The sequence below is a fragment of the Collinsella sp. TF09-1AT genome, from assembly GCF_003436895.1.
Taxonomy (GTDB): domain Bacteria; phylum Actinomycetota; class Coriobacteriia; order Coriobacteriales; family Coriobacteriaceae; genus Collinsella.
Genome location: NZ_QSRC01000003.1, coordinates 173,015 through 230,685, shown reverse-complemented (window position 1 = coordinate 230,685; position 57,671 = coordinate 173,015). Strand labels below are relative to the sequence as shown.

Genomic DNA, 57,671 nt, shown 5'->3' with positions numbered 1-57,671 from the left:
GAAGGTCCCCAAGCTGGGACCCAAGGCGTACCTCAACGCCGCAGGTTTCCTGCGCATCAGCGGCGGCAAGAACCCGCTCGATGCGACAAGCGTCCACCCCGAGAGCTACGAGGTGGCCACGGCCGTCCTGGAGCGCGCCGGCGTTGCGGCGAGCGAGCTCAGCCGCGGCGGCGTGCCCGACATCGAGCGCCGCCTGGGCAGCATCTCGGCGCTGGCAAGCGACCTGGACTGCGGTACCCTGACGCTCATCGACATTGTCAACGAGCTCAAGAAGCCCGGCCGCGACCCGCGCGACGACGCGCCCGAGGTGGTCTTTAGCCGCTCGGCACTTTCCATCGACGACTTGGAGCCCGGCATGGAACTCAAGGGCACGGTGCGCAACGTCGTGGACTTTGGCGCCTTCGTCGACGTGGGCGTGCACCAGGACGGCCTCGTGCACATCTCCAAGCTTGCCAACCGCTTCGTCAAGCACCCGAGCGACGTGGTGCGCGTCGGCGACACGGTCAAGGTGTGGGTCGAGAAGGTCGATCGCGACCGCAAGAAGATCTCGCTCACCATGGTGCGGGGCAAATAAGCCGCTGCAGGCGCTCGGCGGGTCCCATTCCGCCGAGCGCCCCTCCTTCTAAAACGATTTGGCGATATCCCGAAGTGCGAGACGCCGTTTCCGCTAATCCTCACCTGCAATTTTTGAGATATTCGGCCTCACTGGGCCACGATAACACCTCTTCAAAGTGCAAGCTCAACAAATAAGCGTCAGATATTCTACAAACGTCCTATATCTGCACCCGCAGAGGTGCGGTACGGGACGTTTTTCAGCCATATTGGCAATCTTGACGGCACCCTGAGGCCGAATATCTCGATTTTTGTTAGTGGAGCACTTATGGGCACGAACCGCAAAGACCTCGTTTGCCCGGTAGAGCTGTTCAACCACGTCAAGTATGAGATCTTACATGCGCGGAACAAAGGATAATCGAAGGGTCTTGGGCGACTTGCGCGTCGCCCCGAACACATAGCCGGCAGGGTCCTTTGCCTTGGCGATGACTGCCAACTCGGGGCCGGATCGTTTTCGATACTTGATAGATATGGATTAGAAGATCATTAGATTACAAGTTGATCCATGATGCGGAACCGCGTTGTCCACGCGATGCCGTCGGAGCCCACGCCGCCGTCCGAGGTGACGCCGGACGCGTAACACGAATCGTCATCCGGCGAACGAAGCCGCCAGTGGCACGCGGCGTTGCCATCCGAGCCCAGCCCCATTACTGCCCGAGACAGTTGGCGGGGTAGCGCTGTCGACCCCCATCGGAATAAAGGTAGCGATTCAGCTCAGGACCTACCGACGGGCTCGTGTCGGCAGCCCCGGCCTTTCCTTTGCCTAGCGCGACCCTCGCGAAGCGCGTGAGCGATAGGGAAAGGAAAGGCCGGGGCGAACAATCCGCGGCGCAGCCAGTGTTCGCGTTACGGCAGGATATGGAAACCGAGCGCCGCGATATCCTTGGCAAAGCCGCGCACGGTATCGAGCGAAACCTCGTACGGGTCGCGGCCGATGTTCTTGCGCTTGGCCAGAATGCTGTTGGGCACCGTGATGATCTGGCAGCCGCAGGCCTGCGCCTGGTAAATGTTGATAAGCTCGCGCGTGGACGCCCACAGAACCTCGCAGTTGGGCTTGGCGGCGGCCTTCTTGACCGACTCCGTCATAAACGGAATGGGATCGACGCCGGTGTCGGCGATGCGGCCGGCAAAGAGCGAGATGATGGACGGCGTCTCGGCGTCGACGGCGTCGACCATCTCGTCAACCTGCGCGGGCGTAAAGATGGTGGTGACGTTGACCTTGATGCCGTCGGCGGAAAGCTTGCGCACCAACTCGGCCGTGGACTCGCCCTTGGTGGTCACGCACGGAATCTTGACATAGACGTTCTCGGCCCAGGCAGCGATCTCGCGAGCCTCGATCTCCATGGTCTCGACGTCGTCGGCAAAGACCTCAAACGATACGGACACATCGGTGATGTGGGCCAGGACCTCCTTGGCAAACGCGCGGTAATCCGTCACGCCGCCCTTCTTCATAAGGGACGGGTTGGTCGTGAAGCCCTGAACGTTGCCGTTCTCGTACATGTCGAGCATGCCCTCGAGGTTTGCACCGTCAGCGAACACCTTGATTGCCATCTGCCTGATTCCTTTCGTTAGCATACGGGCGTGGAACTGCTAAACACTTTATCTACGTTTATCAAGGCGTGAACTGCGGTTTTTTATCTTCTCGGCGAACGGTATAAACGCCTTAGCGTTTGAATTGATAAATCGATTGAGCATGTGAATCCGGTGAGTTGCAGATCGAAAATCGTCCGAACGGCGAAATAATTAGATCAACCCAAAGTGGCGCATGGCGGTGACGGTACCGTCGCGTGCGACGTCGTCGGTCACGTAGTCGGCGACCGCCTTGACCTCGGGCATGGCGTTGCCCATGGCAACAGCCGTTTCGACGGCGGCAAGCATGCCCAGGTCGTTGCCCGAATCGCCAAAGCCAAAGGTGCGCGCGTTGCCGGCGCGCCCCAGATACTCAAGCGCTCGCGCCACGCCCACGCCCTTGTCAATGCCCTTGGGACTCAGCTCGCGATTCTGGCCGCCGGTGTTGCACAGCTCAAAGTTGCGTTCGATAAAGCCGTCGTCATTGGCCACGCGAGCCAAGCCGGGCTCGTTAAGGCACACCTTGCCCACACGCAGGCGGCCGTCGATGCGCATTTCCTCGGCGCTATGCACCACATGCGTGCCGATCAGAGACGACCGTTCAACACCCGCGGGCTCTAGTGCAAAAGTCGCAGCGTTGGCCTCAAAAAAGACCTCAATGCCGGCGTCCACAACGCGACGCGCAAGCTCCTCGACAATGTCCTCTTCAAAGCAATCCTCATGCACCACACGGCCCTCAACCTCGAGCGTCGCCCCCGCCATGGCCACGATACCCGCAGGTTCGAGCTCACGCAGACCATCGGCAATCAGCCACAAGGGGCGTCCTGTGCAGATAAACGCCTTGTGCCCCGCATCGTGCAGGCGATGAAACGCCTCAATGACCGTCTGCGAGGGGCGCACCGCCGAAAAGTCCTTATCGGTCATGCTGTCGGGATCGAACGACGTCAGCGTGCCGTCCACGTCAAAAAACAGTACAGCGGAATCGGGGCACGCATCAATCATATGGGTTCCTTTCGAGGGCGATGGCAAACGAAGCTTCCATCATATAATGGAGCGACACAACCAGAGAGGTCACCCATGGAATTTTACGCAAGCTGCCCCGAGGGCTTTGAGTCCGCACTCGCCGATGAGCTTAAACGCCTCGGACTTTCGCATGTTCGCCGGCTGAAGGGCCGCGCTGCATTTGAGGGCGAGCTCGAAGAAGGCTACCGTGCCTGCCTGTGGTCGCGCCTGGCCAGCCGCGTGTTTGTGGTGCTCGGGCGCTTTGAGGCACAGGATGCCGACGAGCTGTACGATGCCGTTTACGACATTGCCTGGGAAAACATCGTCCGCCCCGGCGCCACCATTGCCATCACTGCCCGTGGTGTGACCGAGCAGCTGCGCAACACGCGCTTCTCTGCCCTGCGCGCCAAGGACGCATTGTGCGATCGCCTGGCCGAGACCACAGGCCGTCGCGCCGATGTCGATGCCACCGATCCCGATGTCCACCTGCTGCTTGCGTTGCGTCAGCGCCGCGCGAGCATAAGCCTGGACCTTTCGGGCGACCCGCTGTTCAAGCGCCTGCCGCCCGCCGCGACCCGTGCCGGCGAGGGCGCGCACGTGTTGCGCCCCGACTACGCCGCCCTGGTATTGGCGCAGGTCGGCTGGACCGCGCTGTGCGAGCGCGAGCTGACGGCCGATGATTACGAAAACGAGGCCCTGCCCGCGCTGATCGACGCCTCGTGCGCCGGCGGCGGCCTGCTGCTAGAGGCCGTGAACATTCTGGCCGACCGCGCCCCGGGCGCCGCGCGCGAGCACTGGGGCTTTGAGGGCTGGCAGCTGCACGATGCCGCCCTATGGGAGCAGCTGCTTGCCGAGGCACGCGAGCGCGAGACGGCAGCGCGCGAGCGCCAGGCGCGCATCGTTGCCGTAGACATCGACCCCGCCGCCCGCAAGACCGCTGAGCGCATGGTCAAGTGCGCCGGCTATAAGCGCTTTGTCGACTTTTGCGCCGCCAAGCCCACTACCGTACTGGACCATGCGGGTGCTGTCGCCGGCGCCGCCGTGGTCGCAGACACCACCGAGACCCCGCTTTCGCTCATGCACGACGCCATGACGCTGGTCGGCGAGCTGCGTCGCGCGCCCGAGCTTACCGCCGCACCGGTCGCCGCGCTCACCCGCGACGGCCTTATGGCCCGCGCACTCCATGCCGAGCCCGCGCGCTCCATCGCCGTCATGCCCAACAACGAAGAGGCGACTATTGAGGTTTGGCTCTCGCTCGACCACGCCGCCGCAGCATTTGAAGCTGCGACTAGCGCGGATGCCGAGGAGCAGGCCGCAGATACCGAAAACGAAGCCGCCAACGCTCCCATGCCCGAACCTGCCGCCACGCTCGATTTGGGCGACGGCAAGCCGCTGCCCGTGCTCATTCCCGAGTCCGAGCAGTTCGCCAACCGCCTGCGCAAGAACGCCCGCCTGCGCCGCAAGTGGGCAAAGCGTGAGGGCGTGAGCTGCTACCGCGTCTACGATGCCGACCTGCCCGACTACTCCGCCGCCATCGACCTGTACGAGGGCTGCTCGCAGACGCCGGGCCGCTGGCTCGTCATCGCCGAATACGCCGCGCCCAAGACCATCGACCCGGCGCTGGCCCAGGCCCGCATGCTCGATATCTTGGCCATCGCGCCGCGCGTCCTGGATGTTCCAGCCGAGCACGTGCACGCCAAAGCCCGCATACGTTCGCGCGGCGGTTCGCAGTACGGTAAGCAGGGCGCCGGCAAGGGCGGCTCGGGCGAGCGCGCCAACATTGCGCGCCGTCGCCTGCCGCTCATCGAGGAAGGCGGCCTTACCTTTGCCGTCAACTTTGACGACTACCTGGACGTCGGCATCTTCCTGGATCATCGCGTCACGCGCAATCTGGTGCGCGAGCACGCCAAGCAGGCGCGCCGCTTCCTCAACCTGTTTGCCTACACCGGCACCGCCACCTGCTATGCAGCCGACGGCGGCGTCGAGGAAACCGTGACGGTCGACCTCTCCAACACCTACCTGGACTGGGCCGAGCGCAACATGCGCCAGAATGGCTTTGTGGGGCCGCAGCACCACTTTGTGCGCGACGACGTGCTCGCCTGGATTCGCGACCAGCGCCAGACGCGCAATCGCTGGGACCTGATCTTTGTCGATCCGCCCACGTTTTCGAACTCGTCCAAGATGGGCCGCCGCACCTGGGATGTTCAGCGCGACCATGTTGAGCTTTTGGCCGGTGTATCGCGCCTGCTCGCGCAGGGCGGCCACGCCATCTTTAGCTGCAACCTGCGCGGCTTCCGCCCCGAGACGCGCAAGCTCGCGCGCGCGGGCGTCGTGCTGGAGGACATTACGGCGCAGACCATCCCCGAGGACTTCGCGCGCAACCAGAAGGTGCACCATTGCTATATCGTGCGCCGCCTGCCCATCGAGGATGCCATGGCCGAAGTCGGCTTTAGTGCCGAGGAGATTGCCGAGCGAACCGAGGAGCTGCGCAACCCCGAAGCCCACAAGCCCCGTACAGCAGTGCCCGCGCACGCGCAGGCCGGCGACCGAGGGCCGCGCGGTGACGGCAAGCCCACCTGTGCAGGTAAGCCCAAAAAGAAGAAGTTCTACGCCAGCAAGCCCAAGGGCAAATAACAAAATTGCGGTGGAATAGTTCCTAAAAATGCCTGGTAAAGGCCAAAATAGGATCTATTTCACCGCAACTCATAGAGGGGCCGCGCTCTGCCCTACCCCTGGGTGACCAATCGGTAACCGATACCCACATGCGTTTGGATATAGCGCGGATGCGCGGGGTCGGACTCGATCTTCTTGCGCAGCGTGCCCATAAAGACGCGTAGGCTCGCCAGGTCGCTCTTAGTCGCCGTACCCCAAATCTCGTTCAGGATAAATTGGTGCGTCAGCACCTTGTCGGCATTGTGTGCCAGCAGGCAGAGCAACTTGTACTCGATCGGCGTCAGATGCAGCTCCTCGCCATCCATCGTGGCGATGCCGGCATCAAAATCGATATGCAACTCGCCGGTATCGAACGAGCCCTCGGAAGCAACACCGCCCGCCTGCGCATACGAAAGGCGCCTGAGCGTCGTGCGAATGCGCGCGAGCAGCTCCTCGACCGAAAACGGCTTAGTCAGGTAGTCGTCGGCGCCGGCATCGAGCGCGCGGATCTTGTCCACGTCCTCGCTGCGTGCCGAAACCACGATAATCGGCATGCCCGACCACGCGCGCACCGACTCCACCACCTTGACGCCGTCCATATCGGGCAGGCCCAGATCGAGCAGCACAATGCTCGGCGCCTGCGACGAGGCGGCGGCGATGGCGGCGTGAGCGGTCTCCACGGCCATATGGCGCAAGCCGTGCGCCTCGAGCGCGGCGACGATAAGGTTGCGGACGGCGGGATCGTCCTCAACGACCAAGATGAGCGGTTTCACGGCAGAGTTCGGCACAGCGCTACTCCTTATCAAACGAAATATCGGCGGCGGGAAGCTCAATCGTAAAGACAGAGCCGTGCGGGGCCGCCGCGGCAACCTCTATGCTACCGCCATGTGCCAGCGCAATGGAGCGACAGAGCGAAAGCCCCAAGCCCACGCTGCGGCAACTGTCGGCTAGGCCATGGTTGGCGGTGTAGAACGACTCAAAGATTCGCTCGCGGTCCTCGGGCGCAATGCCCGGGCCATCATCAGCAACCGAGCACGCCACGCATCCACCATGGACGCCAATCGAGATTATGACATGCGAGCCCGCAGGCGTATAGGTGATGGCGTTGTTCACCAGATTGACCACCAGCTGCACCATCAGGCGCGCGTCGACGTTGACGAGCGCCGGCTCATCGCACGCCACTACCTTAAGGTCGTGCTCGCGCACGGCCGGATTTACGTGACGCAGCGCCTCCTCGACGATATCGTCCATGAGCTCGAGCGTGGTCGACAGGTGCATGCCGCCGCCCTCGAGCTTGGTGATGGCGAGCAGATTCTCGACGGTAGCGTTGAGCCACAGCGCATCCGAGCGAATGGATAGGAGCATGCCGCGGCGTGTCTGGTCGTCGAGCACGGCCGTGCCGGTCGAGCCCTGGTCGAGCAACACGTCGGCATTACCCGAAATACTGGTGAGCGGCGTACGCAGATCGTGCGAAATGGAACGCAGCAAATTGGCACGCAGCTGCTCGTTTTTAGCGAGTACCGCCGCCTCCTCGCGGGCCTCCATGGCGCGGGCGCGATCGAGCGCAAGCTCGCCTTCGCTCACAATGGCATCGGCAAGCGTCCGCTCCTCGGGCGTCAGCGCATCGGGCTCGGCGACAATGGCGAGCACCCCCACCACCGAGGCGGGATCGCCCGCGCGCACCATGGTGTCACCCGAGCGCACGGTCAGGTATATGCCGTAGAACGCCGAGCCACCATAGGTGGCATCGAGCGGCGTTCCCACATAAGCGGATGCCGAGAGCCGCGGCGGCATCTGGGGCGCCAACTGGTGCACCGGCGCGGCATCGCCCACGGCCGTGTACGTCGCGCGCGGCAGCAGGTCATCGTCGTCGGCATCGGCGCTATACCACACGACCGGACAGTCCGAAAGACGCGCCAGCTGCGTTGCCATAGCGTGCACAATCTGTTGCTGATCGGCGCAGCGCTGCAGCATACGGTTGGTCTCGAGCACCATCTGCGTGCGACGGTCGCTGGCGGCAGCCTGCGCCAAGGCGCGGCGCAGGGCCAGCGCGATCGAGCTCGACACGAGCGAGACCGCAAACATAATGAAGAACATGCCGGGATAGACGCGGTCGATAAACGACAGCGAGCAGCGCGGGTCGACAAACAAGAAGTTATAGAGCGCCACGGCGGCAGCCGAGCTCAGCAAGCAATACAGGCGACTCCAGGTAAAGAATGCGCACAGCTGCACGGCGAACACATAGACGATCATGATGCTCGGCGCGAGACCCGGATGGTCGAGCAGCGCGCCCACAATCGTCGCCGCGACCAGCAGCCCCGCCGATACGCAGGCGTCATACAGAGGGCTGCGACGCGTCAGCGTTGTACGCCGCCACCAAAAGTTCTCGGCAATATCGCCGTCCGCATGGACGTCCATCAGCGCCCCGCCCCTCTCTCAAAAACAAAAACCACCACAAAGGGGACAGGCACCTTTGTGGTGGTTTCCCTTGTGGTGGTTCCAAGTGTAAAGCCTTCTACGACCGGCAGTCGCTAGACAAACAGCACGTGCGCGAGCAGGGCACACACACACGCCGCGACAAACACCAGCGCCACGACCGAAATCACACGATCGGCCATGTCCATGTTGGCCCGATTCGTAAAGAACCGATCTTCGGCGGCGTCGACGCGTGCCTCGCGCACCAGCTCGGCCGCAAGATCGCGACCGTCAAGCGTCTTTGCGTCCATGGTTTTCTCCCCAGACTCATTTCCCGTCATTGCAAACCTGCCCGTTCACAGTCAAATCTCAGGTGTCGATTACGGGCGCTCGTTGGGAGCCAGACGCTGCATCTTGCTCACGGCCTTAAACTTGGTGAACAGCGGCACGTACTCAAAGTTCACGTTGGAGTTCTCCAGGCCGTACCAGCGCGCAGGCGTGCCAGCGGCGCGGCGGATGATGTACTTGAGCGTAATGGCCGTACGCTCGCTCGGCTCCACGTCGCTTTCGGGCGCCAGAAGCTTGCGGATCGTAACGAACTTGAACGTACCGATGTTGCCCGGATCCTTGTAGACCGAGTAGTCATGCGTCTGCGGCGGCAGCTCGCCGCTGGCTGCCAGATCCTGAACAACCTGGCGCAGATAGGCGTTAACGCGCTGGTTGATCTTGTAGCCCAGGTACAGATGCACGCGGAACACGTAGTCGGTGCCGAACGTCTCGACCGAGTAGGCAAAGGTATGCGGCTCGTCCATGGTCTCGACATTCACGAACCACCAGGCGCGAGCGCGCTTGGGGTGCTTATCCAGGATGGAGTAGACGATATCGCGGTCGATATAGTCGGTGTTGGTGTCCTTGGTCAGGTACACGATATTGTCGCTCATGAGCTCGTAGCGGTCGTCGTCGCGCAGGCGCTTGAGCTGCGGCAGGTAGCTGCGCAGCGGCAGCAGCGTAAACTGGCGCTGCTCGACCGCCGTGCCGTTGTACCAGCACACCATAATGCTCATGATGAGCGCGGCCATAAGGATGGTGAAATAGCCGCCGTGGAAGAACTTGGTGAGCGAGCTCACAAAGAAGAAGCCCTCGAGCATGAGGAAGAAGACGGCAAAGATCCACGGCGCAACCTTGAGCTTGCGCTCCACGTGCAGATAGAAGAAGAGCAGCAGCGTCGTGCACATCATGGTCAGGGTAATAGCCAAGCCGTACGCAGCCTCCATGTGCGCCGAGTTCTGGAACAGCAGCACCACGATAACGCAGCCCACGAGCATGACGTTGTTGACCATGGGGATGTAGAGCTGACCCTTGGTCTCGGCAGGATAGAAGACCTGCATATGAGGCATGAGGTCCAGGCGGCTGGCCTCGGACACCAGCGAGAATGCGCCGGTGATGAGCGCCTGCGAGGCAATGATGGCGGCGATGGTGGAAAGGCCGACGGCAAAGGGACGCAGGCTCGGGGTGAGCATCTGGTAGAAGGGGTTGAGGTCGGCGATGCCCATGAGCTCGGGGTTGGCAGCGTTGTTGATAAGCCACGCGCCCTGACCCATGTAGGACAGCAGCAGGCAGCACTTAACGAACGGCCAGGTGGCGTAGATGTTGCCGCGGCCCACATGGCCCATGTCGGAATAGAGCGCCTCGGCACCGGTGGTGGCGAGGAAGCAGCTGCCTAGGATCATGATGCCCGCATGGTTGTTGGGGCTCAGCAGAAAGCCGATGCCGCGCAGCGGGTTGAGGCACAGCAGCACCGCGGGATGCTGGAAGACAAAGAACAGGCCCGTACCGCCCAGGAACAAAAACCACAGCGTCATGATGGGGCCAAAGGCGTGACCGATCTTGGCCGTGCCGATGCGCTGCACCAAGAAGAGCGCAATGATAATGGCAAGCGTGATCGCGACAACGCGACCCTGGTCGTCACCGAGCACGGCGTGGACCGCCGGGATGGTGCGCAGGCCCTCGATGGCAGTGGTCACGGTAACGGCAGGCGTCAGGATGCCGTCGGCGAGCAGTGCCGCGCCACCCAGCATGGCGGGGATGATGAGCCACTTGCCGCAACGCTTGACCAGGCTGTACAGGGCAAAGATACCGCCCTCGCCGTGGTTGTCGGCGCGCAGCGAGATCAGCACGTACTTGACGGTCGTCAGCAGCGTGACCGTCCACACAACAAGGGAGAGCGCGCCGAGCACGAACTCCTGCGTGACGCTTCCGATGCCGCCGTTGCCGGCAACGAGCGCCTTGGTTACATACATGGGGCTGGTGCCGATATCGCCGTACACCACGCCCAGCGTGACGAGCATCGCCGAGATGCTCACAGGAATCGCAGCGTGAGAAGCTGCCTCCTTGGCCTTTTGTTCCATAAGCCGGTTTCCTCCCAACTTTAATGTTCGAAGGGATTATAGGTAATCGGCCCATGTTTGAATGGCGCCGTTTTCCCAGCTAGATAAACATTTATACGGCCTTTAGGCCACCACGGCGATATGGAATGTGACAGAGGGACTTTCCCTTTGTCACATCGCCGCATTCGTTACTTGCCGAGCCAGTTTTTGAACCACCACTCCATGGAACGGCTCATCTCGGCCATAAAGGGGCTCGTGTGCTTGCGGGTGTAGATATCCACCACGCGCTCGCCTGCCTCGCGGGCATGCGGACGGAACATCGCGTCCATCTCGGCCACCTGCGCGTCCATGGTCGCGGTATCGGCGCGGCGGTAGCGCTCCTCGTGCACCAGGTTCACCACGGGATGCGCGATTGCCGGACGCTCCTTGCGGGGCGTGCCGATGATGAGCATCGACAGCGGCATGGTATAGGGAGGCAAGTCCAGCAGCGAGGCGACTTCCTCGGCATTCTCGACGACATCACCGATGTAGCAGCTCCCCAGCCCCAGGGCCTCGGCAGCGACCACGGCATTTTGCGCGGCGATCACGGCGTCCTGCGCCGCGATGGCAAAGTCACCCAGACCCGGTGCACGACGGGGCGCCTTGCCCGTGCGCTCGACAAACTCGGGCTTAAAGCAGCCCACGTGCTCAAACAGATCGATCCACTTGGCATAATCGACCACAAATATGAGTGCCCAGGGCGCCTTGGCGATCATGGACTGATGATCGCACAGGTCGGCGAGGCGGTCCAATGTGGCCTGCTCGCGAATGCTCACGATGGAATACATCATCATGGCGCCCGCCGACGGCGCGCGACTCGCCGCATGCAAAATCGCCGCCCGCTGCTCGTCAGTCACCGCCACGGGACGGTCGTCGTCATCACGCGCGAAGGCACGCGTAGACGAGCGATGCTCCAAGATGTCCAGCACTGTGTTGCCCGTAGTCTCGACCGGATAGCCGCACGTATCCACGCCCGCAGCTCCGCCGCAGTACTCGGCGCCTGTCATACAAACCTGCTCGCTCATCGCCCTACCCTCGCCATTTCTTTAAGAAGCCTTTACGTTTCCGTGTAATTCCCGTCCATTATCGCGCAGGTCGCCACTACATTGCGCCACACCGCCACACGTGCGCGTTAATATGGCTGGTTGTGCGCAGCCACCAATTGCAGCGCATATCTTGCTAACAATCGGGTGAACCCCCGCTTTCGTAGGTTTTAAGTTTGTGAGGAGTCTCAGCATGTTCGCAGCCGCCATCTCGCTCGTCGGTCTTGCGGCGACCATCTACCTTGTCTTGCGCGAGGCCAAGGCCATTCGCGCTCAGTCGGGCACCGTTGCCAAAAGCGCTCTTGGGTGGAGCGTCGTCTTCGGCCTGTTCCAGCTCTTTTTGACCATTTGGGGCGCCATTGGCCTCGTCGCCCAAAACGAGCCGCTCGCCTTTGTGATGCTCATCCTGACCAACGCCATCCTTACCGGCTGCGCCTGGGCCAGCATCGCCCGCGACCGCATCGCCCCGCGCGTCTTTGCGTTTGCCGGGCCCGACGCTCCCGCCCCCACCGGCAAGCTCGCCCGCCTGCGCGGCGCCTTTGTGGGCAAACCGCTCGTCGCCGCCGTCCTGTGCCTGCTGCTCGCCGGCGTCTTTGCGCTGCTGGGCATGGAGGTCTCGTCCAACCACGACTTTACCTGGGTCTATCCCCTATGCATCCTGCTCGAGTGGGCCATCATCACCGTGCTCATGGTCGGCCTGTTCTTCCTGTTCCAGCGCCATGGCGCAGCTCCGGCCGTCCTGGCCTTTGCCCTCTTTATCCTGGGCATTGCCGAGTTCTTCGTCATCACGTTTAAATCCATGCCCATCCAGCCGGGCGACCTTTCGGCCATCTCCACTGCCGCCGCAGTCGCCGGCAACGGCTACACCTTCTCCATCTCGCTGTTCTGCGTGCTGTCCATGGGCTTTACCGCCATCGCCATGCTGCTATGCGAGTACGCCGGCCTGGTGGCACCGCACCGTCAGAAGGGTGCCGCCAACGCCAAGCGCATGCTGCTCACCAACCTGCTCGTGGCGGTACTGTGCCTGGGCGGCGCGACCGCACACGTCACGCTCATCGACTACTACAACACCCTCGGCATCACCGTCTACACCTGGCGCCCGCTCGAGAGCTACTGGCGCGAGGGCTACCTGCCTGCCTTTATTAGTGCGGCACAGTCCATTAAGCCGCCCAAACCCGCCGACTACTCCGTCGACGATGCCAAGGCCACGCTCAAAAAGTACGCCAAGGCCTACGACAAGTCCAACGCGGCCAAGAGCGACGAGCGCGCCGCCGCAGAGGAGCAGTTCGACAGCGAGAAGCCCACGGTCATCGCCATCATGAACGAGACCTTCTCGGACCTGTCGATCTATCAGAACATGCGCGCCGGCTACGAGGGTCCGCAGTACTTTAAGAGCCTGTCCAACTGCCTCAGCCGCGGCAAGCTCTATGTAAGCGCCTACGGCGGCGGTACCGCCAATACCGAGTTTGAGTTTATGACCGGCAACTCCATGGCCAACCTGGGCTCGGGCGTGTACCCCTACACCATCTACAACATGGAAACGACTGGGAACCTGGCAGAGCAGTTCAAGTCGCTCGGATATTCCACCACGGCCATGCACCCCAACCACGCGACTAACTGGAACCGCGAGAACGTCTACAAGGACTTTGGCTTTGACCAGTTCCTGTCCATCAACGACTTCCAGGGCGCCGATACCCTACGCGGCATGGTGACCGACCAGGCTACCTACGACAAGATTCTTGAGCTGCTCGACCAGAACGCCGATCCGCAGTTTATCTTCGACGTGACCATGCAGAACCACTCGGGCTACGACACGGGCCTGCTGCCGGTCGACAAGCAGCTGCACCTGAACATCGACACGACCGACCTGGACACCAAGACCGTCGAGGACGGTACGCTCTCCGATGTCGACGAGTATGTTTCGTGCATTGAGCAGTCCGACCAGGCGCTGCGCTACTTCCTTAACGCCTTGAGCAAGCTCGACCGCAAGGTGGTCGTGGTGTTCTGGGGCGACCATCAGCCGTTCTTCCCGTCCAAGTTCAACGATAAGTGGTTTACCGACGAGGACGACGCCACGCACCAGGAGCGCTTGTGGCAGACCGATTACATCATTTGGGCCAACTACGACGTTGCCGGCTGCGACCAGACGAGCGAGGTCGACGACCTGTCCACCAACTACCTGTCTACCCAGCTGATGCAGCTGATCGGCGCCCCGCTGACCGACTACCAGAAGGCGCACATGACGCTGCGCGAGTCGCTGCCCGCTATCAACTCCGTGGGCTACGAGGACGCCAGCCTGCGTTGGGCGCTTTCCTCCAACGTCACCGGTGACGACGCCGCTGCCGCAGCCGCCATCAAGGCGCGCGAGGATTACGCGAAGATGCAGTACTACGAGATGTTCCGCGACGGCAAGAACGTGTACACCGAGCACTTCCAGACCGAGGCCAACGAGACCGACCCCAACCTGGCACCGGGAACAACCAAGATTAAGTAGCGGGTCGCTCATAACTGAAACGTCTGTCCGGACGGAGGCATATAAGGTTCCCTGCTCGGACAGTCCTGCGCAAGACGGAGGCCACATTAAGTGGCCTCCTTTGCGTGCGGAACTCGCGATGAACCTTATATGCCTCCGCCCGGACAGACGCCCAGTTGCTGGAACGCGGCTTGTCATCGGGGTGATGGAAAATGTCGCCCCAAACGCTTGCAGTGGTTGCGTCCACAAGTGTCAAGAAAAAGCCTCGAGAATCTCGAGGCTTTCACATTTGTATTGTTTTGCACGAAGGACCGCGAACGGCGAAGCTACTCTCCCAGCACGGCCTTCTTGGCGGCTGCAGCCATGTTGTCCAGGTCTTCCTTGGTGGGATGGCCCTTCGCGGCAACCCAGTTGTCGAGCAGCATCTTAAATCGGACGTTATCGGGATCTTGCTCGAGCATGGCCTCGTAGCGCTGCTTGACCGCGGGGCCCATCTTGCCCTGGCACATCGCCCAGCCCGCAAGCTCGGCATCCCCAGCCAAATTGGAAGTTACGCGATCAATAATCTGCTGGTAATAGCTCTGGTCGGCCCCAAAGCCGCAGGTGCCAAACAGGAAGACGCGCTTACCGTGCAAGGCGGAGAGCAACGCCGCGACCGAAGGCGTGCACGCGCCCTTGTCGCACCAAAAACCGACGAGCACCGTGTCGGCCGCGCAGGCGCCCTGCGCCTCGAGCTCAACCTGATCTGCGTCCGCATCGTCGCTCAACGCCGCAGCGTGGACAAACTCAACGCCCGCAGCCTGCAGAGTGCGCTTGATCGCACCCGAAACCATCCTGGTATTACCGCTCTTGCTGTTAACCACCAAAGAGCACGTCGTAGTCACGTTGCCTCGTTTCCCCCGAAACTCGAGCCATTAATGCAATTTATTAGATGAATATCTTAGTACTAACGTGACAGATGTAAACCATCTGCCGCTAATCGGTATTCCCTACTGGGCGAATTGGCTGCGGTAGAGCTCGGCATAGAAGCCGCCTGCCGCTATCAGCTCGTCGTGCGTGCCGCGCTCGATAATCTCGCCGTCGCGCATGACCAGAATGCAGTCAGCGTTGCGGATCGTCGACAGGCGGTGCGCCACCACAAAGCTTGTACGGCCAGCCATGAGCTCGTCGAATGCCGCCTGCACCTGCAGCTCGGTGCGCGTATCGATGCTCGAGGTCGCCTCGTCCAGCAGCAAGATCGCCGGGTCGGTGAGCATGACGCGCGCGATGCACAGCAGCTGCTTTTGACCCTGGCTAAACGTGCCGCCGTCCTCGCCGATTACCGTGTCGTAGCCGCCTGGCAGCTGCACGATAAACTTGTGCGCGTGCGCACGCTTGGCGGCTTCGATGACCTGCTCGCGCGTGGCTCCTGGGCAACCGTAAGCGATGTTATCCGCCACCGTGCCCTCGAACAGCCACGTATCTTGCAGCACCATACCAAAGGCGCGGCGCAGGCTTGCGCGCGTGTAGTCACGCGAAGACCGGCCATCGACCATGATGCGTCCGGCATCGATATCGTAAAACCGCAGCAGCAGGTTGATGAGCGTCGTCTTGCCGCAGCCTGTGGGGCCGACCAGGGCAAAGCGCATGCCGGGTTTGGCCTCGATGCAAATGTCCTGCAGCAGCTTGCGGTCGGGCACGTAGCTAAAGTCCACATGCTCAAAAGTCACCTCACCCTGCGGGGCAGCAAGTTCCACGGCATCCGCCGCATCAGGCTCCTGCTCGCGCGCATCGAGCAGCGCGAACATGCGGCGCGCCGAGGCATACGCCGTCTGGATCTGCGTAATGACGTTGGTGACCTCGTTGAACGGCTTGGTGTACTGGTTAGCATAGGACAGGAAGATTTGCACGCCGCCCACCGTGAGCGCCGCGGGCACGCCCGTGATCACGCCCACGCAGCCGATCACAGCGACCACGGCATAGATGATGTTGTTGATAAAGCGCGTGCCGGGGTTGGAGAGCGAACCCATAAACTGCGCGCGCTCGCCCGCGGTGTAGAGCTCGGCATTGAGGGCATCGAAGCGCTGCTGAGCGCGCGGGCCGTAGGCGAAGGCATCCACGAGCTTCTGCTCGCCCACGTATTCCTCGATATGGCCGCCAAGCTGACCCTGAATGCGCTGTTGAGCCGTAAAGCTTTTGTTGGAGAGCTTGGCGATGGTGCCGGCGGCAAAGATGGAAAGCGGCGTGACGAGCACCACCACGAGCGTCATGGTCAGATTGATGGAGAGCATAAACGCGAGCGTGCCCACAATGGTGATAACGCCGGTAAAGAGTTGTGTGAAGCCTTGTAGCAAGCCATCGCCGACCTGGTCGACGTCGTTGACCACGCGGCTCATAAGGTCGCCGTGGGCATGGCTGTCGATAAAGCCGAGCGGCATGCGGCTGAGCTTATCACTCGCCTCCACGCGCATGTCACGCACCGTCTCGTAGGACAGGCGGTTAACGCAGTAGCCCTGCAGCCACTGGAAGGCCGCGGCTCCCACCACGACGAGCGCGAGTTTGGTGACGAGCGGCAGCAGTGCGTCGAAATCCACCTGGCCCGCGGCGACGATGAGGTCGATGCCCTCGCCAATGAGAATAGGTGTGTAGAGCTGCAAGATAACGGAGATGGCGGCGCTCACAAACGACGCCGTAAACGAAATACGGTGCGGACGGACGTAGCCCATCAGGCGGCGGGTCACCGCGCCCACGGGATAGCGCTCGGGGTCGCCGGGCTGGCGTGGGCCGTCGCCCAGGTCGTTGAGCTTGTCGTTGCCGGACACATTGGCCGTCATCGTGGCGACCGAACCGGAGGAAGTATACGGATTCATCTAACAGCCCTCCTTTGCGCAGACAAATACAGGGGCGCCTAGGGCGGACGCGGGCCCTGGGGTGGGCGCGGGCGCCGCACTCCTCTGCTGGCCCTCGAGCTCCTCGCGGCGCAGCTGCGACTGGCAAATCTCGCGATAGAGCTGGCAGCTTGCATACAGCTCGTCATGCGTGCCCAGACCCGCGACCGAGCCGTGGTCGAGTACGCAGATCATGTCGGCGTCGCGCACGGTCGAGACGCGCTGGCTTACGATGACGGTCGTCAGCGGCAGCCCGCCCTCGGCGGCACCGCGCACGCTGCGCTCGCGAATGGCATGGCGAAGCGCCGCGTCGGTCTTAAAATCGAGCGCCGAGGCGGAATCGTCCATGATCAGGACCTGTGGCGAGCCCACCAGGGCGCGCGCGATGGTCAGGCGCTGGCGCTGGCCACCACTAAAGTTCTTGCCGCCCGCCTCGACCGGGGCATCGAGCCCCTGCAGCTTGTTGCGCACGAACTCGCTGGCCTGCGCCATATCGAGCGCCGCCCAGAGCTCCTCGTCGGTTGCCGCCTCGTCGCGCCAGGTCAGGTTGTTGCGGATGGTGCCGCTCACCAGCGACGCGCGCTGCGGTACGGTCGCAACCACATGGCGCAGCTGATCGAGCGGCCAAGTGCGCACGTCGGTACCCATCACGCTCACACTGCCGGTGCCCGCATCATACAGGCGCGGAATAAGCGAGACGAGCGTGGACTTGCCACTGCCCGTGCCGCCGATGATTCCGAGCGTCTTGCCCAGCGGCAGCTCCAGGGTCACATCGTCGACGGCATTTGCCGCGCCCGCGCCAAACGAAAAACTCGCATGGTCAAAGCTCAGCGCGGGGGCCGGGGCGGCATTGCCCGTCGCGCCCGGCTTGGGCAGTGCGACCGGCTCGTTGTCCTCGTCAGTGATGCTCGGCACGCAATTGAGCACCTCGTTGATACGCGACGCGCTGGCGCTCGCCTTGGTAAAGACCACGACCAGGTTGGCAACGTACACGATGGAGGTGAGGGTCTGCGTCATGTAGTTTACAAACGCCATAACCTGACCCTGCGTGAGCTCGCCCACGTTGACCTGGATGCCGCCCACCCACAGGATGGCGCACACGCCTAGGTTCATCACCAAAAACGTGACGGGGTTGAGAATCGATGAGAGCTTGCCCACCGCGATGGCAGTATTGGCCTGGTCATCGGCGGCTTGGGCAAAGCGCTCACGCTCGTGGTCCTCGCGCACGAAGGCACGAACCACGCGGACGCCCGAAAGACCTTCGCGGCAGATAAGCGCGATGCGATCGAGCTTTGCCTGCAGCTGCTTGTAGTAGGGAATGCAGCGCGCCATGACAAACCAAAACACCAGGCCAATGGCGGGTGTGCAAATCAAGAAAATCACGCCAAGCTTAAGGTCGATGGCGAGAGCCGCGACCATGGAGCCCACCGCCAAGAAAGGCCAGCGGATAAGCATGCGCACGCCGAGCGCCACGGCAAGCTGCACCTGGTTGACGTCGTTGGTGATGCGCGTGATGAGCGACGGCGTGCCAAAACGGTCGAGCTCGGCATAGCTCAGCTTATTGATGTGCTCGTAGAGCGCGCCGCGAATGTCGGTGCCCATGCCCTGCGAGGTGAGCGCCGCCATCTTTTGGCAGACGAGCGTAAACGAGATGCCGATCACAGCCATGGCGCCAAGTACCATGCCGTAGTGGATAACGGCATTCACGTCGTGCGAGCCAATGCCCTTATCGATCATCTGGGCAATCACCAGCGGCGTCAGCAGGTCAAAGATCACTTCGATCAACTTGCACGCAGGGCCGATCACCATATATCGGCGAAACTTACCACCAAAACGCCTGAGCAACTCAATCATGTATAGGCGCTCCCTATCATCATCCACATTCAATTCGAACCATGATAGTACGGTGAGCCCAAAAGAAGCGTAAACAACTCGTCATTTCTAATGGGATTCGGTTTTCAGAGGAGCATACGCGCACACCCAGCCAGTGGCGGGCCAATCGCTTGGTATACTTACATTAGTGCTACCAAGTTAGTCGCCGACCCTGGAAATGAGGTGTCGAGATGAACGACATTCTCGCGAGAAGAGCAAGACGAACAACCTTGGGCATCGCCCTTTCCGCGGCACTTATCGCGGGAATCGCCCCTGCAACGGCGATCGCGGCGGAAACCAGCTCCCCCACCGGTGCAGTTACCTTGCAGACGAATGCAGCAAGCGACAATCCAGCGGCCTCGAGCGAAACCCTAGCTGCCGAAAAAGACAAAGCATATGCAGCTATGCAGGAAGCACTCAAAAACCTCGAAGCCGCAAAAGAGGCCGCAAGTCCCGAAAAACTTGCGGAAGTCGATGATGACATTGCCGCATTTCAAGAACTCTACGACATGGTGGCGGCGGACGCCGCCAAATGGAGGGAACCCCTTCCCGCCATGCAAGCGAACGTCGATGCAGCCCAAGCCAAATACGATGAGGCCCACAACCGGACAAGCGGCCTTCAGGCAGAATTAGATAAGGCAATCGACGACGGAGCTTCTAACGAAACTATTAAGCAGTTGCGAAGTGAGATCATGTCGGCAGAAAGGCGAGAAAAATCTTGTGAAGATGATCTTCACCACTGCCAACGCCGGCTCGAAAGCCAGGAAAGACAGGTTCAGCGTTTCGAAAGTGAGGCGGAGAAAGCCAAAGCCCACATCGATGAGGACGTAGCCAAGCGAGATGCGCTCCTCGACGATTTGGAAAAGGCGCAAGCGGCCTATGACGACGCCTGCAAAGCATACGAAGAGGCAAAGGCCGCGGCAGACAAGGCCACCTCGCCCGAGATAACGAAACCGACCGAGACAGTGCCTCCCTCCGGCTCAGCGCAACCCGCCGAACCGGCACCGCCCGCCAGCTCGCCCGCGACCGGCAAAGGCGCCACGCCGAGCTCCACCAAGCAAGCGAACGCGAGCAGCGGCAAGCCCGGCAAGCTCGCAAACACGGGCGACACTGCACCGAGCGCAATCGCACTCGCAGCAGTCGCCGCCGCAGGCCTCGGAATAACCGCCACGGCTACACGCCGCATCAAGAACTCAAAATAGCTGCCAGCGGTTATTGTCTTCGCCAATCCACAAGCCCATAGACAAAGAGGCCCGTTTCCCCAACCAAAACCAGGGAAACGGGCCTCCTTACTTGTAAAAACAGATGGCAACGCCGCCGTCTCTTGAACCACGTAGCCATTGATGTCTTGGCGCAGTCAGCGAGCGCCATCCAGAGCGAACAAGTTGGCATGAAAAAGGCAAGGCATAGACCTTCTGGTCATGCCTTGCCTTTTGAATGACAAATTGTCGCTCTGGGTGGCGCGCAGCGTCGAGCATTGCGCGGTTTGGTAAAACCGCGCAAAAAGAAAGCCCGTGCGCTCGATGGATCCGGATGCCCGACAGAGGCTCCTTATGGCTGCTTCCTTCCGGACCTGACCAGATTCGGAACATGTCGTCATCCGAACCCATCGAACGCGCTAGGCGCTCGATATATCTTACCCGCTCCCGCCCGATGGGGCAAGACAGCTAATTTGGGACGGGGCTTTTTTGACTACTTTTTGACTGGTGGGTAGTCAAAAAAGCCCCGTCCCAAAATGACTACTTTTCTAGAGGCGGCCGAGGTCGTAGGCTCGCGCGGCAGACTCGCCGGCGCAGATGAGGTTGGTTGCGGCTTCTTGCGGATCGAGTGCCCGCTCCAGGTCCATGGGCTTGCGACAGATCGGCAGGACAAGGTCGATACCCTGCTCGTACACCGCATCCAGGTTGTCGGCACGACCGCCCACGACGGCAACAACCGGCTTGCCATAGCGCTTGGCACGGCGGGCCACGCCCACCGGCGCCTTACCGGCGGCGGACTGCTCGTCCATATTGCCCTCGCCCGTTATGACCAGGTCGACATCGCGTACACGTTCGTCAAACCCCACGAGATCGAGCACCGTCTCCACGCCCGAGCGTAGCTCCGCACCGAGCGCCAGCAGCGCGGCACCCAGGCCGCCGGCGGCACCTGCGCCGGGCACGCCAAGCACCGAGCCAAATGTCCGTGCGCCCTCGGGTGCGCGCAACAACCCCTGGGCTCGAGCCTCGACAATTGCCGTATCGAGCAGACGACCGTAGCCGACCATCCAGCTGTCGCACCTGCTCAGCGCCTCGGCGTCACCCGTCGGCAAGCCTTTCTGCCCGCCAAACACCGCCAATGCGCCCCGACGCCCCACGAGCGGATTCTCGACATCGGAAAGCACCACGACACGCGCACCGTTCAGCGCCCGAAGCGCTGGCGCCAAATCAACGCTCGCCACCCGCTCAAGGCCGGCAAGACCGGGGGCGACATCGCAGCCCTGGTCATCGACCACACGCGCGCCCAGCGCCTGCAGCATGCCGGCCCCACCGTCGTTGGTAGCACTGCCGCCCAGACCAATATAGATAGTCTTTGCCCCAGCACGGACTGCGCGAAGCATGAGCTCGCCCACGCCATAGGTCGAAGCCGCCAACGCCGCCGACTCCGTACAGGGCGAATACCCAATACCCGCCGCCTCGGCCATCTCAATAACAGCCGACTCGCGCTCGCCGTCCACCAGCATCCGAGCAGACACGCGTTCGCCCAAGGGACCTGCCACCTCGCAGGTCGAGAGCTCACCACCGCATGCGGCGATAGCATCGAGCGTTCCCTCGCCACCATCTGCCAGCAGCAATGTGCACACCTCGGCATCGGGCCAAACGCGGCGCATGCCTTCGGCAACGGCCTCCTCTGCCTGCGCACTCGACACGCTACCCTTAAAGGAATCAATCGCCAGCAGCACACGGCGGGGCCGGCGGCATGCGACACCAAAATCGACCGCCTCAACGGCAATATCTTCGGCACACGCGAGTGCCTCGGCATGAGCGGCATGCGCCTCGAGATCGCCCCCACAACCGCAGCCAGCACCATCGGTGCCACGCAGCCCACTAAAATAGCTGCTCAACACCTCACGACACTCGTCTACCAGGACCCCAGCCGCCACGGTAAACCGATGATTCAGGCGCGAATCGGCATTCAGGTCGTACAGCGAACCCAGTGCGCCGGCCTTGGCATCAGCCGCGCCATACACGCAGCGCCCCACGCGCGCGTTGACCATAAGCCCCGCACACATGCAGCAAGGCTCGAGCGTCACGTAGACCGCGCAATCGGAAAGACGCCAGCGACCGAGCGACTGAGCGGCAGCGCACAGGGCCGCGAACTCTGCATGCGCCGAAGGGTCCTGGTCGAGCTCGCGACGATTATGCGCCCTCGCGACGATCTCGCCGTCGCGCACTACCACGGCTCCGATGGGCACCTCGCCCACCGCAGCGGCGGCGCGAGCCTCCGCCAGCGCCTCGCGCATGAACTTCTCGTCGATTTCGGTGATCGTCATCGTTCGCCTTCCCTGTTGCAGATTCAAAACGATGCTATCATTACGACTCACGGAGAGATGGCAGAGCGGTTGAATGCGGCGGTCTTGAAAACCGTTGAGCGCGAGAGCGTTCCGGGGGTTCGAATCCCCCTCTCTCCGCCACTTTTAGCGATGCACCGGCGTCATGGTCCGCTCGAACAGCGCATCGACAACGTCAGCCATCTCGGAGCGACGCTCCAGATCGTGACCCGATTCCCACCACATAGTAAAGAGCCGAATAATGCCGCCGGCGACAAACTCAGCCGTCGTGTCGAGCGGCACGGGCGCAAGCGCGTCCTCGTCTAGCGCACTCATCACACGCTCGCGGATAGAGCGGGCAATGCGATCGCAAATCATGCTGGTCAGCATGCCCGACATGCTGCTCGCCAAAATGTTGTCCATGAGCTGCTCATGGGCCAGAATCAGGTCCATGGCGTCGGTGAACACCTCGTGGCGAAGCACGCGCACGTCGTCGGCCGACACCGTGCCGCCCTCGCCAGCCCGCTTTTGCGGCAAACCCGACATAAGCTCATCGATATAAAAGGCAAAGTAATCGTTCTTGTCGCGAAAGTGCTTGTAGAACGTCGTGCGGCGAATCATGGCGCGGTCGCACAGCATGGCAACCGTCAGGTCCTCAAATCGATGCTCCTCGAGAAGCTCGGTGAAGGCATCGAACAGGGCGCGGTAGGTTTTCTTAATGCGAAGGTCCACTGGTATCGCCATCCTCAGGGTAAAGACAACACTCGTCAATCTGTCGCATATCTTACACCTGTACCTCGCGCGCTTTGCCCCGGTGCCAACCCCGCCGAAAACATAACGCTTACCGGAAAGTTCGGCACGACAAAACGTTGCGGGTATACTAGTAGCGTTATACCAACGGCAGCTGGCGCATGCCGCCGCGGCCATTCGAAACGGAGACATCATGCTTCCCGTCATCATCGGCATCGTTGTTGTTATTGTGATTGTCTGCGCCATCGCCGGCATCTACAACAACATGGTCACCAAGCGCAACCGCATCGATAACGCATGGCAGAACATCGATACGCAGCTGCAGCGCCGCAACGACCTGATCCCCAACCTAGTCGAGACCGTCAAGGGCTACGCCAAGCACGAGCAGGAGACGCTCTCCGCCGTGATCAGCGCGCGTAACACCGCCGTCAAGGCCACCACGCCCGAGGCCAAGATGGAAGCCGACAACGTGCTGACCGGTGCGCTGCGCCAGCTCTTCGCCGTAGCCGAGGCTTATCCCGACCTTAAGGCAAACACCAACTTTACGCAGCTGCAGGCGTCGCTCGAGGATACCGAGAACAAGATTAGCTATGCACGCCAGAGCTACAACGACTGCGTGCTCAGCTACAACAACGCCATTCAGACGTTCCCGGCTGTCATCTTTGCCGGCATCTTCCAGTTTAAGGAGCGCCAGGGCTTCGAGGCAGCTGAGGCCGCCCGCCAGACCCCGACCGTCAAGTTCTAAACAACAAGGCAGAGTCTTAAGCCAGTTCATCAACCCTTTGGGACCCAAGGCGCAAACCTTGGGCCCTTTTCGTATCCACGCACAACGCGCGGCCAAAAGGCCGGACGCCATCTTTATTCAGATTAATTGTTGCCTGTTGCGACAACGTCGTTCCCGCAGAGCGGAGAGCAAGTTCCCTCCCGGCGCACTCCGCAGAACGCAAGAAGCCCTCGCCGCACGAAGTGCGCAGCGAGGGCTTCTTGCATGTCCGAGGACGCGCCGGGAGGGAACTTGCTCTCCGCCCGAACAGGAAAGGATAATTACGCGACGGTGTAAACCCAGTCGTGCTTATCCTCAACAGCACCAGACTGGATGCCCGTCAGGGTCTCGCGGAGCTTCTTCATCACAGGGCCGATCTCGGTGTAGCCAGCCGGGAAGGTCACGGTCTCGTCGGCGCCGTAAACCTTGTTGTCGATCTCGCCGACCGGAGAGATAACGGCAGCGGTGCCGCACAGACCGCACTCAACGAAGGTGCCGGCCTTGACCTCGGCCCACTCGACGGGACGCTGGTCGACGGTCATGCCCAGATCCTCGGCAACCTGAACGAGCGAGCGACGGGTGATGGAGGGCAGGATGGAGTCGGTGTGCGACTGCGGAACGACGAGGGTGCCGTCCTCCTTCACGAACAGGACGTTCGCGCCGCCGGTCTCCTCGACATAGGTGCGGGACTCGGAGTCGAGATACAGGTTCTCGGCATAGCCCCCGCGATGGGCCTCCATCGTGGGCTTGAGGGACATGGCATAGTTAAGGCCGGCCTTGATGTTGCCGGTGCCGTGCGGTGCGGCGCGGTCGTACTCGGAAACGCGCAGCTTGACGGGCTTAAGGCCACCCTTAAAGTACGGACCGACCGGGGTCACGAGAATACGGAACGTGTACTCAGGAGCGGGAGCCACGCCGATCACGTCACCGGAGCCGATCATAAATGGACGCACGTACAGGGTTGCACCGGAGCCGAAAGGCGGAACCCAGGCGGCGTTGGCAGAAACGACCTGCTTGACGGCCTCAACAAACTTGTCCTTGGGGAACGGGGGCATCTCGAGGCGCTGGGCAGAGTTATACATACGCTCGGCGTTCATGTCGGGACGGAAGCAGACGATGCTGCCGTCCTCGGCGGTATAGGCCTTCAGGCCCTCAAAGACCTCCTGGCAGTAATGGAAGATGCCGCCGCACTCGGAGACATGCAGGGTGTGGTCGGTGGTCAGGCCACCCTCGTCCCACTCGCCATCCTTCCAATGAGCCTCGTAGCTGTAATCGGTCTTCATGTAGCCAAAGCCAAGGCTACCCCAATCGATATCCTTCTTCTCGACAGCCATATGTCGCTCCTTACATACACAGTTGCATACTCGCGAACCCGCACGCAAGGACCGAGGCCGACCGCGTCGCAACGTCGCACGCCCGGAGCGTAGAGCCGGACGGGACACGCGAACAGCATCAAAGCCGATGGCACGTCGGTTCGCATGCACGAGATTGTACTCCCCGCATGCGTTGGATAAAACGTTTTTCTTTAACTAACTAAAGTATTTTCATTTGACCGAAGCAAAGGGCCCGCCACCGTAAACGGTGACGGGCTTCAACGGCACGGTTTGCGCGCTGGCTCGAGCTACGCGTTCTTTTTGCCCAGCTTAGCCTTAACCAGACCGACCACAGTCGGGATGATCGACACGGCAACGATACCAACGATTAGCAGCTCAAAGTGCTCCTGCACAAAGGGAATGCCGCCAAAGAAGTAACCCAGCAGCGTAAAGACCGTCGACCAGGTGATACCGCCCAGCACGTTATAGATGACAAAGTTACGCCAGTGCATGCCGCCCATACCGGCGATGAAGGGCACAAAGGTGCGGATAAACGGGAAGAAGCGACCCAGGAAGATGGCCAGGTGGCCCCACTTGTCCAGGAAGTCCTCGGACTTTTTGATACGCTCGGGCGTCATGGCCTTCACCTTGCCCGAGGCGATGATCTTTTGGCCAAAGAAATGACCGATCATAAAGTTGCACTGATCGCCCAAGATGGCAGCCGTCCATGCGACGGCCAACAGAGCCACGATGTTAAAGCCGCCGTTGTGGGCAAAGAAACCCGAGGCAAACAGCAGCGAGTCGCCGGGAAGGAACGGGAAGAACACCACGCCCGTCTCGATAAAGATAATCAGGAACACGCAGCCGTACGCCATAAGCGGGCCGGCGGCGATCCAGCCGGCGATCGCAGTGCGCGGATCCTTAAGCAGCTCGGCGATAAAATTGATGAAACCCATGAAGTAAAACCTCTCAGTTGTGGGCGCGGACACGTCCAAGTTGACCAGTATACGGTTACGACACGGCCACGCACACGACCTTACAAAAGCGTGACTTCATTACCAGCAAGTTTGCATAATTGACACCTGTCGCGCAAAGCAGGCAAGATTGCCCTTTCTAATCCCTAGCGAATCGCTATACTTTATTGAATTGCATTGTCGCGGCGCTAAGGGAGGGCGGCCGGTGAGCTTTATCAATACCATTCGCGAGGACATCAAGACCGTCCAGGCACAGGATCCCGCTGCGCAAAACGGCCTGGTCATCTTCCTCTCCTATCCCGGCCTACACGCCAAGTGGAACCACGTACCCGAGCACTGGCTCTGGGAGCACGGCCATCGCTCGCTCGCCCGCGTGCTCTCGCAAATCACCCGCCATATCACTGGCGTCGAAATTCACCCTGCCGCGCAGATTGGCAAGCACTTCTTTATCGACCATGCCATGGGCGTCGTCATCGGCGAAACCGCCATTGTGGGCGACAACTGCGTACTCTATCAGGGCGTCACGCTCGGCGGTACTGGCAACGAGACCGGCAAACGCCACCCAACGCTCGGCAACAACGTCACCGTGGGCACGGGCGCCAAGGTGCTCGGCAACATCCGCATCGGCAACAACGTCAAGATCGGCGGCAACTCGGTCGTCGTCAAAGACGTGCCCGACAACTGCACCGTCGTGGGCGTGCCGGGACGCATCATCAAGCGCAACGGCTGCCGCGTGTTCGAGGAGAGTTTCGACGCCAAGCAGCATCGCGAGTACATGCCCGATGACGCCGCCGAGCAGAGTGCCCTCAACCGCCAAGGCATCACCGAGAACGCCCGCCGCGTCAAAGAACTCGAGCGAGAGGTGGCGGAGCTCAAGGCCCTCGTCGCCAAGCTCGTGGACGAACGCTAGGGCTGCGGACGGTACAGACCCGCATCAACGCAAGAAGGCGCGCCAGGGAATCAATCCCCCGGCGGGCCTTCTTTTCGATGTGACAAGGGAACTGTCCCTTTGTCACCTTAGGCGAACTGACTCAGATAGAGGTCGGCGTAAGCGCCCTCGGCTGCGAGCAGCTCCTTATGTGTGCCCTGCTCGATAATGTTGCCGTGATCCATGACCAGAATCAGGTCGGCATCCACGATCGTCGACAGGCGATGCGCGATCACAAAACTGGTGCGCCCGCGCATGAGCGCGTCCATGGCGCGGCCGATGGCAAGCTCGGTGCGCGTGTCCACGCTCGACGTCGCCTCGTCCAGGATGAGAATCGCCGGGTTGTTGAGCAGCACGCGTGCAATGGTCAGCAGCTGGCGCTGGCCCTGACTAATGCTCTCGGCATCGTTGGCCACCCGCGTGTCATAACCCTGCGGCATGGTACGCACAAAGAAGTCGACCTGCGCGGCGCGCGCAGCCGCCACGATCTCGTCGCGCGTCGCCTCGGGACAGCCGTAGGCGATGTTCTGCGCAATCGTGCCATCAAATAGCCAGGCGTCCTGCAGCACCATGCCAAACTGCTGGCGCAGCTCGCCGCGGTCCATACGGCTCGTGTCCACGCCGTCGAGCGTAATGCGGCCACCGTCGATCTCGTAAAAGCGCATGAGCAGGTTGATGAGCGTAGTCTTGCCCGCGCCCGTGGTTCCCACCACGGCGATCTTCTGGCCCGGCTCGGCGGTAAACGACACGTCGCGCATAAGCGGCTTGTCGGGCGAATAGCCAAAGCGTACATGCTCAAAAGCGACGCGACCCTCAACGCGACCCGGCAGCTTGGCGGCCTCGTCCGGCAGCGGATCGGCCTCCATCTCGGGCTCATCGAGCAGGTCGAACACGCGCTCTGCGCTCGCCAGCGCGCTCTGCAGCGAGTTAAAGGTAAACGACAACTGCGTCATGGGTTCGGACGCCTCGTAGATAAACTGGAAGAACGCCTGGAACACGCCGACGGTCATGTGACCGGCAACCAGCATACTGCAGCCCACCAGCGCGATCACGATCTGCGCCAAACGGCCGATAAAGCGCACCGCAGGGCCGACGGCGTTAATCATAAAGTCGGCCTTGGCACTCACGCGCGCCAGCTCGCCCGAGGCTTCGTGCACCTCGGCAGAACTCTGGCGTTCGCGGTTGAACGCGCGAATCACCAGACGGCCCGAGTAACCCTCCTCAACCGCGCTCGTAATCTTGGAGACCCATTCCTGGCGCTCACCGGTTACGTCATGCGTGCGGTGCGAGACCACCTTGGTCACCAGCAGCGATACCGCCGTAAAACCCAAAAAGATCAACGTGAGCCTAACGCTATAGACGAACATCATGATGATGGCGCCCGTCACGGTGCCGATCGACATCAGCAGCTGCAGCAATCCGCGCTGCATGCTCTCGGACATCTTGTCCAGGTCGTTGGTCGCGCGGCTGACTACCTCACCGGGGCGATGCGCATCAAAGTAAGCGAGCGGCAGACGGCTGAGCTTTTGCGCGATGCGGTTGCGCAGGCGCAGGTTGAGGCGCTCAGCAACACTCGACATCAAAAAACTCTGCAGTGCATAGAACGATCCGGCGGCCGTCCAGATTAAAAAGTAGATGAAGATGGTTCTGCCGCAGCTCTCCCAGGTGATGTTGAAGGTGGTGTCGTTGGCAAACGCCACCTGTATATGGCCCCACAGCTCGTCGATGACATGAGCGCTATATGCCGGCGCGGCGGTGTTAAAGATGACGTAGAACACGATGCTCACGAACACGATATAGAAGCGCCAATGGTCGCCGGTAGCCTCGTTCCACAAACGGCGCACCGTCGCCCAGGTATCCCGAGGCGTCTCGTCCTCGTCTTCGTCGTCCACGTCGCGCATACGCTCTGCCTCGGCACGGGCGCGCTCGTCCTCGGCTTGTTCGTTTTCCTCGTACAGCGCTTGGCGACGAGCCTCGCGCTCGGCCGCTGCCTTGGCGGCATCGTCCAGCTCGGGTACCGCGGCAGCCGTTTCCTCAACCAATCCCGCGGCAGCGGCGTCATCAACGCCGCCCTGCTTCTTGAGCTCCTCGGTCATGCTACTCACCTCCCTTCATCTGCGATTCCGCGATAGCGCGGTACACCTCGCAGGTCTCCATGAGCTCGTCGTGCGTGCCTAGGCCCACGACCTCGCCGTCCTTGAGCACCACGATCTGGTTGGCATGCAAGATCGTCGAGATGCGCTGCGCGATGATGAGCACCGCAGCGTCGCGCGTCTCGTCTTGCAACGCATGGCGCAGGGCGGCATCAGTCTTAAAGTCCAGGGCCGAAAAACTATCGTCGAAGATATATAGATCGGCATGCTTCATGAGCGCACGGGCGATGGCCAGACGTTGGCGCTGGCCGCCCGAAAAGTTCGTGCCGCCCTGCGCCACCGGGGTATCGAGCCCCTGCGGCTGATCGAGCACAAAGGTGCTCTGGGCAACCTGGAGCGCATGAAGCATGTCTGCCTCAGTCGCGTCTTCGTTGCCAAAGCGCAGGTTGCTTGCCACGGTGCCCGAGAACAGCCACGCCTTCTGCGGCACATAGGCAATACGCCCGCGGATGTCGTCTTGCGAAAGTTCGCGCAGATCGACGCCGTTCAGGCGAATGGCGCCCTTCGTGGCATCGTGGAAGCGAAGCAAGAGCTTGGCCACCGTTGACTTGCCCGATCCCGTCGAGCCGACAATCGCAGTCGTCTGACCGCGGCGACAGGCAAAGTTCAGATCGCACAGCGTGTCCTCGTCGGCATCGTCAAAACGAAACGACATGTGATCGAACACGGCGACCGCATCCGATCCGTCCTTTGAGTCGGACGCGCTCGCGTCGAGCGTGCGTTCGCCATCCACGATACTCGGCTCAATCTCCAGCACCTGCTGCGCGCGGTTCAGACATGCGGCGGCGCGCGGGAGTGTCAGCACCACCATCTGCGCCATCATCACAAAGAACAGAATCAGGATCGCGTACTCCAGCACGGCCGAGATGCTGCCGATTTGCATCGCATGGGCGCCCACGCGGTTGCCGCCCACCCACAGCACCGCCACCTCGGCGATGTTCATCAAAAAGAAGCTGGAGCTGTCGAGCCCCACAAACAGGTGGTTGACCTTAATGGCATTGTCCGCGTAATCGCTAAACACCTCGTCCAGGCGCTGCTCCTCATGGCGCTCCTTGTTAAACGCACGGATGACGCGCACACCCACGATGTTTTCGCGCAGCACCACGTTCATACGGTCGATAAAACTCTGCAAGCGCATAAAGATCGGAGCCGCGTTGGCAACCGTAAAGACCGCCGCAACCAGCACGATCGCAACCACGACGCCCAGAAGCATGCCCATGGCCGAATCGATGAGCCAGGCGAAGATGATGCCTGCCACCGCCAGGAACGGCACCGGCAGCACCAGCTGGATCGTCTGCAGAATCGCCTGTTGAATCACGTTGATGTCGTTGAGCGAGCGCGTGATCATCGAGCCCGTGCCAAAGCGCTCAAAGTCACTGGCAGACAGCTCGAGCGACTTGTCGTAGACGGCATTGCGGATATCGCAGGCCACGTTGGCGGCCAAGCGCGCCGAAAGATAGCAGCCCAACACCGCGCCGCCGCTGGCCATGCCGGTCGCGATAAGCATGTAGAGGCCGTTGCGCAGGATGTAGTCGACATCGCCCGTGGTGATGCCGGTGTTGACCATGTTCGCCAGCATCGTAGGAACCAACAGCGTACCGACGTTGTCGATTAGCAGCACCAACAACGTCACCGCGACAAGCCTGCGATACGGCTTCATAAACCTCATTAAGAGTCGCACGACTCCCCCTCACCTTGATTCTCGGCCTGGCTCTCGGCAGCGATATGCTGCTTAAAGGCATCGCACTCATCGCCGAGCGCATGGGAAAATTTTCCGATTAGGCGCATGATTTCGCGCTGTTCCCAGGGCTCGAGCACTTCGAAAGCCTGTTGCTCGGCTTCTTGCGCCGGCAGCGCATATTGCTCGGCAAACCGCATGCCCGCTTCGGTCAAACGCACAACCTTGTTCTTACGGCTGCCTTCGGCAAACTCCAACGTTGCGAAACCCCGCGCCGTCAAGGTTTTAATTGCCGAGTTGATAGTCTGCTTGCTGTAGAACCATTCGCTTGTCAGACGGCTTACGGCAACACTGCCGCCCGCCGTGCTGGTATCGACGAGCATCCAGTAAGCGCAGTCCGAAAGACCGCAGGCGCGCGAGAACTCCGAATAGATATGGTCGAGTCCATTGAGCAACCGGTCGAAATCGACCAGTGTAACCGCACTATTCATCTATCCCACCATTCGATTGTCCGATTTTTGACCAATTTTGTATCTCTATATTAGTCCGAGTTTTGACTATCGTCAACAGGCGCTCCGCAAATGTTTGCACTTTTATGGCCTATCGGCAGAAAAAGACCGCCGGCGCGGGGGCAGCGCCAGCGGTCACGTGAAATTCGGGTTTTATTGCCTGTTAAGCGGCGACTGCCTCATAGACCGTAGCGCCCGAGAAGCTATCATGCAGGCTCTTGCCGGCAATCCACGGCAGCTCGACGACCTCGCAGACCGTGTTGACCAGCTCGGAGCAGTCAGTAAAGTGGCCCTTGTCGTTGAGGGCCTCGCAATCCTGAACACGCCAATAGCCATCGGTGTGCGTGATGTAGTACTCGTGATCGTTGATCGACACGAAAGCGCGCGTCTTGGAACGCAGCAGCTTCAGAAATCCTTCGAAATCGGTCTCGACGACATCTCCAGCCTGGAACATGATAGTTACCTCCTGGCCCGGCGCCACCACAGCGCATTGATAAACGTTGGTTCTCCTTTAGTAAAACCTTTATCAGAGCTTATACGCGCATCATTTAGGCAAGTGGTAAAAAACCGCAGGGTAGACGGGATAAAACGTTTAACCATCCCATTTGTTTGTCACATTCTGAAGGCACTTTTATGCAAACTCACTTTCCCAATTGGAATCTATCCTTTTGGCCGGGCAATTGACCGTCTATCGTTTGAGCCCGACGGGTATGAACGGGGCATCTGCAACGCCATCGCAAGGAGACACCATGGAGACTATCGAAGCGCTCATTCACCGCCGCAGCTGTCGCAAATACAGCGATCGCCCCGTCGAGGCCGAAAAGCTTGCACGTATTATCGAAGCCGGCCAATATGCACCGAGCGGCATGGGCCGCCAGCCGGTGACGTTTGTCGCCGTCACCGACCCCGCGACCGCTGAGCGTCTCTCACAGCTCAACGCGCAAGTCATGGGCAGCAACAGCGACCCCTTCTATGGCGCCAAGACCGTTGTGGTGGTGCTGGTCGACCGCAGCGTGCCCACGCATCTGGAAGACGGTTCGCTTGCCATGGGTAACCTGCTCAATGCTGCCTATGCGCTGGGCGTTGATTCGTGCTGGATTCACCGCGCGCATGAGGTTTTCGATTCGCCCGAGGGTCTGGAGCTACTGGCCAGCTGGGGTCTACCCGCCGACGGAAGCCTACGCGGCGTCGGTCACTGCATTCTGGGCTATGCCGAAGACGCACTTCCCGAGGCAAAGCCGCGCCGCGACAACGTGGTCTACGTAAGGTAACCCAGGAGCGTCATAGGGGTAGCTAATTTGGGACGGGGCTATTTTAGCTACCCCTCTCGCAACTTATATTGACGTCGCCGTTGTCGTCGTTTCGTTCGTGTGAGTCGTTTCGGCTTCGCTGCTTTGTTCGTCCTCGTCCTTTTGCGCATCGGCGATGGTGGTGGCCGCCGCGACGATACCGCGTTGGGGCACAACGCCCGTCTGGGTCTGTGCGCCCTCGACAACTTCTGTGCCTGCATGCGCGAGCTCGGGCGATTTAAACATTGCGTCCAAGTTGGCGCCGCCGCCGGCGTAGCCAAGCGCAGCGAGCGCGATGACGATCGCTGCAACGACAACCATGATCGGCACGTAGCGATGCCAGCCGGCGGGATTGAGCCCGCTGCGGCGAGCCGCCCCGCGGCTGATGTAACCGAGTGTGCCGTCGTGCTTGAGCTTTGAGCCCACCACGCGCTTGCGGCCCCACAGCGACGACTCGGCCTGCATAGCCAAGCGAGCGCTTGCCGAAGGATAGCCATATTTAGTGCGCTTGAACGAGCCATCAAACCCCGAGGCGTGTTTGCCCCACGTCACCGATGTCGTGCGTCGGTTAACCGGCGCGGCGCTCCGTCTTCTGCGGCTCGGTTTTGAAGTCTCAGCCATATGCCCTCGCACGCCGTAACCAAATCGAAACAATAACGCTTTGGACTGTAGCACACGCGTCGCGCGCGGTCACGGGCGCCTCGCTCAACGGTCATCGTCCTTCAGCAAGCGCCACAGCGTTGTACGGCTTATACCCAGCACCTCTGCCGCACGAGTCCGGTTGCCGTGGAGATGATCTACAACCAGATGCGCGATATCTCGCTCGGTATCGGCCAGCGGTCGCAGGATATACAGGTCGCTTTCGAGCGTCGGGGCGCCAAAGGTTGCGGTCTTAATCACGTCCTCTTGGGCGAGCACTTCCTCCGCCACAGCGCGGTCCACCGTGCCCGCCCCCACCAATATATACAGTCGTTCCGAGACCTCGCGGAGCTGCAGATAATTGCGCGGCCAACGGTAAGCATCGAGCGTCTTCGTCGCCGCGGCAGACAGCGTGGGCGCTGCCGTCCCAAATGCATCAGCGAGATATTCCAAATAGCGCGCAGCCTTCGTCGACGCGGCTCCCTGCTCGGCGATTGCCGGCGCCACGCTCACCGCACAGGCGAAGCGCTCGGTCACAAAGGCGGCTTGATCACTTTCGCTGCCGCCCGGCATGTCATTCGCCGTCAGCACCACATGGCAGCGCGTCGCCAACGCGGTGTCGGCCATCGTGGAAACGAGCTCGCGGAGGCGCTGGGGGCCAACCGCGTTCCAGCCCTCAATGCAAAGGGTCAGCCCCGTTTGGAACAGCGGCGATTCGGAGCTTTTGAGCATATGGCGCCAACCGCGATCGGTGAGTTCATCGAGCGCGACGGAAACAAAGGGCTGATCGGCAAAAGGACCGTCCAGATAGAGGCGCTTGGCTATCTCGACCTGACCCGCCCCCAGCTCGCCCTCGAGCATAAGGGGCACTCCGCGCGCGTAGCTCTCGGCGACCGGCGCAGCCATCGAGGCCGCCCCCTCAACGATGCCGTACGCGCTCGATTCGTAGCGGGCCTCAACTTCGTCGGCATTGAGCCATTCGATGCCCGCATGTGCCGCGGCGCCGCGCACCTCGCGGACCACGGCGACCCAAAGCCCCCCGCCCTCTTTGTCGGTGGGGCGAACGGTCAGGCTCAGGCGCGCACCCGCACGTCCCATAACCAGACGCGCGCCGTCTCCTATACGGTCGAGGCGTTCGGTAACAAAAGCCGCCACATCCCGCTCAAGAGCCGCGTCATTCATGGTAGAAATCGCGACGTCCCCCCGCGCATCGATTGCCAATGCCGAGGCCCCGGCAGCAGCCAGGGCCTCGGTCAAGATGTTCAGCTTGGAATCGCTATCCATGATTTGCCCCTGTCCGCGGCGACGTGCAGCCGCCGACGGTCGCACGACCGAGTGTTTCAAAATTGAACGATATTGCTCACCAAACACTATAGGGCAGAAAGCGCCGTCCTGCGAGTATAGGTGTTGCCCCGCATCGCCATCCTGGCGGGGCGATAAGAGCTCTTCGGGACCTATCAACCTGCGGACAAGCCATACCCGCAAGAGCTCCTATCGCTCCACCGCAGGCATGCGCTCACCAGCAGCCAACACGCAAACTGGCTACTTCTCTACCAGATTCCCAGCACGTACTGCATTCCCAAGCTCATGCACGCAATGCCAATCCAGCAGCAAAGGCCCAGCGCAATGGGCTTACCGCCCTTTTTGACCAGCTCAACGATATCGGTATTGAAACCAATAGCCGCCATGGCCATCACGATAAAGAACTTCGAAAGCTCCTTGATAGGTGCCGTAACGGACGCGGGAAGCTGAAGCACCGTGGTGATCACGCTCGCCAGCACGAAGAACAGCACAAACATGGGAAACGCGCGTTTAAGCGAGAACGTGCTTTTGGCGTCGCCGCCAGCCTTGCGCGCTAGATGCATCTGCCAGCATGCGAGGACCAACGTAATGGGAATAATGGCCAGCGTCCTGGTGAGCTTGACCACCGTGGCGCTCTCGAGCACATTGGCACCGGGATGCATGCTGTCCCAGGCGCTCGCCGCAGCCGTTACCGACGAGGTGTCGTTGATGGCGGTGCCGGCAAACATGCCAAAGCCCTCGTTGGTCAGCCCGAGCATGCCGCCGAGCGTCGGAAACACGAGCGCCGCGATAACGTTAAACAGGAAGATGACCGAAATAGCCTGGGCAATCTCGCGATCGTCGGCATCGATGACGGGTGCGGTCGCGGCGATGGCAGAACCGCCGCAAATCGACGAACCCACACCCACAAGCGTCGCGATCTTGCTCGGCACGTTCATGACGCGGCAGAGCACGAAGGCGGCAACAAGCGAGGTCGAGATCGTCGCCACGATAATCGGCAGCGACTGGGCGCCCTTGGACAGAATCTGCGAGAGGTTCATGCCAAAGCCAAGCAGGATAACCGCGTACTGCAAGATCTTTTTGGATGTATAGGTGACGCCAGCAGCGAGCGGTTCGCGACGATTCTTGGGAAAGACGAGAGCCAGGACCATGCCAAAGAGGATGGCAAATACCGGCCCGCCAACCACCTCGATCTGCTTGCCGAGCAGCGTTGCGGGAATGGCGATGATCAGGCAGAACAAGACGCCCTTCCAGCGCTCGCGTACGATATTTGCCAGTTGCATATGGGATTCCTTCTTCCTATTTCACGTTTTCGACGACTTACGATACGACAACGCTAAGCGCAATCCCGCGCAAACGCAGGAAAAAATGTCGCAAAAGTTATCGGGCGGCGATTGAATTACCCACCGCGGAGGGCTGACTCGCGGCATAATAAACAACTGACATATGAGTGTGAATGAACGGTTGCGAGGCGCTATGGAAGAATCGATGCACATCGGCGAGCAAGAAGCGAGCCTACAGGACCAGTCCTACCACACCATTCGACGCAAAATCGTCTACCTGGACTACAAGCCGGGCGAAAAGCTGGGCGTTAAACAGCTTTGCGACGACCTGGATATGGGGCGCACCCCTGTGCGCGAAGCGTTGGTGCGTCTGGCGCAAGAGGGCTTGGTGCGCACCGTGCCCCAAAGCGGCACCTATGTCTCGCCCATCAACCTTACCCTTGCCGAGAGTGCCTGCTACATTCGCGAGCACCTGGAAAAGCAGGTGATCGTGGAGTGCTGCGCGCGTGCCACCTCGGTGGGCATCGAGCAGCTCGACCGCGCCATCGTGCTGCAGGAAAAGGCGATGGCCGAAGAGGATCGCATCGGCTTTTTTTTGAGCGACAATCTCATGCATCGCATGATCTTTAGCATCGCATGCCGCAGCACCGTGTGGTCGTGGCTCGAGGAGACCAATGCCGACCTAGAGCGCTTCCGCTGGCTGCGCGCCGCCACGCAGACGCTCGACAAGCAGGAGATTGTTAACGAGCACAAGCAAATCCGCCGCGCTATTGCCGGACGCGACCCCATCGAGGCGCGCTTTTTGGTGAGCAAGCACCTGCACATGATGTTCCGCAACCAGACCGAGATTCTGGACCAGTATCCCGAGTACTTCGAGACCAGCAAGCTCCGCTAACCTGCCAAAACCACCACAAAGGGGACAGGCACCTTTGTGGTGGTTTCTCCGTACAAAAAGGCCCGGCTCCGTCTGATGACGCGGAGCCGGGCCTTGGCTGTTGGAACGCCGGAACATCCGCTACTCGACAGTAACGCTTTTCGCCAGGTTTCGGGGTTGGTCGACGTCGCATCCGCGCAGGATGGCGACCTCGCGGGCGAGCAGCTGCAGCGGGACGCTCGCCGTGATGGGGCTGAACACGTCGCGGACTGCCGGCACGCGGATGATGCAATCGGCGATCTTGTTGATCTCCTCGTCGCCCTCAGTGGCAACGACGATGACCTTGGCACCCCGCGCCTTGCACTCCATAAGGTTCGACACGGTCTTGTCGTAGGTGGCGCTCTTGGTGGCCACGGCGATGACAGGGAAGCCCGGGTCGATCAGGGCGATGGGGCCGTGCTTCATCTCACCGGCGGCGTAGGCCTCGGCGTGCAGGTAGCTGACCTCTTTGAGCTTGAGCGCGCCCTCGTAGGAGATAGCGGCACCCATGCCACGGCCCACGAACAGCGCCGATTGCGCGCCCTTGCACAGCAGGGCGGCCTCGTGCACGGCCTCGGTCTGCGTGTCCAGAATCCACTGGATCTGCTCTGCCGTATCGGAAAGCTCGCGGAACAGCATGCGCGCCTGCTTGGTGGTCAGGCGGTACTTGACCTGCGCCAGCAGCAGCGCCAGCAGCGTCAGGCTCACAACCTGGCCGATAAAGCTCTTGGTCGAGGCGACCGCGATCTCCTTGTTGGCCTTGGTATAGATGACGCCGTCGCTCTCGCGCGCCACCGGGCTGCCCACCACGTTGGTGATGCCGAAGACCTTGGCACCCTTGATGCGCGCGTCGCGAATGGCGGCAAGGGTATCGGCCGTCTCGCCCGACTGGGACACGGCCACAACAAGCGTCGTCGGCGTGATGATGGGGTTGCGGTAGCGGAACTCGCTTGCCGCCTCGACCTCGGTAGGAATACGAGCCCAGCCCTCAATGAGATTCTTAGCAATGAGGCCAGCGTGATAGCTGGTGCCGCAAGCGATCACGTAGACGCGGTCGATGTCGTTGAGCTCCTCGAGCGAAAGGCCCAGCTCGTCGATGTCGAGCTCGCCGGCTGGCGTCATACGACCGACCAGCGTGTCGCGCACGACGCGCGGCTGCTCGTGGATTTCCTTGAGCATGAAGTCGGGATAACCGCCCTTTTCGGCCATGTCCAGATCCCAGTCGATGTGAGTGACCTTGGGCTCGATAACATTGCCGGCCTCGTCGGTGTATTCGACGCCTGCGGGCGTGAGCTTGGCAAACTGACCGTCCTCGAGCACCACGACATCGCGGGTGGCGTCGATGAGTGCAATGACGTCGGAGGCGACATAGGCGCCGGTCTCGCCTGCGCCGACCACAATCGGGGAATCCTTGCGGGCTACGGCGATCACGCCGGGCTCGTCAGCGCACACAGCGGCCAGACCATAGGCACCGACCACGTGGGTGCAAGCCTCGCGCACGGAGGCCATCAGGTCGTGTGTCTCGGCATAGGCCTCTTCGATCAGATGCGCGAAGACCTCGGTATCGGTCTCGCTCTTAAAGTGGTGGCCGCGGCCATCCAGCTCTTCGCGCAGCTCAGCGAAGTTCTCGATGATGCCGTTGTGGACGATGGCGATACGACCGTCGCAGCTGGTGTGAGGATGGGCGTTAACGACGGAGGGCTTGCCGTGGGTAGCCCAGCGGGTATGGCCGATGCCGCAGGTAGCGTCGCTGTCGATATTGGAAAGCTCGCTCTCCAGGCCCGCGACCTTGCCCACGCGGCGGATGACGTCGAGGTGAGCCGCGGCGCCCTCGCCCACCTCGAGCGCAACGCCCGAGGAGTCATAGCCGCGATATTCCATGCGCTTGAGGCCCGTGACCAGGATGTTCTTTGCAATATCAGAGCCGGTGTAGCCGACAATTCCGCACATAGGATAAATCCCTTCGTTCGCGTGACTGCAAGACGTCCACGCGCAGGGGGCGCTGAGACGTATAACGTTCGAGTATTGTACTCACGCAAGCGCAAGCTGATATACCAGAAGTGGTATCTCAACTTAGATACCACCCGATGCACACATGCCCAGCCGGTCCAAACCACCACAATGGGGACAGGCACCTTTGTGGTGGTCGCGCTGGCAACGGCGTTTGCCCAGATAAAACCTGCCAAATAAACCTGTCCCTAATTGGCAGGTTTTGACACCCTAGGGGCGGGCGATGCTACAATCTGCCTTGTACTTGAAACGCATCAAAGGGGCCGGTATGGCAAAGGTAAAAATCAGCGACGTCGCGCGCGAAGCGGGGGTCTCGCTGGGCACGGTATCCAACGCGCTCAACCACCCCGAAAAGCTGCGCCCCGAGACCCTCAAACTCATCAACGAGACCATCAATCGCCTGGGCTACCTGCCCAACCAAAGCGCCCGCCAGCTCGCAGGCGGCACCACCAAGTCCTTTGGCTTGGTTCTCCCCCGCCTCGACCACGGCTTCTCGCTCCAAATTGCCAGCGGTGCCCACAACGAGGCACGCAAACACGGTTACGACCTGCTCATCGCCAACGCCGATAACGACGACATTCTCGAGGACCATTACCTGCGCTATTTTATGGGCACGCAGATGTCCGGCGTCATGGTTCAGCCCATGGCGTCCCCCGATTGGTACCCCGCCATGACCAAGATTCCCGTCCCCATCGTCCATCTGGACGTCCATTGTTCAGAACCCGGTTACTACGTGGCCGCCGACAACGAGGCACAGGGGCGCATTATCGCCGAGCTCGCCATCGCCCGCGGCGCACGCCATATCACCGTTGTGGGCAGAGCGGCATTTATGCAGCTCACCCTGCGCGTCCTTGGCATCCACAAAGCACTTGCCCTGCATCCCGATATCAAAATTGAGGTCATCGATGCCGGAGAGTGGAATACCGCAGCCGACGGCTACGGCATCGGTACCCAGATTGCCGAACGCCCTGCTGACGAGCGCCCCGATTTTGTCATCGGCCTGACCGACGTATTGGCCTCGGGCGTTATCTCGGCGCTGACCGACAAAGGCATCTTCGTCCCCGAGCAGGTCCGTGTGGCCGGCTGCGACGGCAACCCCCTTGCATGGAGCGGGTCGGTTCCCCTTACCACCGTGGCGCCGCCGGGCTATGAAATTGGCCGCAAGGGCGTGCAGCTGCTCATGGAACAAATCGAGGATAAACCTGTCGCCAAGACCAAACGAGTCCGCATCGGCTCCGCCGCGCGCACCGTCACCACGGTCACGGCCAACGAGGACATTAACCGTCAGGAGCTCGTGCGTCCCTTCTTGCTCGAGCGCGTAAGCACCCAAAATGCCAAGCCGCACCCGACGGGCCAACCCATGGTCCCGACAACCGACATCAACCTGGGCGCCTACTTGTAACAAAAAAACGCCGCAACGGAAACAGGCCCGCTGCGGCGTTTTTTACTGGCCCCATGCGCCCCCCGTTTAGCCGGACCTGCGGCTACGGATATTTATGGAATGTAATCCAATTTTCATTAACTATTTTGTTAAAATAGACTCAATTCCATATTTTTAGATATTTCCTATAAGTATTGATTTTGCTCCAGTTTTTTCTCGCCAAGAAAGGGGTTTCATGAATCTGATTGATCGCAAACAGTACCTCGACTGGCTCATTTCGTGGAAAGACTCGCACGTCATCAAGGTCGTTTCGGGCGTGCGAAGGTCCGGCAAATCAAAGCTATTCGAAATCTACCGTAGCTACCTGCGCGATTATGGAATCACAGGTGACCAGGTTATATCCCTCAACTTTGAAGACCTGGAGTTCGAGTCGCTTACGTCATATAGAGCACTATACGACTACATTTCCGCCAGACTCGTCCCCGATAAGATGAACTACGTTTTTCTGGACGAGATACAGCACGTCGAGCATTTCGAAAAAGCCGTCGACAGTCTTTTTATCAAGGACAATGTCGACCTCTACATAACCGGTTCCAACGCCTATCTGCTCTCGAGCGAGCTGGCTACTTTGCTCTCCGGTCGCTACGTAGAGCTCAAGATGCTGCCCCTATCCTTTAAAGAGTTTTGCTCGGCAAAAACCAATGACGGAAAGGCTCCCGCGCAGTTGTTTGACGAGTACATCACCCGGGGCTCTTTTCCCTTTATCGCCGAGACGGGTATTCAGGGACCCCAGGCGCGCGATTATCTTATGAGCCTCTACGATACCATCGTCATACGCGACGTTATCGAACGCCTGAAGGTCTCGGACGTCCCAACCCTGCGCGATATCACCAAGTTCCTACTCCATAGCATTGGAAACCGGATCTCGATTAAAAAAATCTCCGACACGCTCTCATCCAACGGCAACAAAACCGACCAGAAAACCGTAGCCAAGTACCTCAAAGGCTTAACAGACAGCCTTGTGCTGTACTTTGCTCCGCGCTATAACGTGCGCGGTCGGCAGCTTCTTTCAACAAACGGCAAATACTACGCCGTTGACCTTGGACTTAGAGGCGCTCTTGTCAAAACCCAAAGCAGCGATATCGGTCATATCCTCGAAAATGTTGTTTATCTCGAGCTCCTACGTCGTGGATACGACGTCTACGTGGGCGATATCGACGGCGGGGAAATCGATTTTGTTGCCCTAAACTCAGACGAGACAGCCTATTTTCAGGTTTCAGCCACAACGCTCGACGAAACCACCCTCAATCGAGAGTTGGCCCCCTTTAAGAAAGTCCGAGACAACTACCCCAAGACGCTTCTTACGCTCGACACGCTATTTGCGGACGCGAACTACGAAGGAGTCCGCAAGCGCAACGTGATCGACTGGCTCCTGGAGTAACTTGTAGCGTCATAACTCTCCGCCAGCTCCTTACCAAGGCCGCAGCCCCAGTCGCTTAAAGCACAATGCCCCTCTTATCGGCCAAAACAGCAATCTTGGCGTGATAAGAGGGGCTGACCGCGTCAGCGCCTCCGCGCAGGCGCCGTTGCCGTCGCCGTCCTGCGGGATCGGGCGCGGGGCATGGCGACTCGCGTGCGAACGCTAACACACGGCCTTGACCGCGGCCGTCAGATCGAACAGCGTATCGAGCACAGCCTCGCAGCCGTCCACCACGTCCTGCGGCAGCGGCACGATGTCGGGAACGGCAAAGACGTGGCAGCCGGCCGTGATGCCCGAGACGCAGCCGTTGCGGGAATCCTCGACCACGGCGCACTCCTCGGGAGCAAAGCCCGCGCGCTCGCAGGCGAGCAGGTACATCTCGGGGTCGGGCTTGCCGCGCACGACGTCCTCGCCGCAGGTCACCGTCTCAAACTTGTCAAAGAGGCCGACCGTCTTAAGGTTGCGCTCGGCCGTGACGTGGCGCGACGACGTCGCAAGGCCCACGTGATAGCCCGCGGTCAGCAGCTCGTCGAGGCACTCGGCGGCGCCGGCCTTAAGCTCCAGGTCGGTCTTGACCATCTCGTCGCGAATCTCCCTATGGCGACGATAGATTGCCTCAGCGGTTTCGCAGCTGTCGTAATGCTCCTCAAGGATGCCCATGACGTCGGGCAGCGTACGACCGATAAACTGATGGATCAGCGCATCATCAATCGCGAATCCCAGCTCGGCCGCGCCCGCCTTCCACGCCTTGATACCCAAACGCTCGGTATCGACCAGCGTTCCGTCCATGTCAAAAATAACGGCATTGATCATATCGGTCCCCCATCGCTTCGCGCTTCTGTACTCCCGCAACTTTACCGCACCTGTAGACTTGTATATAACGTATATAGCATATTGCACTTTCGTTACATAGATAGAAGTCTTATGACAAGCGGCTCGGTAGGATTATAGTTTTCGACCGAGTACTCAACGGCAAGGATCGATTCATGCTTTCAGACACCACCGCACCTGCAGAGGGGCTTCAGGACAAACTCACAGCGCTCGAGCAGCTGCTTTTGGCATACGGACGCGTCGCCATTGGCTTTTCCGGCGGCGTCGACAGCAGCTTTCTGGCCGCGGTCTGCGCCCGCATCATGCCTGCCGACACGCTTCTCGTTCACCTCACCACGCCGCTCATCGGCACGCCCGAGCAGGCTTCGTTTGAGCGGTCCGTTCACGGGCAGGCCGATGGGGGGCCGCATTTTAAGCTCCCCGTGCTCAATCTTTCGGTCGATCAGCTGCGGCTCCCCCAAGTAGCCTGCAACGATGCCGACCGCTGCTACCACTGCAAGCGCGCCGGCTTTACCGCCATCGTCAACCACGCCAAGTCGTTGGGCTTTCCCACCGTCATCGACGGCAGCAACGCAAGCGACCGCGGCGACTACCGCCCCGGCATGCGCGCTGCCCAGGAGCTCGGCGTACGCTCCCCTCTCATGGAGGTCGGCTTTACCAAGGACGAGGAGCGCGAGTTGCTGCGCGCCTGGGGATACCCCGTCTGGAACCTGCCGGCAGGAGCCTGCCTGGCCACGCGTGTCCCCACGGGCGAGGAGCTCACGCGCGAGAAGGTCGATGTAATCCGCACCTGTGAGGACTACCTGCACGACCTTGGCCTGGACCAGGTCCGCGCACGCCTCGTCGGCGGCTGCATGCATATCGAAGCCGCTCCCGCAGATCTCGCTAAGATTGCCGCCCTCGGCAGTGCCGCCGTCGACGGCGAGGGCAAGACCCCGTTGCCCGCCGCCATCGAGTCCGCGCTGCGCGAGCTGGGCTGCGCCCACATCTTCCCCGAGGTCACCCCCTACATCCACGGCAACATGAACCTTTAAGTTACGCCGTTTAACCTACCAAAAAGGGACAGGTTTATTTTGGCAGGTTTTATCTGGGGAAATATCGCAGGGCAACCGCCTCTCTAGCATCCATCTATCTTTGAGAGACACTAGAGAGGCGACTCAGCCACATCTACCTCTTCCGATAGCGGCGGTTGCGGCTCGTCGATGAACCCATTACTTCAATGAGTCCTTTATCCGCCATTTTTGGCAGATGGTAACGGACGGACGAAATCTTAACCCCCGATGCAACCGCTATTTCTCGCGCCGTCATATCCATTCCGGCGCTGAGAGCCTCCAGGATCCTATCCGCCGTCGAAGCTGACAATTCTCTGCTCATATCGATAATTTCAAACGTGTCTTTGCCACATTTTGACAGGACATGTTTATCGACAAGGCCCCCGCAGATCAGGCGAATGTCATCCGAATCCCACTTCAAAGCCTCTCGTATTTTTTGAACATCGCATACGCACCCATGCTCCCGCATAAACATGAGCAATGTTTCCTCGCGATGCGTCAGTTCGGTGTCCACATGGCCCTGAATCCACATGCGGTTTTCAGCAAGCTCCGCCCCGTGCCGGGAAAGCAGCACCGTAAACGAATCGGCCTTAACGATAAATTTCGGCCTGCCAAGCGAACGAGACTCCATCTCGCGAATCATAGCCGGGATGCCAGATCCCTGACTTTCCGCAACAGCCCCCTCAGCATGCTCTAACGGCGTCGCCCCCATCAGACTCATGAGCTTTGGGTTTCGGCAGCGCGATTCCCCGTCCGCAAGATTGTCCACCGTCTTTCCGCCCCAAAGCCCGCCGGGGTTTTTGATCTCTATTCTGTCTGGGTAGATATCGACGCTCACGGCCTGCCCCACAAACATGGGCGAATACTCTCGATGGATGCAGGCATTCGCCAAGGCCTCGCGCAAAACCTCCTGGGGTACTTCCCAATCTTCCCTTCTACCAGCGCCTCGCACTATCGCCGCTTTGCGCAAGTTTCGTCCGATCGCAGCGAGGGCATCTTCGATGCAAGCCGGAATCGGGCCATCGCACAACTGGCGGTCAATAAACCGGGGTTGCCCAGGAGCAGATTTTTCCACATCGGAATGAACGGCGACATCGATCATCAGCTTAGGATAGAACTGCTGGGGGTAGATTCCCGCCGACAGCAGCCCCGCGAGCTTCACAGCTCCATCCTTTGTAGTGATATTGAGTCTGGCCAGCTGCTTTTCCAGCGTATCGGCCCCGCGCAAAACGCGCGGGGTCTGCAGCCGGCGATTTGCGATAATGGACCGCACGACATCTGGATCCAAATCCTCGACTGTTGCCTCCGAAACCACCGTACCGTCTGCATCGCTCGGAAGCAACGCACTCTGTAGCTCATATAGCTCAGCGGGCGACATCTTGATATCTTTATCATCCACGCGCTTGTAGCTACCGTTCTGCACGCCGCGCGCGCCGATATAGCATGGCTTCGCTTTGAGCTCAAGTTCAAAGATGCGCACCAGAAGTACCTGGAGCCCGTCGACCTCGCCTCGATCAAGCTCATACAGTGGCGCATGGGTCACCACCGCCGCTGAGCCTCCGTCTCCGATACCCGAAACAAACTGGTCGCGCACCCTGTCGATAGCAAAGTTGGCAGAAGGAACAAATCCTTCGGCTTCGTTCAGGCCCAAAATAATGAGCCCGCCCGCAGTGTTCGCAAAAGCACTCACTGTCTCCCATACGTCTGCACTCAATTTATTCGTGCAGGCTTTAACTTCTACCGATGCGTCATCGGTCCCCCGCCTGCGAAGGCGCTCAACGATAAGGCCAAGAGGTTCATCCAACAGCATTGGCATTCCGTCTCTCTAAAACAATAGATTTATCTCTCTAAAGCTTAGTATATCTCTCTAACTTTAGAGAGATGAGCACCTTCTTTTAGAGAGAAATTTAGAGAGATGTATCGAATTCACTGCTAGATTACCTAAGGCCATCTCTCTAACCGACGTTCTCTTTAGAGAGACGTTTAGAGAGACGAGCGCATCTCTCTAACCATGGGCTCCGCTCTTTAAAGCGTACACATCCCAACCGTGCCATAAGTTGCGGCGGGCATTCCCCCGCCAACCCGCCAAAAGAGGACGGGTTTATTTTGGCAGGTTTTATCTGGGAAAACGCAAGCGGGGCCACGCCGAAGCCACCGTCATCAGCCTCGGCGCATACCTTTAGCGCACGGCCCTGACCGCCGCCGTCAGATCGAACAGCGTATCGAGCACGGCCTCGCAGCCGTCCGCCACGTCCTGCGGCAACGGCACGATATCGGGGACGGCAAAGACATGGCAGCCGGCCGTGATGCCTGAGACGCAGCCGTTGCGTGAGTCCTCGACCACGGCGCATTCCTCGGGAGCAAAGCCCGCGCGATCGCAGGCGAGCAGGTAGATCTCGGGATCGGGCTTGCCGTTCAGGGTATCCTCGTTGCAGGTCACCGTCTCAAACCTATCAAAGAGGCCGACCGTCTTAAGGTTGCGCTCGGCCGCAACGCGGCGCGACGACGTCGCGAGGCCCACGTGATAGCCCGCAGCCAGCAGTTCGTCCAGGCACTCGGCGGCGCCGGCCTTAAGCTCCAGATCGGTCTTGACCATCTCGTCGAGAGCATCCCTGTAGTGGGCTTCGACCGTCTCGACGATTTCGCGGCTGCCGTAATGCTCCTCAAGGATGTCCCTGACATCAGGCATCGAGCGACCGATAAACTGATGGACCAGCGCATCATCAATCGCAATCCCCAGCTCGGCAGCGCCCACCTTCCATGCCCTCACGTCCAAACGCTCGGTATCGACCAGCGTTCCGTCCATGTCAAAAATGACAGCCTTGATCATATCGACCCCCTTCGCCGGCTTGTATTGCCGCCACTCTACCACACTTTCCAACTTGTATATAACGTATATAGCATATCGCGCCAAGCTGCTGAAAGGGGACAGGTTTATTTTGGCAGGTTTTATCTGGGGAAACGCAGACAGGACCGCGACGCCTATAGCGTCGCGGTCCTTTTCCTTGGAGAAGGATCGATTAATGGAACGGAGAGCTCGTTCTAACCCTCGAGCCCGGCGTTAATAAGCTCCGCGATCTCGGCGGGATCGGCGCTCGCGCGCACTTTGTCGCGGAAGCCGGCGTCCATCAACATCACGGCAGCCTTGGAGAGCAGACGCAAGTGCGTGGTTCCAGCTTCGCCGGCGGGCACGTACAGTGCAAGCGCAACATCGACGGGCACGCCATCGAAGCTCGGCCACTCGACGGGCTCGGCCAGCTTGAGCACGGCAACGCCCGGCTTATGGATCGCGTCGCTTTTGGCATGCGGAACGGCAAAACCGGCGACAAGGCCACTCTCGGCCTCGTTCTCGCGAGCAATAAAGGCAGCCTCTACGGCAGATGCGTCATCGGCAAAGCCGAGATCGACGGCCTGCTCGGACAAATAATGCAGGGCGTCCTCGTGCGAGGCGGCGGTATACCCGATTGTCAGTTGGTTGGCAGATACAAACCCCGTGGGAACCTTCCTTACAACACGGACCTGACCGCAGCCTCGATACCGTCGGCGTCCAAACCGTACTTGTGCAGCAAATCGACCGCAGGGCCGGACTCGCCGTACACATCGCGCACGCCGACGCGACGCATCGGCACCGGATGCTGCTCCGCGAGTGCCGAGGCCACGGCCTCGCCAAGACCACCGATAATCGAATGCTCCTCGGCGGTGACCACGCGACCAGTCTTCTTGGCGCTGGCAACCACCAGGCGCTCATCAAGCGGCTTGATCGTGTGCATGTTGATGACCTCGGCATCGATGCCATCGGCAGCGAGGGCCTCGGCAGCCTCAAGCGCCTCGGCGACCATGAGGCCGCACGCGATGATGGTCACATCGGATCCCTCGCGCACGACCACGCCGCGACCGATCTTGAACTCATAGTCCTCATGGTCGTTGATGACCGGTGTTGCCAGACGGCCGAAGCGCATGTAGACCGGTCCCTCAAACTCATAGGCGGCGCGTACGCAAGCGCGAGCCTCGATGTCATCGGCGGGAACGATCACCGTCATGCCTGGGATCGTGCGCATGAGCGCAATGTCCTCGCAGCACTGATGTGTGGCGCCGTCTTCACCGACCGAGACACCCGCATGCGTGGCGCCGATTTTGACGTTGAGGTGCGGATAGCCGATAGAATTACGTACCTGCTCGTACGCGCGGCCAGCGGCGAACATGGCAAAGGTGCTCGCAAAGGCGACGTGACCCGTGGTCGCAATGCCAGCGGCAAGCCCCATCAAGTTGCCCTCGGCAATGCCGGCGTCGTAGAAGCGCTCAGGGTGCGCAGCCTTGAACTTACCGGTCTGCGTTGCGGTGGCCAGGTCGGCATCGAGGACCACAAAGTCATCGCGCTCATTGCCCAGCTCGACAAGTGCCTCGCCATAGCTAACGCGCGTGGCGACTTTTTTGACCTCTGCCATTAGAGCTCCTCCCCTGCTGCTGCGAGCTCGGCCATGGCCTGCTCAAACTGTTCATCGTTGGGTGCCTTGCCGTGCCAGCCCACCTGATTTTCCATAAAGGAGACGCCCTTGCCCTTCACCGTCTCGGCGATAATGGCCACAGGCGAGTCGCTCACTTTGCGAGCCTCGGCAAAGGCGGCGGCAATCTGCGCCATGTCGTTACCGTCGGCCAGCTCGATCACATGCCACTTAAAGGCGCGGAACTTGTCGGCAAGCGGCATAGCCGAGTTAACTTCGTCGATACTGCCGTCAATTTGCAGGCCATTGTGATCGACGATAGCGACGAGGTTATCCAAGTCGTGGTTGCCGGCGAACATGGCCGCCTCCCACACCTGGCCCTCCTCGCACTCGCCGTCGCCCAACAGCGTGTAGACGCGGTAGCTGTCACCCCAGCGCTTTGCGGCGAGTGCCATTCCAACCGCGGCGGAGATACCCTGACCGAGCGATCCGGTCGACATGTCGACGCCCGGCGTGTCATTCATATTGGGATGGCCCTGCAGGCGGCTGCCGATACGACGGAGCGTCTCGAGCTCCTCCTTGGGAAAGAACCCGCGCTCGGCGAGCACGGCATAGAGCGCCGGAGCGCAGTGTCCCTTGGAGAGCACAAAGCGATCGCGCTCGGCGCGGCTCGGATTCGCCGGGTCGACATCCATTTCCTCAAAGTAGAGGTAGGTCATAATGTCGGCGGCGCCAAGCGATCCGCCCGGATGCCCCGACTTGGCGGCGTGAACCGCAGTCACGACACCCTTCCTGACCTCATTGGCGACCTTCGCCAGTTCCTGGTTGGTCATACGAATTCCTCTCTTGAGAACAACCCCGGCACTGGATGATGCGATGCCGGGACAATTCACTCGTTTAAGCCCGCGCGACGACCTTTTTCCAGTCAGCCTCGAAGGAGACGAGACTTTGATCGGCCAGCGTGTGGTGCAGCCACTTCTTGAGCGCGGTCATAGGCACGGTCGCGATGTCGGCGGAGTCAATGTCTTCCCGCGTCAGCTCCTTCTCGAAACCCAGGCCGCCCTGGGCCTCAGCCTTGTGCTCAATGCCACAAGCGGCGCATTCATTTTGAATCGTCTTCTGAGCCATATACGTGTGGGCGATACCCACGGTACAGACGGCACCGCCTGCGATCTTCAATTTTCAGATGGCGTGCCAGACGGAAATTTCACCCTAAAACACAAAAGCCCCAAGTCAACAAAAGCCAGGAGCCTTTGCCAACTTGGGGCATTACGGGTCGCCGCCGTACAGGCAACGACGACCCTTACTCCTTCTGCATCAACCGATATAGACAACTCGGCTTGTCCAGTTACGGCAGGATGTGGAATCCAAGCGTTTCGATATCACGCGCGAAACCCTTAACGGTGTCGAGCGAGTACTCCATGAGGTCCTTACCGACGTTCTTGCGCTTGGCCAGAATGCCGTTGGGAACGGTAATGATCTGGCACCCCACGGACTCGGCCTGATAGATATTCAGCAGCTCACGGGTAGACGCCCAGAGCACCTCACACTGCGGCTTTGCCGCGGCCTTTTTGACAGACTCAGCCATCAACGGCAGCGGATCAACGCCGGTGTCGGCAATACGGCCGGCGAAGATAGAGATGATAGACGGCGTCTCAGCGGAGACAGCGTCCACAAACTCATCGACCTGCTCGGGAGTAAAAATCGTCGTAACATTTACCTTGATGCCGTCGGCAGAAAGGCGCTTAACGAGCGCCGCGGTCGACTCACCCTTGGTGTTGAGAGCCGGAATCTTGACATACACATTGTCAGCCCAAGTCGCAATCTCGCGAGCCTCGGCCTCCATGCCCGCTTCATCGTCCGCAAAGACCTCAAACGAAACCGAGACATCGGTGATGTGCTCGAGCACGGTCTTGGCGAACTCGCGGTAATCGGTCACGCCGCCCGCCTTCATAAGCGAGGGATTAGTCGTAAAGCCCTGAACGTTACCGTTCTCGGCCATGTCGAGCATGCCCTCGAGATTGGCACCGTCGGCAAATACCTTGATTGCCATAATGTACTCCTTACATACATGATGATATAGAAATGTACGGACTGAATTGTTTGTCAAAAGCGCCGCCGCATCAGAGTGGAACGGAGAGCCCCTTAATTGAGTTCGATCTCGAGGTGGTAGAGGTCGGCACGGTAGAACGACTCCACATACTCACGGGACACATTCTGCTGGTCATGAGAAACCCTCGTAATGTTAAGCAGCGGAGCACCGGCGCTGATGCCCAAAAGCTCGGCCTGCTCGTCGGTAGCAACGCAAGCTCCAATCTTTTGGCTCACACGGCTCCAGCGAATATCGCACGAGTTATTGAGGTAAGAGCGAAGCGATTCCTTGGAAAAGTCGCGCTCCGCAATATGCGGAACATAACCGTCTTCGTAATAAATCGTCTCCAGATAGAATGGGCGGTCGCCCGACACGCGTACGCGGCGAAGGCAAAAGGCCTTTGTGCCCTCAGCCAAGCCCAGCTCGTGGGCAACGTGTTGAGGCATGGCTACAACGCCAGACTCAATCAAACGTTTTTGAGGCACTGCAAACTCGTCCACATTCTTTTTGATATAGCTCGAGACGCGCTTGGGCGAGCTGAGTGGCACGTTAGCAACAACCTCTGATCCGCGTCCGCGCTTCTTCTTAATCAAGCCATTATTAGAAAGCAGCTCCATCGCTTTGCGCGCCGTTGCACGCGAAACGTCATAGCGCTTCATAAGATCGCTTTCGGAGGGAATGTAGTCACCAATCTTGTAGGCACCGCTCGTAATTCCCTGGAACAGGATATCGTACAGCTGAGAATACAGCTGCTCCTTGCCGCTAAAATCGAGCTCAGACGTATCGGTCATCATCCCTCCCCTATCTGGACCAGTTCTTTAACTCCTTGATATCAGATGCTGTCTTTTAATAAATGTTAACCGCAAAATCTTAAAAGACTCACATCGATAACGCCGCCCGCGCATAATTCACTCCAGCCGAGCATGCTTCACCAACTCGCCACTATCTTGGGGCATTCTTTATGCAAAGAATGCCCCAAGCCGCCTCTAGCGTGCGCCGAAAAGCTTGCGTGGGCTGGCGCTCGCGCCGATACGATCGGCACCAGCGCCCGACATAAGCGCAAGGTCTTCTTTCGTGCGCACGCCGCCCGATGCCTTGACCTTTACACGCCCGCCCAGCTCTTGAGCAAACAGATAGACGTCCTCAACTTGAGCGCCAGCCGTGCCAAAACCGGTAGACGTCTTAATAAAGTCTGCACCGGCAGCCTCGACCGCATGGCAGATCGGCTTTTTGGTTTCCTGCGCCAGATAGCACGTTTCGACAATGACCTTGAGCGTCGCATTGGGCACAGCCTCGCGCACGGCTCGAATATCGTCCTCAATCGCCTGGTAGTCGCGGGCCTTAACCATACCCTGATCGATCACCATGTCGATTTCGGAGGCACCGTTGGCGTAGGCATCGGCCGCTTCGACGGCTTTCGCGGCGCTCGTCATATAGCCAAGCGGGAAAGCGATGACCGTGGTAAGCGAAAGGTCGGGATAGGCCTTGTGAGCACGGGCGATATACGAAGGCGGAATGCATGCGCTGGCACAACCGCACTCGAATGCCTCGGCGCAAATGGCATCAATCTGATCCCAGGTCGCCGTCGGCTTAAGCAATGTATAGTCGATGCGCGAGCAGAGGTCCTCATCGGTAAGCTCTGCCCCCGCCTTGGCGGCAATGGCGGCAACCGACGAGGGATCATCCAGATACTCATCAACCTTGGCCAAAAAGCCCGGATAATCAACGGCATCGACATTGGTCACGTCAAGCTCAATGGTATGACCCAGCTCAAACGTATCATAGCCACGGTTTTTGATGCGGTCGACAAGGATATCCAGATCGACCAGGTCGTCGCCCTTGCTACGATCCTCGAGCACATCGCCCTTGTGATAATGCGTCACAATGTGCGCAAGATGACGCGTCGGCTTAAGATCGCGAGCACGGTAGCGTTTGCTAATCATAACGGGATCGGCGACAAGGCGAATCGTGAGCACACGGTAGCCGTGCTTGTCCGCCAACTCGGCGAGCCTGTCGTGCTGCTTGGCAGAGAACGGATAATCGCACATAATCTGCGGCCCATCCGCCATGGCGACATCGAGGCGACGGAACCACTCCTGAAGAGCGTTCGCATCAACCTGTGCCTTTTCCTCGGCATTGTTAAAGCCGTACGTATCCCAATACTCTTCCTTAACGTCATCAAGCGATACGCTCAAAAAGCTCTCGGATGTATGGCGAGCCTTGATGCGATCAGCCAAATCGGTTTTGCCCGTAGCCGGAGGCCCGGCAAGCAAAATCAGCGTCTTTTCCATGCTAGGAAACCCTTCTTACTACCCGATTATTTGCCACGAAGCTGGTCTTTGGAGATGGCAAGCATCTCGGTAACCTTGTCCATGTAATACTTGATAGCCTCATCGTCTTTCGCTTCGGCGGCAGCCGCACGCTTCTTGTTGTAAAGCTTAACCAGTGCCGCAGACGCCTTGCCCATCGTGCGATTGGCTTCCAGACTTTGCTCGTATGCCTCAACGGCCTCGTCGACCATGTTGGCATCGGCATAAAGCTTGCCAATTTCGTTTAGAACGTTTGCGGCAGCGACGCCCTCCTTGCCCTCGAGCTCGGAACGCTTTGCCTTAACGGCGTCGAGAACGGCATCTCGATCGAGAACGGGTGCGGTCTCGGCTGCAGCGGAGGCCACCTTCTCCTTTTTCTTGCCAAATCCAAACAAACCCATTGGAAACCTCCACTAGCAGTAATAAACGAAAGGGGTTGTTCCCCTGCCGGGGACCAGGCACAGGAACAACCCCCTTGAAGAAAGACTTGGACCTTCGTCAGGCGCTACAAGAATCCTTATGCGATACCAAAGACGCTGAGGATGGACTTGATGGCCATGAAGAAGAAGCCGGTGACGACGGTGTCGACGTCGGTGCAGGTCATGTTCACGAAGCCAATCTGAGCGAGCATCGGGGACAGGAGCGCAGGCAGGATCATGATGAAGATGCCGTGGAAGATGCAGCCGATGATGGCGCCGCGACGACCGTCGATGGCGTTACCGAAGATACCAGCAGTGCCGCCAGCGAAGAAGTTGGACATAACGCCGGGGATGACGAGGGTGCCCATGAAGCCGGTGATAGCCATGCCGATCAGCGAGCCAAGCGTGGTGAACACAAAGCCGAAGATAACGGCGTTAGGGGCATAGGTGAACAGGACAGGGCAGTCCAGAGCGGGGCGCGCATCGGGGACGAGCTTCATCGAGATGCCCTGGAAGGCGGGGACGAGCTCGGCGAGCAGCAGGCGGACGCCGGCGAGCAGGACGTACAGACCAACGACGAACTGCATGGCCTGGAGGAAAGCGTAGACCATGAAGTTGGTGGCGCCGCAGTAGTCAGCAGCAGCAGCGGGACCAGCGAAAGCAGCGACGACCAGGTAGAAAACGATCATGACCAGGCCGACGGCAGCGTAGGTATCCTGGAGGAAGGACAGGGACTGCGGAATCTCGAGATCCTCGGTGGACTTGGACTCCTTGCCGCCAGCGAGCTTCTTGGTGATGCTTGCGACAAGAGCGGTGAACATATAGCCAAAGGTGCAGAAGTGACCCAGGGCAATGTCATCGGACTCGGTGATCTTGCGGACAACGGGCTGAGCGAAGGCAGGCATGAGGGTAGCGAAGGCACCACCGACGATGGAGCTGACGACGATCAGGGGGATACCGCGCAGGCCGCAGAAGAAGGCGAACACGACGCAGAGCGTGGACTCCCACAGAAGGGCCTGGCCAGTCAGGAACACATACTTAAACTTGGTGAAACGAGCGAGGATGATGTTCACCACGAAGATGCCAGCGAGGCAGATGGCGATCTCGGAACCAAGGCCGAGGTCGGTCATTGCCTGACCGTTAATGCCCTCGATGGAAGCGACGACAGCGGTCATGCCGTTGAAGCCGAAGGCGGAGTTGAACATATCGCCAAAGTAGGCAAGAGACCCCTGCATGACGCTCGAGCCGGCAGCCAGAACAAGGAAGCCAAGCATCGTCTTAAACGTGCCGAGCAGCACGTCGTTGGCCGGCTTCTTCTGAAGCACAAGGCCCAGGCAGGCGACGAGACCGATAACAACGGCGGCCTGCGTCAGGATGTTATTGATAATAAACTCAAGAACAGCCATGTTGTACACCCCTTTTTCTCATGTACATTTCTATCAATCTAGGTGAAAAGACCCTTACTCTAGGACGCCCATCTCCTTGAGCACCGGAGTCAACTTCTCCTCGATTTCCTTCTTATCGACAAGACGCTTAAGGAACACGCAGGGAAGACCGGTGTTGTAGCTCTCGATCTGCGTCTTGAAGTTTTCGGCAGCGACAATCATGTCAAAGCCCTTGGAGGCACCCGCGGCGCTGGAAACACTGTCGTGGTCCATCTTGCACTGGACCCCGAGCTTCTTCATAACCTGCTCAATAGCCATCTGGCAGGCAAAGCTGCTTCCAAGACCATTGCCGCAGCAGCACAAAATCTTGACCATGTTCATTTCCTTTCCTTTCGGGGCACGCGCCCCACCTCGGGTTAATTGCGGACGAATACATGGACTCGCCCGCACCAAGCGGCGTTGTTTTACGCCGTCGCACCCGTAAATGCCTGATAAATCTCGTCGGCGTCATCCGAAGCGACGATTTGCGCGATCTTATCTTCGTCCATAAAGATGCCGGCAAGCACCTGCATGGCCTCGATATGAGAATTAGAATCCTCGGCCGCAAGTGCGACCAAGAGACGAACATCAAAGCTGTCTTCCGAAAACTTAACGGGCTTCTTCAGGACCGTCACGGCAAGCTGACCTTTAATGCAGCCGTCTTCGGGGCGGCCGTGAATCAGCGCAACGTCTTCGGTGAGCACGTAGTAGGGACCCATCTCGTTTGTTGCACGGATGATCTCATCCGCATAGCGATCCTCGACGTAACCACCCTCGCTGAGCGGGGCGATCGCAAGCTTGATCGCGTCCTGCCAGGAATCGACAGAATCGGCAAGGCGAACGTTTTCGCGCTTGAGCATCTCCGTAATCTGCATCGGTGCGCCTCGTCCCTAAGCGACGATATTCTTGAACAGGCTGATGCGGTGCTCGACAACCTCTTCGACGGCCTTCTGAGCAGGCATAACCATGTTGCGGTTGGAGGCGTTCTCCTTGAGCTCGTCATAGCACTGCTTGGAGGTCTTGTTCCAGTTGACGAGCAGATCGGTGCCAACATTGAACTTGCGGATACCCAGGTCGATGACGTGACGAACATCCTCGTCCTTAACACCGGTGCCACCATGGATGACCAGGGGGAAGCCGTTCACGGCATCGCGAATCTTCTCGAGCTGATCGAAGGAGATGCTGGTCTTGGACTTGTACTGACCATGGTTGGTACCGATAGCGACGGCAAGGGCGTCGATGCCGGTCTTCTCGATGAACTCGACAGCCTGCTCGGGATCGGTGTAGCGCACATCGGCGTCGGCAACAGCGACGCCATCCTCGGTACCGCCGACGGTGCCAAGCTCGGCCTCGACAGAAGCGCCGTGGGCCTGAGCCATCTCGACGATGCGCTTAGTGCCAAGGATATTCTCCTTGAAGGGAAGCGCAGAGCCGTCAAACATTACCGAGCTATAGCCAGCCTCGAGAGCCTTGCGGATCTCGTCGAAGTTCTTGGCGTGGTCGAGGTGGAGAACAACGTTGACGTCGTACTCCTCGGCCATGGACTTGCACACAGCAACCAGGTTGCGATGACCAACATAGCTAGCGGTGCCCTCGGAGGTCTGGATAATCACGGGGGTGTGCAGGCGAGCCGCGACGCGAATAATCGACGGGCACATCTCGAGGTTATGGGTGTTGAAAGCACCAACGGCCATGTTGAGCTGGTTGGCCTCTGCCAGGACTTCGCGCAAGGTTACGTACATAGTGTTTGCCTCCTGTTGTCTCCACTGGATGTATCAAGCGGCGACCGCACAGGGGGTGCCGGTCGCCGTTCTTGATCGACAACTAGGTTATCACAAACGTCCGTATATTCGGTTGTCCGTATGATATTTCGTTTGATGTGTTCCGATTTGACCGTTCACCTGAATTTTCCGACCGTTTACCCGTAAAAATAGGGCGCCCGCAACCCATGCGGACGCCCTTGTCTGTCAGCCGCTCTCAACCAAAACGATATGTCCGCTTTAGATAAACGAGCGCAAACGGCGACGAAATTCTAGCCATGATCTTGCGCCGAGTTCGCCCAATGCAGCCCCTTGCGGAAAGTCCGTCCCAAAATAGTTGCTCGGAATGGGACAGGCTTTCCACTTGAAGCCCAACCGGAAAGTCTGTCCCGGAATGAGCCACCGGAGCGGGGCGCGCTTTCCAAAACCCACCCCATCGGAAAAGCGCATCTCTCTATTTAGCCAAAAACTGGGGCGCACGGGCCTTAACAGGGAAACGCCGCGAAGCGGCCGAGATGCTCCTCTCGCTACTCGATGGCAGCAGCACGCCCGATGAGCAGCGCATTCTCGAATGTAAGCTCAATTGGCTCGGTTCCACCACAATCTAGCCATAAGCCCAACATGGGGGCAAATGAATCAGTAGCGTTTGTCCCAAATCTTGAGTATTTGTTCGGCAGAACGGCCCCTGCCAGCTCCTGCTAGACTGGTAGATTCGCAACCGACTAACCAGGAGCCCCCATGTCGCGCAAGTCCGCCTACAAGCAAGTACTTTCCATCGGCACCGCCGTGGTGCTGGGATTTGCGCTGTTCACGGGATCACTCGACGGGGCGCCCAAGCTGCTCTCGCCGCAAAGCGATGAGCAGGCGTCAGCTCTGGCCGAGAAGCAAAGCGAGAGCCCCAGCCGCACTGACGACGAGGAAGACTTGGTCGCCCGCCTCGAATCGGGAACGGCAAGCTCCACGGATTCCGAAGGCGGCCAAAGCACCGGCGATGGCTCCGAATCCACCACGACCGGCACCGTTGACGATGTCTCTTCGAACGCCACCCCCATCGACGAGGTCGAAAACCCCGATCTCGACCGCGCCCGCGGCGTATATCTCAGCAGCATCCCCGACTACGCCGGCAACCCCTACGTTACCCTTCGCGCCGACGGCACGCATCCGCTCGGCACACCGTCGTTCACGCTCGATGAATACGAACGGGCCACCGAAGAAGGATGCTTTAAGAGGTTCTCAAAGCTCGACAGCCTGGGCCGTACCCGCAAAGCACTCGCCTGCATAGGACCCGAATCGCTCGGTCAGGGCAAGCGCGGCGATATCTCGCGTATCCACCCCGCCGGATGGCACCAGCAGCGCTACGACTTTATTCCGAGCCAGAGCCTCTATAACCGTTGCCACCTTATCGCTTGGTCGCTCTGCGGCGAAAACGCCAACCGCAAAAATCTCCTGACCGGCACGCGCTATCTCAACGAGACGGGCATGTTGCCCTTCGAAGAGCAGATCCTCGGCTATATCCGCGA

At 59.9% G+C, this 57,671-nt stretch carries 49 protein-coding genes, 1 tRNA gene and 1 other RNA gene (2 of these 51 running past the window's edge); 13 read left to right on the top strand and 38 right to left on the bottom strand.

Going from position 1 to position 57,671, the window contains the following annotated elements; genetic code table 11:
• A protein-coding gene (locus DXC90_RS04180; protein WP_117734884.1) for a Tex family protein crosses the window boundary here: on the top strand, positions 1-574 show its end. The gene continues 1,574 nt to the left of window position 1, outside the view; the window shows 574 of its 2,148 coding nt (coding positions 1,575-2,148); its start codon lies beyond the left edge, outside the window; the stop codon is at positions 572-574.
• A gap of 884 nt (positions 575-1,458) precedes the next feature.
• Here DXC90_RS04180 and DXC90_RS04175 read toward each other — a convergent pair.
• Entirely contained in the window at positions 1,459-2,163 is a 705-nt protein-coding gene (locus tag DXC90_RS04175; protein WP_233502152.1) for a transaldolase, read from the bottom strand.
• A 192-nt stretch (positions 2,164-2,355) separates the two neighbouring features.
• Positions 2,356-3,183, bottom strand: coding sequence for an HAD-IIB family hydrolase (locus DXC90_RS04170; RefSeq protein WP_117734882.1), 828 nt, complete (start codon positions 3,181-3,183; stop codon positions 2,356-2,358).
• A 75-nt stretch (positions 3,184-3,258) separates the two neighbouring features.
• Between DXC90_RS04170 and rlmKL the strand changes: the two genes are divergently transcribed.
• Positions 3,259-5,817, top strand: a complete 2,559-nt coding sequence (rlmKL, locus tag DXC90_RS04165; RefSeq protein WP_117734881.1) for a bifunctional 23S rRNA (guanine(2069)-N(7))-methyltransferase RlmK/23S rRNA (guanine(2445)-N(2))-methyltransferase RlmL — start codon at positions 3,259-3,261, stop codon at positions 5,815-5,817.
• Between the two features lie 92 nt (positions 5,818-5,909).
• Here rlmKL and DXC90_RS04160 read toward each other — a convergent pair whose 3' ends face one another.
• The 5 genes from DXC90_RS04160 to DXC90_RS04140 form a co-directional block, all read right to left on the bottom strand.
• Positions 5,910-6,623 (bottom strand): response regulator, encoded by a 714-nt coding sequence (locus DXC90_RS04160; RefSeq protein ID WP_199406609.1) that lies wholly within the window; start codon positions 6,621-6,623, stop codon positions 5,910-5,912.
• Positions 6,624-6,627: 4 nt separating this feature from the next.
• Positions 6,628-8,253 (bottom strand): ATP-binding protein, encoded by a 1,626-nt coding sequence (locus DXC90_RS04155; RefSeq protein WP_117734880.1) that lies wholly within the window; start codon positions 8,251-8,253, stop codon positions 6,628-6,630.
• A gap of 113 nt (positions 8,254-8,366) precedes the next feature.
• Positions 8,367-8,561: a hypothetical protein gene (locus DXC90_RS04150; protein WP_117734879.1), complete on the bottom strand. Its 195-nt coding sequence runs from the start codon at positions 8,559-8,561 to the stop codon at positions 8,367-8,369.
• A 69-nt stretch (positions 8,562-8,630) separates the two neighbouring features.
• A complete protein-coding gene (locus DXC90_RS04145; protein WP_117734878.1) occupies positions 8,631-10,658 on the bottom strand; it encodes a KUP/HAK/KT family potassium transporter in 2,028 nt (675 codons plus the stop codon).
• A 167-nt stretch (positions 10,659-10,825) separates the two neighbouring features.
• A complete protein-coding gene (locus DXC90_RS04140; RefSeq protein WP_117734877.1) occupies positions 10,826-11,701 on the bottom strand; it encodes a nitroreductase family protein in 876 nt (291 codons plus the stop codon).
• Positions 11,702-11,912: 211 nt separating this feature from the next.
• Here DXC90_RS04140 and DXC90_RS04135 point away from each other — a divergent pair, with 211 nt between their 5' ends.
• A complete protein-coding gene (locus tag DXC90_RS04135) occupies positions 11,913-14,213 on the top strand; it encodes an LTA synthase family protein (protein ID WP_117734876.1) in 2,301 nt (766 codons plus the stop codon).
• Between the two features lie 305 nt (positions 14,214-14,518).
• On the opposite strand, the gene bilS is transcribed toward DXC90_RS04135, so the two are convergent.
• The 3 genes from bilS to DXC90_RS04120 form a co-directional block, all read right to left on the bottom strand.
• On the bottom strand, positions 14,519-15,076 hold the full coding sequence (gene bilS / locus DXC90_RS04130) for a flavodoxin family protein BilS (protein WP_233502151.1): 558 nt from the start codon (positions 15,074-15,076) through the stop codon (positions 14,519-14,521).
• 105 nt (positions 15,077-15,181) lie between these two features.
• Positions 15,182-17,041: an ABC transporter ATP-binding protein gene (locus DXC90_RS04125; RefSeq protein ID WP_117734874.1), complete on the bottom strand. Its 1,860-nt coding sequence runs from the start codon at positions 17,039-17,041 to the stop codon at positions 15,182-15,184.
• A complete protein-coding gene (locus tag DXC90_RS04120; protein WP_233502150.1) occupies positions 17,042-18,913 on the bottom strand; it encodes an ABC transporter ATP-binding protein in 1,872 nt (623 codons plus the stop codon).
• 209 nt (positions 18,914-19,122) lie between these two features.
• On the opposite strand from DXC90_RS04120, the gene DXC90_RS04115 reads away from it, so the two are divergent.
• Positions 19,123-20,133, top strand: coding sequence for a hypothetical protein (locus DXC90_RS04115; RefSeq protein ID WP_117734873.1), 1,011 nt, complete (start codon positions 19,123-19,125; stop codon positions 20,131-20,133).
• A gap of 315 nt (positions 20,134-20,448) precedes the next feature.
• On the opposite strand, the gene ffs is transcribed toward DXC90_RS04115, so the two are convergent.
• Together ffs and tadA are read right to left on the bottom strand one after the other, a co-directional pair.
• Positions 20,449-20,544: signal recognition particle sRNA small type (gene ffs, locus DXC90_RS04110), an RNA gene on the bottom strand.
• A 134-nt stretch (positions 20,545-20,678) separates the two neighbouring features.
• Positions 20,679-22,460, bottom strand: a complete 1,782-nt coding sequence (gene tadA, locus DXC90_RS04105; RefSeq protein WP_117734872.1) for a tRNA adenosine(34) deaminase TadA — start codon at positions 22,458-22,460, stop codon at positions 20,679-20,681.
• A 51-nt stretch (positions 22,461-22,511) separates the two neighbouring features.
• Here tadA and DXC90_RS04100 point away from each other — a divergent pair.
• Positions 22,512-22,601 (top strand) — tRNA-Ser (locus tag DXC90_RS04100).
• A gap of 3 nt (positions 22,602-22,604) precedes the next feature.
• On the opposite strand, the gene DXC90_RS04095 is transcribed toward DXC90_RS04100, so the two are convergent.
• Complete coding sequence (locus DXC90_RS04095) at positions 22,605-23,189, bottom strand: TetR/AcrR family transcriptional regulator (RefSeq protein ID WP_117734871.1); 585 nt, start codon at positions 23,187-23,189, stop codon at positions 22,605-22,607.
• Positions 23,190-23,400: 211 nt separating this feature from the next.
• Here DXC90_RS04095 and DXC90_RS04090 point away from each other — a divergent pair, with 211 nt between their 5' ends.
• Positions 23,401-23,952: a LemA family protein gene (locus DXC90_RS04090; RefSeq protein WP_199406608.1), complete on the top strand. Its 552-nt coding sequence runs from the start codon at positions 23,401-23,403 to the stop codon at positions 23,950-23,952.
• Between the two features lie 299 nt (positions 23,953-24,251).
• Here the strand turns inward: DXC90_RS04090 and DXC90_RS04085 are convergent, their stop codons facing one another.
• Together DXC90_RS04085 and DXC90_RS04080 are read right to left on the bottom strand one after the other, a co-directional pair.
• Positions 24,252-25,304, bottom strand: coding sequence for a branched-chain amino acid aminotransferase (locus DXC90_RS04085; protein ID WP_117734869.1), 1,053 nt, complete (start codon positions 25,302-25,304; stop codon positions 24,252-24,254).
• Between the two features lie 287 nt (positions 25,305-25,591).
• Entirely contained in the window at positions 25,592-26,239 is a 648-nt protein-coding gene (locus DXC90_RS04080) for a DedA family protein (protein WP_117734868.1), read from the bottom strand.
• A gap of 223 nt (positions 26,240-26,462) precedes the next feature.
• Between DXC90_RS04080 and cysE the strand changes: the two genes are divergently transcribed.
• Positions 26,463-27,167 (top strand): serine O-acetyltransferase, encoded by a 705-nt coding sequence (cysE, locus tag DXC90_RS04075; RefSeq protein WP_117717063.1) that lies wholly within the window; start codon positions 26,463-26,465, stop codon positions 27,165-27,167.
• Between the two features lie 107 nt (positions 27,168-27,274).
• Here cysE and DXC90_RS04070 read toward each other — a convergent pair whose 3' ends face one another.
• From DXC90_RS04070 to DXC90_RS04055, 4 genes are all read right to left on the bottom strand, one after another.
• Complete coding sequence (locus DXC90_RS04070) at positions 27,275-29,281, bottom strand: ABC transporter ATP-binding protein (protein WP_199406607.1); 2,007 nt, start codon at positions 29,279-29,281, stop codon at positions 27,275-27,277.
• Position 29,282: 1 nt separating this feature from the next.
• Entirely contained in the window at positions 29,283-31,007 is a 1,725-nt protein-coding gene (locus DXC90_RS04065) for an ABC transporter ATP-binding protein (protein ID WP_117734867.1), read from the bottom strand.
• Complete coding sequence (locus DXC90_RS04060) at positions 31,007-31,507, bottom strand: MarR family winged helix-turn-helix transcriptional regulator (protein WP_117734866.1); 501 nt, start codon at positions 31,505-31,507, stop codon at positions 31,007-31,009. The genes DXC90_RS04065 and DXC90_RS04060 overlap by 1 nt, the downstream gene beginning before the upstream one ends.
• Positions 31,508-31,688: 181 nt before the next feature.
• Positions 31,689-31,979, bottom strand: a complete 291-nt coding sequence (locus DXC90_RS04055; RefSeq protein WP_006235631.1) for a hypothetical protein — start codon at positions 31,977-31,979, stop codon at positions 31,689-31,691.
• A 295-nt stretch (positions 31,980-32,274) separates the two neighbouring features.
• On the opposite strand from DXC90_RS04055, the gene DXC90_RS04050 reads away from it, so the two are divergent.
• Positions 32,275-32,796, top strand: a complete 522-nt coding sequence (locus DXC90_RS04050; RefSeq protein WP_117734865.1) for a nitroreductase — start codon at positions 32,275-32,277, stop codon at positions 32,794-32,796.
• Between the two features lie 63 nt (positions 32,797-32,859).
• Here DXC90_RS04050 and DXC90_RS04045 read toward each other — a convergent pair whose 3' ends face one another.
• The 3 genes from DXC90_RS04045 to DXC90_RS04035 all read right to left on the bottom strand — a co-directional run bounded on the left by DXC90_RS04045 (position 32,860) and on the right by DXC90_RS04035 (position 36,038).
• Positions 32,860-33,435, bottom strand: coding sequence for a hypothetical protein (locus DXC90_RS04045; protein ID WP_147326603.1), 576 nt, complete (start codon positions 33,433-33,435; stop codon positions 32,860-32,862).
• Between the two features lie 84 nt (positions 33,436-33,519).
• Entirely contained in the window at positions 33,520-34,737 is a 1,218-nt protein-coding gene (locus DXC90_RS04040) for a helix-turn-helix domain-containing protein (protein WP_117734863.1), read from the bottom strand.
• A 266-nt stretch (positions 34,738-35,003) separates the two neighbouring features.
• Positions 35,004-36,038, bottom strand: coding sequence for a YeiH family protein (locus tag DXC90_RS04035; RefSeq protein ID WP_117734862.1), 1,035 nt, complete (start codon positions 36,036-36,038; stop codon positions 35,004-35,006).
• Between the two features lie 193 nt (positions 36,039-36,231).
• Between DXC90_RS04035 and DXC90_RS04030 the strand changes: the two genes are divergently transcribed.
• Complete coding sequence (locus tag DXC90_RS04030; RefSeq protein WP_233502147.1) at positions 36,232-36,933, top strand: GntR family transcriptional regulator; 702 nt, start codon at positions 36,232-36,234, stop codon at positions 36,931-36,933.
• A 120-nt stretch (positions 36,934-37,053) separates the two neighbouring features.
• Here the strand turns inward: DXC90_RS04030 and glmS are convergent, their stop codons facing one another.
• Complete coding sequence (glmS, locus tag DXC90_RS04025) at positions 37,054-38,901, bottom strand: glutamine--fructose-6-phosphate transaminase (isomerizing) (RefSeq protein WP_117734860.1); 1,848 nt, start codon at positions 38,899-38,901, stop codon at positions 37,054-37,056.
• 328 nt (positions 38,902-39,229) lie between these two features.
• On the opposite strand from glmS, the gene DXC90_RS04020 reads away from it, so the two are divergent.
• Positions 39,230-40,363: a LacI family DNA-binding transcriptional regulator gene (locus DXC90_RS04020; RefSeq protein ID WP_233502145.1), complete on the top strand. Its 1,134-nt coding sequence runs from the start codon at positions 39,230-39,232 to the stop codon at positions 40,361-40,363.
• 214 nt (positions 40,364-40,577) lie between these two features.
• The gene (locus DXC90_RS04015) at positions 40,578-41,783 is read left to right on the top strand and encodes an ATP-binding protein (RefSeq protein ID WP_117734859.1); all 1,206 of its coding nucleotides are present in this window, start codon (positions 40,578-40,580) and stop codon (positions 41,781-41,783) included.
• A 201-nt stretch (positions 41,784-41,984) separates the two neighbouring features.
• Here the strand turns inward: DXC90_RS04015 and DXC90_RS04010 are convergent, their stop codons facing one another.
• Positions 41,985-42,635 (bottom strand): HAD family phosphatase, encoded by a 651-nt coding sequence (locus DXC90_RS04010; RefSeq protein ID WP_117734858.1) that lies wholly within the window; start codon positions 42,633-42,635, stop codon positions 41,985-41,987.
• Between the two features lie 173 nt (positions 42,636-42,808).
• Between DXC90_RS04010 and DXC90_RS04005 the strand changes: the two genes are divergently transcribed.
• Positions 42,809-43,687, top strand: coding sequence for an ATP-dependent sacrificial sulfur transferase LarE (locus DXC90_RS04005; RefSeq protein WP_117734857.1), 879 nt, complete (start codon positions 42,809-42,811; stop codon positions 43,685-43,687).
• 133 nt (positions 43,688-43,820) lie between these two features.
• Here the strand turns inward: DXC90_RS04005 and DXC90_RS04000 are convergent, their stop codons facing one another.
• The 14 genes from DXC90_RS04000 to DXC90_RS03930 form a co-directional block, all read right to left on the bottom strand.
• On the bottom strand, positions 43,821-45,515 hold the full coding sequence (locus DXC90_RS04000; protein ID WP_158550214.1) for an ATP-binding protein: 1,695 nt from the start codon (positions 45,513-45,515) through the stop codon (positions 43,821-43,823).
• 369 nt (positions 45,516-45,884) lie between these two features.
• Complete coding sequence (locus DXC90_RS03995) at positions 45,885-46,535, bottom strand: HAD family phosphatase (RefSeq protein WP_117734855.1); 651 nt, start codon at positions 46,533-46,535, stop codon at positions 45,885-45,887.
• Positions 46,536-46,747: 212 nt separating this feature from the next.
• Complete coding sequence (locus DXC90_RS03990) at positions 46,748-47,176, bottom strand: PTS sugar transporter subunit IIA (RefSeq protein ID WP_117734854.1); 429 nt, start codon at positions 47,174-47,176, stop codon at positions 46,748-46,750.
• A 35-nt stretch (positions 47,177-47,211) separates the two neighbouring features.
• The gene (locus DXC90_RS03985; protein WP_117734853.1) at positions 47,212-48,150 is read right to left on the bottom strand and encodes a transketolase family protein; all 939 of its coding nucleotides are present in this window, start codon (positions 48,148-48,150) and stop codon (positions 47,212-47,214) included.
• The gene (locus DXC90_RS03980) at positions 48,150-48,980 is read right to left on the bottom strand and encodes a transketolase (protein ID WP_117734852.1); all 831 of its coding nucleotides are present in this window, start codon (positions 48,978-48,980) and stop codon (positions 48,150-48,152) included. The genes DXC90_RS03985 and DXC90_RS03980 overlap by 1 nt, the downstream gene beginning before the upstream one ends.
• Positions 48,981-49,044: 64 nt before the next feature.
• Complete coding sequence (locus tag DXC90_RS03975) at positions 49,045-49,296, bottom strand: hypothetical protein (protein WP_233502141.1); 252 nt, start codon at positions 49,294-49,296, stop codon at positions 49,045-49,047.
• Positions 49,297-49,495: 199 nt separating this feature from the next.
• Positions 49,496-50,200, bottom strand: a complete 705-nt coding sequence (locus DXC90_RS03970; RefSeq protein ID WP_117734851.1) for a transaldolase — start codon at positions 50,198-50,200, stop codon at positions 49,496-49,498.
• Positions 50,201-50,292: 92 nt separating this feature from the next.
• Entirely contained in the window at positions 50,293-51,030 is a 738-nt protein-coding gene (locus DXC90_RS03965; protein ID WP_117734932.1) for a GntR family transcriptional regulator, read from the bottom strand.
• 195 nt (positions 51,031-51,225) lie between these two features.
• Positions 51,226-52,530, bottom strand: coding sequence for a deoxyribose-phosphate aldolase (deoC, locus tag DXC90_RS09580; RefSeq protein ID WP_199406606.1), 1,305 nt, complete (start codon positions 52,528-52,530; stop codon positions 51,226-51,228).
• Positions 52,531-52,556: 26 nt separating this feature from the next.
• A complete protein-coding gene (locus tag DXC90_RS03950; protein WP_117734850.1) occupies positions 52,557-52,949 on the bottom strand; it encodes a tetratricopeptide repeat protein in 393 nt (130 codons plus the stop codon).
• A gap of 116 nt (positions 52,950-53,065) precedes the next feature.
• Complete coding sequence (locus DXC90_RS03945; RefSeq protein WP_117734849.1) at positions 53,066-54,373, bottom strand: PTS ascorbate transporter subunit IIC; 1,308 nt, start codon at positions 54,371-54,373, stop codon at positions 53,066-53,068.
• 54 nt (positions 54,374-54,427) lie between these two features.
• Positions 54,428-54,727: a PTS sugar transporter subunit IIB gene (locus DXC90_RS03940; protein WP_117734930.1), complete on the bottom strand. Its 300-nt coding sequence runs from the start codon at positions 54,725-54,727 to the stop codon at positions 54,428-54,430.
• An 89-nt stretch (positions 54,728-54,816) separates the two neighbouring features.
• Positions 54,817-55,266, bottom strand: a complete 450-nt coding sequence (locus tag DXC90_RS03935; RefSeq protein WP_117734848.1) for a PTS sugar transporter subunit IIA — start codon at positions 55,264-55,266, stop codon at positions 54,817-54,819.
• A gap of 15 nt (positions 55,267-55,281) precedes the next feature.
• Positions 55,282-56,133, bottom strand: a complete 852-nt coding sequence (locus DXC90_RS03930) for a class II fructose-bisphosphate aldolase (protein WP_117734847.1) — start codon at positions 56,131-56,133, stop codon at positions 55,282-55,284.
• 756 nt (positions 56,134-56,889) lie between these two features.
• Here DXC90_RS03930 and DXC90_RS03920 point away from each other — a divergent pair.
• Positions 56,890-57,671, top strand: partial view of a DNA/RNA non-specific endonuclease gene (locus tag DXC90_RS03920; RefSeq protein ID WP_117734846.1) — the 5' portion only. It continues 196 nt past the right edge of the window; only the first 782 of its 978 coding nucleotides appear in the window; it begins with the start codon at positions 56,890-56,892; its stop codon lies beyond the right edge, outside the window.

Coding starts and splice junctions, on each gene's coding strand:
- DXC90_RS04035 (WP_117734862.1), bottom strand. CDS start 36,038: ATGCAACTGGCAAATATCGTACGCGAGCGCTGGAAGGGCGTCTTGTTC.
- glmS (WP_117734860.1), bottom strand. CDS start 38,901: ATGTGCGGAATTGTCGGCTACACCGGCTCTGATATTGCAAAGAACATC.
- DXC90_RS03950 (WP_117734850.1), bottom strand. CDS start 52,949: ATGGGTTTGTTTGGATTTGGCAAGAAAAAGGAGAAGGTGGCCTCCGCT.
- DXC90_RS04050 (WP_117734865.1), top strand. CDS start 32,275: ATGGAGACTATCGAAGCGCTCATTCACCGCCGCAGCTGTCGCAAATAC.
- DXC90_RS04145 (WP_117734878.1), bottom strand. CDS start 10,658: ATGGAACAAAAGGCCAAGGAGGCAGCTTCTCACGCTGCGATTCCTGTG.
- DXC90_RS04010 (WP_117734858.1), bottom strand. CDS start 42,635: ATGATCAATGCCGTTATTTTTGACATGGACGGAACGCTGGTCGATACC.
- DXC90_RS04125 (WP_117734874.1), bottom strand. CDS start 17,041: ATGAATCCGTATACTTCCTCCGGTTCGGTCGCCACGATGACGGCCAAT.
- DXC90_RS04150 (WP_117734879.1), bottom strand. CDS start 8,561: ATGGACGCAAAGACGCTTGACGGTCGCGATCTTGCGGCCGAGCTGGTG.
- DXC90_RS04055 (WP_006235631.1), bottom strand. CDS start 31,979: ATGTTCCAGGCTGGAGATGTCGTCGAGACCGATTTCGAAGGATTTCTG.
- DXC90_RS04030 (WP_233502147.1), top strand. CDS start 36,232: ATGGAAGAATCGATGCACATCGGCGAGCAAGAAGCGAGCCTACAGGAC.
- DXC90_RS04040 (WP_117734863.1), bottom strand. CDS start 34,737: ATGGATAGCGATTCCAAGCTGAACATCTTGACCGAGGCCCTGGCTGCT.
- DXC90_RS03965 (WP_117734932.1), bottom strand. CDS start 51,030: ATGACCGATACGTCTGAGCTCGATTTTAGCGGCAAGGAGCAGCTGTAT.
- DXC90_RS04135 (WP_117734876.1), top strand. CDS start 11,913: ATGTTCGCAGCCGCCATCTCGCTCGTCGGTCTTGCGGCGACCATCTAC.
- DXC90_RS04005 (WP_117734857.1), top strand. CDS start 42,809: ATGCTTTCAGACACCACCGCACCTGCAGAGGGGCTTCAGGACAAACTC.
- DXC90_RS03930 (WP_117734847.1), bottom strand. CDS start 56,133: ATGTACGTAACCTTGCGCGAAGTCCTGGCAGAGGCCAACCAGCTCAAC.
- DXC90_RS03995 (WP_117734855.1), bottom strand. CDS start 46,535: ATGATCAAGGCTGTCATTTTTGACATGGACGGAACGCTGGTCGATACC.
- DXC90_RS04045 (WP_147326603.1), bottom strand. CDS start 33,435: ATGGCTGAGACTTCAAAACCGAGCCGCAGAAGACGGAGCGCCGCGCCG.
- DXC90_RS03935 (WP_117734848.1), bottom strand. CDS start 55,266: ATGCAGATTACGGAGATGCTCAAGCGCGAAAACGTTCGCCTTGCCGAT.
- DXC90_RS03985 (WP_117734853.1), bottom strand. CDS start 48,150: ATGGCAGAGGTCAAAAAAGTCGCCACGCGCGTTAGCTATGGCGAGGCA.
- DXC90_RS04140 (WP_117734877.1), bottom strand. CDS start 11,701: ATGAGCGAGCAGGTTTGTATGACAGGCGCCGAGTACTGCGGCGGAGCT.
- DXC90_RS03945 (WP_117734849.1), bottom strand. CDS start 54,373: ATGGCTGTTCTTGAGTTTATTATCAATAACATCCTGACGCAGGCCGCC.
- deoC (WP_199406606.1), bottom strand. CDS start 52,530: ATGGAAAAGACGCTGATTTTGCTTGCCGGGCCTCCGGCTACGGGCAAA.
- DXC90_RS04000 (WP_158550214.1), bottom strand. CDS start 45,515: ATGCTGTTGGATGAACCTCTTGGCCTTATCGTTGAGCGCCTTCGCAGG.
- DXC90_RS03970 (WP_117734851.1), bottom strand. CDS start 50,200: ATGGCAATCAAGGTATTTGCCGACGGTGCCAATCTCGAGGGCATGCTC.
- DXC90_RS03940 (WP_117734930.1), bottom strand. CDS start 54,727: ATGGTCAAGATTTTGTGCTGCTGCGGCAATGGTCTTGGAAGCAGCTTT.
- DXC90_RS04170 (WP_117734882.1), bottom strand. CDS start 3,183: ATGATTGATGCGTGCCCCGATTCCGCTGTACTGTTTTTTGACGTGGAC.
- DXC90_RS04015 (WP_117734859.1), top strand. CDS start 40,578: ATGAATCTGATTGATCGCAAACAGTACCTCGACTGGCTCATTTCGTGG.
- rlmKL (WP_117734881.1), top strand. CDS start 3,259: ATGGAATTTTACGCAAGCTGCCCCGAGGGCTTTGAGTCCGCACTCGCC.
- DXC90_RS04060 (WP_117734866.1), bottom strand. CDS start 31,507: ATGAATAGTGCGGTTACACTGGTCGATTTCGACCGGTTGCTCAATGGA.
- DXC90_RS04120 (WP_233502150.1), bottom strand. CDS start 18,913: ATGATTGAGTTGCTCAGGCGTTTTGGTGGTAAGTTTCGCCGATATATG.
- DXC90_RS04085 (WP_117734869.1), bottom strand. CDS start 25,304: ATGGCTGTCGAGAAGAAGGATATCGATTGGGGTAGCCTTGGCTTTGGC.
- DXC90_RS04090 (WP_199406608.1), top strand. CDS start 23,401: ATGCTTCCCGTCATCATCGGCATCGTTGTTGTTATTGTGATTGTCTGC.
- DXC90_RS04175 (WP_233502152.1), bottom strand. CDS start 2,163: ATGGCAATCAAGGTGTTCGCTGACGGTGCAAACCTCGAGGGCATGCTC.
- DXC90_RS04080 (WP_117734868.1), bottom strand. CDS start 26,239: ATGGGTTTCATCAATTTTATCGCCGAGCTGCTTAAGGATCCGCGCACT.
- DXC90_RS04020 (WP_233502145.1), top strand. CDS start 39,230: ATGGCAAAGGTAAAAATCAGCGACGTCGCGCGCGAAGCGGGGGTCTCG.
- tadA (WP_117734872.1), bottom strand. CDS start 22,460: ATGACGATCACCGAAATCGACGAGAAGTTCATGCGCGAGGCGCTGGCG.
- DXC90_RS04115 (WP_117734873.1), top strand. CDS start 19,123: ATGAACGACATTCTCGCGAGAAGAGCAAGACGAACAACCTTGGGCATC.
- DXC90_RS03980 (WP_117734852.1), bottom strand. CDS start 48,980: ATGACCAACCAGGAACTGGCGAAGGTCGCCAATGAGGTCAGGAAGGGT.
- DXC90_RS04065 (WP_117734867.1), bottom strand. CDS start 31,007: ATGAGGTTTATGAAGCCGTATCGCAGGCTTGTCGCGGTGACGTTGTTG.
- DXC90_RS04070 (WP_199406607.1), bottom strand. CDS start 29,281: ATGACCGAGGAGCTCAAGAAGCAGGGCGGCGTTGATGACGCCGCTGCC.
- DXC90_RS04155 (WP_117734880.1), bottom strand. CDS start 8,253: ATGGACGTCCATGCGGACGGCGATATTGCCGAGAACTTTTGGTGGCGG.